Here is a 53,998-nt window from a genome sequence, read left to right as displayed (position 1 = left end):
CCTCCTTAACGAATGGCCTCAAACGGGGAGCCGGTACAATCATCAAGCAGCTGTCGCGATGTGCACTGCTGCACTAAGTGGCGAAGCACAGCCAGAGGCCAGCCGGGAAATCTTCCTAGTAGCTGCCAGCGAGGCGAACATTCCTATTTTTAGCCGGTGACCGTAGAAAGTACTCGACTGTTGGGCATTCTGTCCGCGAGGGATCGACACTGCAACGCGGTTAGGCCAGTAGAGCGGCCGCCTTGAAAGGCACGATATCGACAACCTCCCCATACTCACTCGTGATCTCGAAACGGGACTCGTCGATGATATGGCCGGTCAAAATCTTCTCAGCGAGAATCTCCCGAGCCACACGAAGGGCATCTTGATGAGCATGACAGAGTGTCTCGAAGTCAGCCCCTTCTGGGTCCGACCTGACAATCCCATGATTTCGGACATGAAAAAAGTATCTCGGCATATCGTCCCCTGATGTAACAGCCACCAAACCGTCCGCGGCCTTATCAGTTGCGTACGTCACCGCGCCAATATCCACTTTTGAGCTTGAAGCGTTGGAGAAGGGTCGTGCACCGTACCGAACCTTTCTCTCTGACGAGGGGTTGGGCGCCTCATCCAGCACCAAAGCTGGTACTTGGGGAGGCGCCAATGCCGCGTTACTACTTTCATCTGCACCTCAAGGATTGGGTGATCAAGGATCTCGAAGGGGATGAGCAGCTTGCTTCGATCGTCGCCGCACGGGTCTGCGCGCAGTTGACGATGATGGCGATCCTGTTGAGAGCGCAGTTGACTAGGCGCCGTCTCACATTGGTGAAGTTGCTACGTGGGTAGGTATTTTTTCACCCGCAGCGGTCTAGAACGAATACCGTACTCAAGCTTGATATTCTGCCCGCTTTATAGATGTCCCTCGTTCAAGCGAGAGGGACCCCTAATGTCTGATCAACAAGGAAAGGCACGTCGGCCGAGAGGAAAGAGCGCATTGGGCGACTTCGATCAGGCGAAGGCTGTTGCCGAAGCTGACACGAAAGAACGACTTAAACACCTTGACGCGAAGACGGCGCGGCTGAAGGCAGTGCGCTTGGCACGAGATGATCAACAGGCGGCAAACAAAGTCACGAGATAATCTCCCGCTATAATCTGATGGGGTCGGTGACGGTAAGCCAAGCGTAAGGTCGTGAGGCTAACGTGTGGGATGTGAGGTTAGACGACACTGTCCTTCTCGTGTCGCCGATCTGACGTCATGGCAATGGAGCCCGCAGCAGCGGTGTCTGCGGGCTTCTGCTGCCTATCCGAATCGGATGGGTCGGCGCGACGAAAAGGTCTGCTTCGTATGGCCTTCTTGCGTCCTGGCCACTGGCCGGCGGCGCGATTGATCTCTAGGTCAGCCGTCATGGACACATTCGAAAGCTAGTTCTACGCCATCGTCGGTTCCAATCACACACCAGGCCGAGAGCTTGATGCTGAGCAGTGCCGGGCGTTGACCGCGCTTATCTTCGGCATGCCGACCGTCGAAGTGATCAGAAACGGCGACTTCTTCGAATATGAGGGCTGGAGCCAGGATCAGATGATCTACGTGGCGGTTACAGTCACCAGCGACCACACATTCGGAGCGCAAGCTTTGTGCGCACCTCTCGGCCAATTCGATCGGTAGCGCTTGCCGATCAGACCGCAGAGCCAGATTCCGGATCATGGACCAGGTGGTGGGACGCCGCATTTTGTCACTTGAGTGGAGAAATTCATGCTGGAGAACCATCAACACAATTGCAAGCTGATCAGCGGGGGCGGCATTCCTGGCTGGTGCAATTGTCGCGGTGTCGAAAGATACCCGGGCTCAGTCGAGAAGCTGTTCGACTGGCTTAGATTGGCCTTGAAGCGGATAAGCGAGCAGTAGCAGAGGCGAGGGCGCCTCCAAAGAACCCGTTCCATGCATAACACCCTCGCCTCCAGTCCCGGCAGGGACAGCTTCGAAATGGGCTCTGCCAGAAAATTACAAGACTCAAGATCGACTTGTAGTGGCTCAAGGCTCTTCATGCGCATCTGGTGGGCCGATTCACCTTACTGCGTAATGTTAATTTTTGCTTTCTGAGCAGCGCGCGGTCGCCCGTGCTAGGCACTCATCTGCCGGCATTAGCCGGCGTTTTCAGCACCTAGAAATTTAGGCCTCTGCCGGATTTGCCGGCGGAGGCTGTGCTGCGTTGTGCTGCCGCCCCGCCATCATCTGCCGGGGCCATTCACCTTGTCTTTTGAGATTTATTTCAGGTATCAGAGCAGCGGCCGAACCGTCCTGCCATGTGCTGACCCGCCGGCGTCAGTCCGGCAGTCTCAGCACCAAAAACTTTTGGCCTCCGCTGGCTTGGTAAGGGGGCTGCGCTGCGCATGTCGCCCCTAGAAGACCATTTTTGTTGCCGTGCGGCTACAGAAGACCCGAAACGACGCTGGCGCGAAATGTGAACCTTCCCTCAATCCAGCTCCGTCAAGTAGGAGTTTAGGTATCGGGATGCGCGAGGGGCAGATATGGTAGCACATAGAGAAAATACAGACCTTGAGGCGAGTACAGCTACCACGTTGACGATCAAGCCCGGCGACAGCCTCGGGGGGAACCTCACGTTTGGCGACGCGGACTGGATCAAGGTGATTCTGAAGAAGGGCTATGCTTACGAGTTTGAAATGCGCGGCTCCGTGAGTTGGAGCGCGCTAGAAATTCGCGACCAGTATGGAGCCCTAGCAGATAGAGACAACAACGATCGCGATGACGATTTCTCGACTTCCACACTAAAGTTTGTGGCGCAAAAGACCGGCACCTACTTCATCCGCGCCGGCTCAGCCTATGACGACCGATCTGGCACCTATGAATTGGCGACCAAGGTGATCACGGCGCCCGATTTTGCTTCCTATGACAAGATCGCCAAGCAGCTGGCAACCGACTACCATAAGAATCACGACAAGAACCCGCCTCAGAGTTGGCCCTTGAAGGCCGGTGGAACTCTCACCGTGAACCTGAGCGGACTGAGCAAGGATGGTCGCCAACTCGCGGAATGGGCCTTGGACGCTTGGACTGGCGTTAGTGGGATTAAGTTTAAAGTCGTTGCAGGTACGGCGAAAATCAAGTTCGACGACCGCGGTTCTATTCCTCAGGCTCATTGGAGCTCAGCAGAGGAGGGAAAAATTACGTCTGCAACCGTTGATGTTCCTGTCAGCTGGTTGAAGCAGTATGGGACGCACTATAATAGTTACTCGCTTGCCACCTACATACATGAGATTGGCCATGCCCTTGGTCTCGGGCACGCTGGCAATTATAACTACGAGGCCACTTTACAGAACACCTTGTTTGCTAACGACACGAAGCAGCTGAGCATCATGTCATATTGGAATGTCAACCAGAATGAATGGGTTGCAGCGTCCAATGCTCCTGCGGTCACTCCCATGATTGCAGACGTTCTCGCTATCCAGAAGATCTACGGAAAAACTGCGATCAACATCGGTGATACGAAACACAAATTGAAGCCGGTGTTCATCGAAGGCGATGCTCGGATCACCTTGGTCGATACCGCTGGCATTGATACTGTGGACGCGAGTTGGTCCGCGCGTGTCCAGAAGATCAATCTCAACGCTGAGGCTTTTTCCAGCATCGATGGCGGCCTGAACAATCTCTCTCTTGCGAGGGGAACAGACATCGAGAACGCAATCGGCGGAAAAGCGAATGACTTTCTCTACGGGTCATCGAAGGCAAACATGCTCGAAGGGCGCGACGGAAACGACACGATGGTCGGAGGGGCTGGTAACGACCTCTTGTCCGGCGGCCGCGGGAGCGATCACCTTACTGGCGGCGCGGGGCGCGACACTTTTATCTTCAGCAGCAAACCAGAAGCCGATAGCGTTGATCTGATCATCGACTTCAACGTGAAGCTCGACACCATTCAGCTGTCAGCAAAGGCGTTCAGCGAGGTGGGCGCAGATGGAGCGCTACTACACGAGGCGTTCGTCGTTGGAGACGATGCTGGTGACGCTTCAGATCGCATCATCTACGACCTGCTCACCGGCAAGCTCTATTACGACGACGACGGCAGCGGCTCGCACGCTAAGCAGCTTGTCGCCACGCTCGATAATCACGCCAAACTAACCTCTGACGATTTCATCATCAGTTAGAACGTTCAACGAACCATCCTGAAGGCGCGCACAGCTGAAAGCCGACTGGCCTTTGTCACGACGCCGCCTCATCATCATCTGACGGGGTTGGGACGCTATGTCCGCCAACGCGCCAATAGCGTACATAGGTCAGATAGCCGTCCATTATGGAACTAAAAACGTTATGCTCTAAGTAGTGCGTCTCCCCGTTATCAAAACCATCAAGACGTGATCAACGAGCGCAGTGAGACGCTCGTGCGGGATAGATTTCCCGACTGCATCAGTATTGCGAGCCAGGATCGCAATGATGGTATCGCTTATGAGATCAAGCTCGATCCCCGAGAGAGGCGCATGTCCTTCGTCAGCCGCCCGCCTGGCAAGCTTGTCTAGTTCCACGCGAACAAACAGGGCGAAGCGATGGGAGAGGGTCCGGTAGAGATCGGGATGCGATCTCGCCATCTCGAATGTGGCGGTCACGATCTCCGGGCGGTCGTCGCAGTTTCCCGCCTGCTCCATCAGTGCGATCAAATCGTCCCGCATGGATGTGCCGGGATAATGAGGCGGTTTCATCGGACTGAGCGTCGCGACCGCGTCGGCGACGACGTCCGCTTTCGCGGTCCAGCGCCGGTAAAGGGTCGCTTTCGACACCCGCGCCCGCGCAGCGACATCGGTCATGGTCAGGCCGTGATAGCCCCTTTCGGCTAGGAGCTCGAGCGCCGCTTGGATGATGACGTCGTCACGGCTGCTATCCTGGGTGCGACCCCGTTCTGCGGGCGGCAGACGGCGTTGATGTTCGGTGGTTCTTTGGTTCATGGCACCAATATAGAGCATATGATCCGAAACGCAATAGTACCGCAACCCTTGCGTTTCGTATTGGGCGGTCCTATTCTTAGGAGGACAACGGCGCTCGGCGCTAACCAACAAAGAAAGTCCTTCAATGTCCATATCTCTCATCGGTCCCATCCTCGTCACAGGTGCCACTGGCAAACAGGGGGGCGCAGTCGTCCGGGCCCTGCTACAGGCGCGCTATCCTGTCCGCGCCATGACCCGCGATCCCCAGTCACCAGCAGCACAGGCGCTGGCGGCGCAGGGCGTCGAGGTGGTGAAGGGCGACTTCAACGATGCAGCCAGCCTTGATGCGGCATTGGCAGGCGCGGACGGCGTGTTCTCTATGCAGATGGGATCGCATCCCGGAGATCCGGACACCGAGATCGTCACCGGGAAGGCATTGGTCGAGGCCGCCCATCGCGCGGGCGTTCGTGTCATCGTTCACACTTCGGTTGCTCGCGCAGGGGAGCAAAAGAGTTTCGTCGGCTGGGATGAAGGCCGCTGGGAGCCGCTTTACTGGAACAACAAGGCGGCTGTGATCGACATGGTCAAAGCGCAGGGCTTCCGCCACTGGACGATCCTGAAGCCCGCCATGATCATGGAGGACATCGTGCCGCCGCAGGTGGAGGTCCAGTTCCCCTCGCTCCGTGAGCTCGGTCGGTTTGAGACGTCGATTGCAGCGGACAGCGGCATCGACTGGATCGCGGCAAAGGATATCGGCGCGTTTGCGGCTGCTGCCTTCATTGATCCCGACCGCTTCCACGGTCACGAGATCGACCTTGCCGCAGAAACTTTCACCTTGCCCGAGGTTGCGGCCAAGATCGCGAAGGCCACAGGAAAGCCGGTTACGGCTGTCACCTTGTCGGAAGAGGAGGCGCTCGCGAAACCCCATGGTGCGATGATGCGCCAGCACGAGTCATGGAACAACGTCGAGGGCTATAAGGTCGATCTCGATGCCGTTCGCAGCTGGGGCATTCCGCTGACCACACTCGACCAGTTCATCGAGCAGAACCGCGACAAGTTTGTCATCGGCTAAGCGCCTCCGTGTCCAGTAATTCGACCTGACAATCACGGTTCAAGCCCGGCTGCCTGCTTTCAAAAAGCGGACAGCTGGGCTGTTGACCTAAAAGAAGCGATAGTTTGACGGTGCGAAAATGGACAGTTTGCACCGGTTTCCCCTCTGCGACTTCCATGGGGTTAACTGGTGCAAAAGTCAGGTGCATCTTGAGGTCCGACTTGGGTCCAAAGTTGACACCACCGCCTCATCATCTGATGGGGAGGATCTTCTCGAAGGATGCTTGGCGCAGCTTTGCTTTGACTACTTCGTCAAGCGCACGGCCAACTGCGAGGCGTCGCGGCCGATCGAGGAGAACGCGTCCACGAGAGCGTCTGCGTCTTCCGCGGCAAAGAAGTGGGCATCGGAGGTGGCGCAGGCCTTCAGCAGGTTCTTCCCCTTTGAGGGCGCAAGGAAGGCGACCGTGTAGACGGTGACCTTGTTCTTCCGAGCAGTCTCGCATGTAGCTTTCGTCTCGTCATCAGCCGCCTTGGTGGTGTTGTCGCCATCGGTCATGAACACGATGAATTTCTTCGGCACAAGTTTATTCTTGTCCTTGTGAACCTGATCCTCGTTGCCGTTCGTCAAAGACGAGTAGGCCATTTCCATTGCGTCACTCGAATCTGTTGCTCCCGTCGCGGTCAGCTTGTTGACGTAATCGAGTGTTGTTTGTTCAGTCCAGGTAAGCGCGCTTGGCGTGTTCATTTTGTCGTTGTAGGAGACGGCACCGGTTCGCACATAGGTGTTTGCCGGATCTGCGTCCGTAAGCTGCTTGAGTAGGGCGGCAGTAGCCTGTTTCAGAACTTGAATCTTCGTCAGGTTGAGCTTTTTGGCACTTTCAGCCATCGAGCCAGAGCGATCGAGGACTAGGTACATTGACAAAGCGCTCTCGGTTGCGGTCGTCCCCATCGACTGGCTGCTTGCTGATAGCGTAACATTGCCAAGTCCGAGCATCTTCGACAGTGGCGTCAGTGTTTGACGTGAAGATGCGCTAACAACGATTGTGTACTTCTTGCCGCTCCCGACGCCGGTCGATCCCGTGTCGATGGTGATCTGGGCGTTCTTCGCCACATCATCGGCGTCCTTAGCCTCATCCACCGTCATGCCCGAGCGCTTGGCATTGTACATGGCAATAGCCAGATGGTTGCGGGCGGCGGCCTTCGCCTGGTCGACTGTCATCACTTCATTGGCAAGCCCGGACGATGCGGCGAGGGCCGCGACGTCGACGGCATCCTGAAGTTCGGTCTTGGCCAGCACCAACCGAGTGACATCAATGCCGACACCCGCCGCGCCAAGCAGCAGCGGCATCAGCAGAGCAGTCATCATCGCAAAGTTACCGCCACGGTCGCGGGCAAGTGCACGCGCACCGCATAACAGCGAGTTCCGGCGATCCATCTGTCACTCCATTAGAAAATTCCTGGCTTGATGCTGACAGACAAAGGATAGGTTTCGGTTCACGAACAGTCTTAAAGTTCGCTGAACCTTGCATCGGCTGTGATGCGTCCGCCCCGCCACGTTCTGCTGCTGCGGTCTGACGTAGGTCATGCCATGGCCCACCCATTCGCGGCAGGAGTCGCGACTGACCGAATGCGCGACAGCCATCTTGTCAAGGCGAGTTCAATTGCCCAATGCTGCTCGGCGCGTTTCAACTAAGGCGAAGGCGGCCGCATAGGCAGCATCCTCATCGGCAAATGGGCCAAGCACTCTTGTCTCGCCCTGAAAATCAATCGCTATCGATCGCGTGGAATGGTGGAAAACCACGCGACTACCAAACGGCATCGGCCGTCTCAAACCCTCATCGACATGCAGCGAACTGCCTTCCTGCGTCTGATACGAACCCATCGAAAGCTCGACTCTGCCAGAGCTGAACCCATCCATCCAAGCCCGTCGTTCGTCCGCGTTGTCATGCAGAAACGGGCATTCGAGGGCCTGAGCCTCCCGGATAGAGCCAGCTGCCCTGCCAAGCCCGTGTGCTTTTTCAAGATCTACACGGTCGCCTGCCATCGTTATTCACCATCGCCGTTAGTCGCTTGTCGAATGAACCATACCTTGTGGAACTGGCGTACAGCTTGCCGCCGCGCCCCCGAGCTTTACATGGGGCGGTTGTGCCAAATATGGGTCGATCAAGGGAGGAGCCGTTAGATGAAGGTCAAGTTTTTCACTGACGATGGACGACGCATTGACGAGGACGGCGGTGCCGAATTTTTTGATCAAGCTGCAGCGGAACGCGAAGCACTTTTAGGCCTCATGGATTGGGCGCGCGAGCAGAAGGTGGACGAATTGCCGTTCAAGGGTGCGGTCATCGCCAGCGATGGCGACGGGAGGCCGCTTTTCAGATTGACTTTGAGAGCCTCTATCGATCGGTTCGACGGGCGGCACTCAGAACCTAAAGTTGATGAAGCGCTGTCGTTCGGCCTTGGGTCACCGGAAAATCGATAGTGAGATGCTCGCAGACGGTGGTGCAACTCCTGAGTCCGATCAGCTAGTGGAAGGTCAGACCGGCACCAGGACGACTGTTTAGCACTTTTATAGCCGCTTTTGCGACATCAAGGGCAATCTCCTCGAACAAGATTCCGTCGACGAATGCCACTTCGCCAGATCTCCGATCAATGACCGACCATGCCCCATCCTTGGTCCTGCTCAACTCGAAGCGCTTCTCGTCCATCAAATCGCCCTCGGCCGCAGCGCCCTCAGTCACACCATGACCATCGTCTTATCATCAAGCGCGAAGCTGTCGCCAAGCTTGTCGAACCCAGCATTCTTTCTAGCTAGAAGACCTCAAACCTTGTTCTTGAGGCGATCATGACACAGCAATGCGAGAAGAAGCGTCGGCGAGAGAGAGGGCCTAGCGCGCGGGGTGAATTTGAGCAATCGAAAGCTGTTGCTGAAGAAGTGAGCAGAACGCAGGCCGAGGAGGCGCGGCAAAAAACTGAACGTCTTAAAGCAGCTCGTCTCGCTCAAGCTGGAGATATTCGTTTAACGGAGCTGAATGAACAACAGCCGCCAAGTTCTATTGCTGACTGATCGGTGCCGCCTCGAAAGTTACTGGTAGAGACGACTTCGCATGCAGTATGCTCTACCAGTACCGCTCGGGCAGCCACCACTTCAGCTCATCCCTCGTGTAGGGAATGCTCAACTGATCAAGCTGTGAAGCGTAGTCAAGCGCATATGCCTCAGCTTCTAGAAGGCTTGGGAAGGTTCGTGTCCATGCCGGATGATTCGTCGCCGGAGGATGATAGACCGTAACTGCCTCAGACCCTGGTTGGTGACAGATGAGGAGACGATCATATGCCTCGACCGAGGCCAATTCCGGAAATTCCCTATCTTCGATCATGCTGCTCTCCTCATTCTGAACTGACAGGGTCGCGCTGGAACTATCCGAGAGCGATTGTGTTCAATGCAGTGAGAACTCCTGCCGGATCAAAGGGATCCTGCGCCCTGATAGCCGTCAACCGCCGCCTGTGTTGACGGCTATTTTTTCGTCCTGCCGACTGTGGTCCCCCCGTTCCATTTCGAACAAAAAAGTTGATCGTGATTCCACATTGCCCGGGCGGCTTGATCATCGCTGGTTGCTTCGTCATTCTCTGCTCAGAGTGGGTGTCAGACTTTCAACAGGTGCCCGCTGTTGTGTGCACTTCGGAGATGGCGCGCTTGGACAAGCTAGCTAACGTTGATGAGGATTGGGCGGCTTATGGTGCTCTCGTGATGCAATGCCTCTCCCACAGAGTCAGGCTTTTAGCTGCAAAGCTGCTTTGCGATGGCGAGATATCTGGTCAGGCTTTGGCTGAGGCCACCGGAACTTCACGGGCCCGCATGTCCCAGCACCTCAAGCTCTTTCGGTCTGCAAATCTTTCTGTGCGGAGGAGAGAGGGGTCGACGATCTACATTAGGGTCAACCCCAGATACCGCGAAGCGATTCTCACGCTCATCTCCCTTTGAAAGACTCTGCTAAACCGCACCCCTATGAGATTAACTCCCTTTCAGAAGCTGATCGGGGACAGGCGGTTGGTGCTTAGGGGAGCCGGGTGCCGGAGAATTCTCCGAGATGAACCAACAGGAGGGCTTGGTGCATCCGACACCTTTCCATCCCTAGAGCAGTGTCGCACCCGGGCCTCTGGAGGAGGCCTTCTAATGTGCCACAAGTATCCGCGAGCTGTATACGGGAGCGCCTATCTTCACGTGAACCGTGTTCGCCCTGGCATCAAGAGGTGAGCGAACCCGTAGCGGGAATGGGCATCAGCCTAAAGAATCTGACCAAATACCCAGTCTGTTGCGTCGTAAGCTCCTAGGAGCAAGCTCCCAGCGAGGAGAAAGATGATCAGCAAGAAAATCCAAGTGACGAAGGCTTGTGCATCAAGCTGCAAGCGCCAGTGGCGAGGCGGACGATTCTTCATAGCGAGAACCTTACCGCTAGTCCCTTCACCGGTCACGACCCGTCACTCCAACTTCATCTGATGGGGTTAGGACCGGTCGCAGCCTTAGACCACAGCTTCCATCAATGGGTCTGTGGTCCCTTGGTCTGACCGCGAGCAAGAAAGTTCAACGCATAGGCAGCGGTAGTTGCCACGTCCTGCGTCATCTTATGGAATGTCCGGCCGTCAAGCTGGGCGGTTTCCTTCATCAGCAAAAGGGCGACGTACCAGCTTCCATCTGTATCGGCCCTGGCGAGGTAGCGATTGCGCATTTCCAAACTCGACTGCGATTAGGTTGAATGAGCTGACAATACCCGAAGACACCCGTGCCGGGGCTTTGTCCCACGGCTTTGGATTACTCCCTCATCTTTGCGGGCGATGGGCTGCCAAAACTTTTCGGCTTATGAGAACGGCGAGGATATCGTTCTCGATGTTGGTGATGCAGATGCTCAGAAGATCTGATGCTCTGCCGCGCCTGGGAGAGCTGACAGCGAGGTCGTGAATTGACGCGATCGCATCGAGTTCTGCGTCATGGAGGCTCCCGAAATCCACTCCTTCCTCGTCCTGGAAAAATGTGTCCGGGTAGTGGAAGTGAAGGTAATAGCGGGTCATGGCCACTCTCCAAAGAATGACCCTAGCACGTCCGGAGCTGCGAGCGTTGGAAATTGAAGAGCTGTCGAGCGACGAGCTGTCTACCAACGCTTCAGACGCTACTGCTGGCGGAACTTGGTGAAAGCGGCGAAGCGTGGCAGGAAGGTAGCTTCCGCCGTCTTGCGTGCGAGTTCGTTGCCTGCATCGTCGGAGTTAACGATCGCCTCGATTAGGACCTTCGAGCCGAACTTAAGCGCCTCGCCTGCGATCTCGCACAGCGACAGTTCGGCAACATCCATTGCGGCCTCCAGGGATGCGCATTCCTGACCTTCGTGATCGAAGGCCCGACGACCTTCGCTGATGACGTTGAAGAAATAGGTAGGCATCGCAAGCTCCTGTGCACTTCGAAGCTAACTCAACTGAATCTTTTGGAAGAGGTTTTGTGCGATAGGCGACGCAGTTGACAGTTTCATTCTTAGTCCAGCAGGCGGTTAGAAGGATATAGATCAGCCGATTGGTAGCTCTCAGCCTACCCCGCTGATTGGCGGGGTAGGTGATGACGTGCGGTGAGAAGTGCCGCCTAGCGGCTGGCCGTCTGGAGCAGCCTGCAGAGCCTCACGAGTGCCGCATCGAAGCCGCCGGAGGTCACGTTCCGACAGGTCTTCAGCATCTGCTGGCGGTCAGACCGTGACATGCTGCCGAACTCTTTCAGCGCTGCGACGTCTCTGGCTGATCGGGGAGGGAGGAAGTTGCCTCCCGTGCCGCCCACGCCGGGCGTGGTGGGCTTGGTCGGTCGATCGGGCTTCGTGACGGTTCCCGGGCCGCCGATGCCGACATCTACCCCCAGGCCGGCACCGGTTCCACCGCCAATGCCGAGGCCGACACCGGCGCCGAGGCCGTCGGAACCTCCGACGCTCGCGGAGAGGCCGCCCCTGACGCCGTTCTTGCCGCCGATCGAGGTTCCCAACCCCGCTTTGACGCCGCCCGAGCCGCCAACGCTGGCCCCAACACCGGCGGAAACACCGTCGCTGCCGCCGACACTGGCGCCCACGCCGGTCGTTACGCCACGGCTGCCGCCGATGCCGACGCCAACACCCGCATCAATACCCTTGGTTCCGCCCACACTCGCGCCGACCCCGGCACTGAGGCCGGAGGACGGCTTGCTGGAGACATCTACGCCGGCATTCACGCCTTGGCTTCCGCCGATCGATGCGCCGACACCAAGGCCGGACCCCTGCCCGGATCGGCCGATCCCGACACTGACGCCGTTGCTGCCGCCGATCGACACCCCAACGCCGTGCGAATTGCTTCGATCACGAGCCTCGGCGCTTGCCGGCGCCATCAGCGCCGACGAGAGTAAAGCTGCCATCGAGTACGTTACGAAACGATTATACATCTTATCCTCCTTGATCTCACCAGCATTTTCGCTGGACTGCGGAGTCAATTGAAGCAACCGAGGATAGTTCACGCGCGCAAACGGCGTTTTGTTAAGTTTGCGCGGCGATGTTAAACAGCGCGTTGCGCTATAGATGATCGGGCACGTTTTCGTCCTGAAATGTTACGGAGTACGAACGGTGGTCGAAAATAGAAAACATACTTTTGGCTAAAGAAAAGTCGGCGCCTGCCCTAGGGCCATCTAATGGAGTAGCCACCCCGCGCGTCGTGTCCTGCGGGGTTCGCTAGCTGCATGGCGACCGGCGTCGGCCCAATGACACGGCTCCCGGTCTTCACGTGCGCCCTCGATCTTCGTTATTCCTACTCGAGCTCCGGAATTCGCCAGCCTGAAACAGCACCACCGGCGGCCCGTACTCCCCGATGTTCGGATCCGCTTCTCGGCTCCAGGCGACGACGCCGGCATGCTTGTCGACGAGCGCCCGCGCATCGCGCTTTGCCCTCTCCTCTGAATCCATCTGCCGCGGGTCAAAGGCTTGGACAAGGTTGCCCTCGTCGTCCTTATCGAAGGCTGCCAGCACGATCAGCTTGCCTTTAGACGACATCTTCGGATTCTCTGGGTTCGCTGGATTGCAGCACGTCAGCGTAAGCTCTGGCTTCCTGAAGGGTGTTGAAGTCCCCGCCGATTAAACTGTCATCGTGAAAAACCCGCCAAACTGCCCCATTCTCGGTCCCAACGATGTCGTAGCCATTGACTTTGAGCCGTTTAATGTCGCTGTCCATCTTCAGTTCACTCCTCCCAGAGGTGAGGGGAACGTAACGGGCCGATCAACGAAATCAACGACGGTTTCGGACGCACAGCCGCAAGAGCGTCCGCAAATAAGTTGATGGGGCACCTCGCGCGTTATGTTCTGCGGGATAGGTTCACGCGGTCAAGATCGACCCTCACAAGGCGGCGGCGGATGTCCTTTAAGACTTCCCAGCAGGTGACAAAGTCGATGTCTCGGGAATGGATGCGGACGCTGACGTTGGCAGCACATCAACGTCGTTCAGCACGCCGTCGCTAGGTTTCATAGCCACTGGCTCTGTGCTAAGCCCACGGTATAGGCTCGCCGATCAAAGCACGATGAGTGAACGGACATAGCGTGTACGAGACCTTCGAAAACGACGTCGCTTCAGTCCAATCCATCCCGGCGGTAACGAATATCCTTGATGTCGTTTGTCGAGTGACCGGTATGGGGTTTGCCGCTGTCGCACGTGTGACCGATGAACGTTGGATCGCCTGTCAGGTCTTGGATAACATTCACTTTGGCCTGCCTGCAGGTGGCGAGCTGAAAATCGAAACGACAATCTGCAATGAAATTCGCGACCACCGTCAGATCGTTGCGATCGACAATGTCGCAGAAGATCCCGTTTATTGTAACCATCACACCCCCAGGCATTACGGGCTGCAAAGCTACATTTCAGTTCCAATCGTTTTAGCTGATGGGCGGTTTTTCGGCACGCTATGCGCCATCGACAGTGCGCCTGTGAAGGTCAACACCACACAAATTATCGGCATGTTCAGGCTATTTGCTGAATTGATTGGCTACCACCTCGACACGGCAGAGCACCTCAAGAGGTCGGAGGCAGAATTGAACACAGCGCATGAGCTAGCTGAACTACGGGAGCAATTTATCGCGGTTCTAGGGCACGATCTTCGCAATCCGATCGCAGCAGTGGACGCGGGGATCAACCGGCTAATCCGAAAAGGTTGGACTGATGAAGCGCCGAGAATGCTGGTGATGATGAAGGCCAGCATCAACCGTATGACAGGTCTGGTGGCCAATGTCATGGATCTCGCTCGTTCACGGCTTGGCGGTGGCATTGCCTTGAATATCGATCCTACAGCTAATCTCGTCCACACGCTTGATCACGTTGCCGAGGAGTTTGAGGCATCACAGCTCCATCATTCCATCGAACGGGATTACCGGCTGCCTGCGTCGGGGCTACAGGTCGACCATGCCCGTATTGCGCAAATGGTGTCTAATCTTATTGGGAATGCACTGACTCACGGCTCGAAGGATCACCCTGTTCTGCTTCGCGCGACAATCGATAACGAAGAACTGGTGCTTGACGTCATCAACAAGGGCGAGCCGATCCCCCCTGAGAAGATCGACAAGCTCTTTCATCCGTTCCACCGAGAGGGCACAAACCTTGAAGGTCTAGGCCTCGGCTTGTTTATCGCATCTGAGATTGCCAAGGCCCATAGCGGAACGCTTACGGTGCATTCGGATGAGCAAGCCACCACATTTACGTTTCGGATGCCTATTTTATGACACCGGGTGTTTGTCATTCCCATTCCAGCTGTCCTTGATTTTTTCGCTCAGGGATCGACATGGGTGCCAGATTGTTCCAGCAGATCCGGCCAATCGCAGGGCCGAGGGGAATTATGCAAGGCACCAATCCGGTTTGCAGTCAGCTCTACCGGGACTTCACCTGGGAAGCTTCTCCGCTTGGTGCTCAGGCCAAATGGCCCGTTGAGCTGCGAACGGTGATCAACATCATGCTCGGCTCGTTGCAGCCTATGCTGATCGTATGGGGCCCTTCTCAGATCACACTCTATAACGACGGCTACGCCGCCATGTGCGGAGACCGCCACCCACATGCCTTCGGTCGCCCATTTCGTGATCTTTGGTTTGATATCTGGGAACAGGTCGAGCCTATCATCGAGGCTGCATATGCTGGCCAAGGCACTGCCATGGACGACATCGAATTCCTGATGCATCGCAACGGCTATCCGGAAGAAACACATTTTGCATTCTCCTATACACCGGTACGTGATCCATGGGGCACAGTCCTTGGAATGTTTTGCTCGTGCAACGAGATCACTGCTGAAGTCATGGCGCGACGGGCGGAGCGCACACAGCGCGAGCGGTTCTTGCAGGTGTTCGAGCTAAGTCCCGGTGGGATCGCAATGCTCGACGGCCCTGATCATGTCTTCGACTACGCCAATGCCGAATATTATTCCATGATCGGGCTGGGGCGAGAGATCCTTGGCAAGCCAGTTGCAGAGGCTGTGTCGGAAGTCGTGCGTCAAGGCTTTATCGAGCGCCTCGACAAGGTCTATCAGACCGGAGAACCATTTATCGCCAAGGATTTGCCGATCGAGCTCAACAGAGGCGCTGAGGGGGAGAAACAGAGCCGCTTGATTGATCTCGTCTACCAGCCAATCCGCAGGGAAAGTGGGTCGATAAGCGGGATCCTGGTGCAGGCGCGGGATGTCACTGATCAACGTGCGGATGAGGCGCGGCAGGCAGTGCTGTCGCACGAGCTCGGTCACAGGTTGAAGAACCAGCTTGCCATGGTGCAGGCAATCGCTACGCAAACCTTGCGCAATGCACCCGATCTACCCACGGCTAGGAAGCGTCTCAACGGTCGGATCGCCGTGCTCAGCGCTGCGCACGATACCATTCTGCAAGGCGGAACAGGCTCTTCAACCATCCGGCAGTTGGTCAACGAGATGATTACCTTGCATGACGATCCCAGCCAGCAACGGATCAACGTATCCGGGCCGAACCTGAAGGTCGGTTCGCGACCTGCGTTGTCGATGTCGCTGATCCTGCATGAATTGTCGACCAACGCCCTCAAATATGGCGCTTTGTCAGCGCAGGATGGCCGGATTGACCTCACATGGCGGATCGCTGGCGAACGACATGATCGGCTCGAGCTGATCTGGACGGAATCTGGCGGTCCGATTGTGTCTGAACCAAAAGCGCCAGGGACGGGGATGCGGCTCATCACGGCGGGCCTTAATGGAACCAGCGACTGTTCTGTTGAAATCGACTATCGCCCATTGGGACTGCAATGCCGGATTATCGCAGACCTCGAGACCTTTCAGAAGGAACATTGATGGCGGGGTCCAGTCAACCGGTGCTGGTTGTGGAAGATGATGGCTTGATCCGTATGGATCTGGTCGACCTTCTGACGGAGGGCGGCATCGATCAGATTCTGGAAGCCGCCAATGCAGATCAGGCTCTTCGTGTTTTAGAAACGCAGTCGGCGGTCCGAGCCGTTCTGACCGATATCGATATGCCCGGCTCGATGAATGGCCTGAAGTTGGCTCAATTGACGGCTGAACGTTGGCCAGATTGTCGGATCGTAGTAATCTCGGGACGGTACCATCCAGAACAGGGGGCCCTTCCTGAAGGTGCCCGCTTTCTATCAAAACCCCTTTCCGAAAGGCGGCTCCTGCAGATCCTTCAGGAGCTGGATATCGTCGGCAGTCGCCCGAAGAGCTAGACGCTGCAATGCATGTCCAATGGTTCGGTGTCTCGGCTATACTGCCCGCTGGATAGGAGCTCCTCAATGCCAAGCGGTAATGTTTCAATGTTCACATCCAGTCCAGCGCCGAAGGTGATCACCTTCGATTGCTACGGGACGCTTGTGCAATGGTACGAGGTGCTGCTGAGAGAAATCAGCAGCATTCTTGCTTCTCAGGGCAAGGATGCGTCACGCGCTTCTGCGGTGCTGGATACGTTCTCAGAGCATTCGCGTCGTCTTGAAGCTGAACGTCCTCATCGGCTTTACAAGAGCATTCTGCGCACCGGCTTCTATGCGGCTCTGTCAGAGCATCGTCTCGATGCCAGCGAAGGTGTCGTGGAACGCCTTGCCACTTCTATTCCCACTATGGGCCCTCATCCCGAGGTTCACGGCGCTCTGCAACGGCTAAGCCAGCATTACAAGCTCGCGATCCTCACGAACTCAGATGAAGATGTCATCGTTCATAATGTCGCGCGCCTCGGAGTACCTATCGACTACGTGATCACAGCCGAGCGGGCCCAGGCCTACAAGCCATCCCTTCAGCTATTTGAGTTCGCCTATCAAATGATGGGGGTAACGAAAGACGAGACAGTTCATGTCGCCATGGGCATGTTCCTCGATATGAAGGCCTGCCATGAACTTGGAGTAAGCAGTATTTGGGTTAACCGGCTAGGGCAGCAAGGCAATCCGGACTGGCTGCCTTATACGGAGGTCTCCAACCTGACGGAAGCAGCAGCACTACTCCTGCCTCCCCAAGTCTAGGCGCACCTTAGCCAGCTCTGTCTTCTTGAAAGGTAGGTGCAGGTTCTCTGCAACCCTGCCTGATCGGCGAGGCCTGGGGGTAGCAAGGGCAAGGGTCGTAGGCGGCGGGCGCAAAACCGTCAGCGCGGAGCCTTAGGAACCGCCCGCTCGCCGGCGCGAGAGGCAGCGCCCCTGAGTTTCCTCTGTCTTATCATTGCTAAGACGAGAGGATTGCCCGCTTGCATCGCCCAACAGGTCATGGCCTGCTAGAGATGCTAGCTAAAATTAAGGGAGTAAGCTGGTTGCCTTACGTCTACACCGCCAAAGATCCGCTCTCATCGCTCACTGCACACATCGTGAGTGCCTATGTCGGAAGACACATATTACCGGCGGGGGATCTGCCGAACCTCATCACACGGGTCCACCAAGCTCTTGACGGTTTAGGGGATCAGACAGGAGAACCAGCTGAGCCGGAGAAGCCCGTTCCTGCGGTATCAATCCGCAAGTCGGTGCAGGACGAATATCTCATCTGCCTGGAAGACGGCCAGAAATTCAAAAGTCTCAAGCGCCACCTCATGACCCACTATGGCATGACCGCAGATGATTACCGGTCTAAATGGGGGCTGCCATCCAATTATCCGATGGTCGCCCCCAGCTACGCTGCGAAGCGCTCAGAGCTCGCTAAGGCAAATGGCTTGGGCCAACCCCGTAAGAGTCCCCACGTGGCGCGAGAGGAAGGCGAGGCCATGTCTGAAAAGATCCAGAGCACTCCCAAAAAGGCAAGAAGGCAGAGCGCTGGAACCAAACGCAATCCGCGACCCAAGAGTAAGCAGACGTCTGAGGCCGCCGAATAACAAAGTGGCCGTCAGTGCAAGAATGAGCTGAAGCGCCGCGGCTGGAGCTTTCTGCCGCGGCATTCGTTTGTGTCTTGGGCCTTGTCTAAGCGGCCGACGTGGGCGCCTTCGGATCCCACGGGTTGTCTCGGCGCCACGGGTTGAGGTGCTGGTCGCTGTAGCCCGTGAACACGAGATCGTCAGGCTTCTGGCCGCTCATCGTTGACAGCAGCTCGAGGACTGAGAAAGCGAGCCGCTCGAACGCAAGGCGCTCTTCCTCAAGCACGGTCGTGCGCTGGGAGGCCGGTACATGCTCCCAAATGCGGTGAAAGCGATGGGTGAGCTCGCAGACCTGAATCGCGGCGCCGGCGATCGTCTGGGCTTTATGCTCGGTCAATTCCTGGCGGAGATCGAACATAAGATCCTCAGCCACCATCGCAGCGTCACGGCTTCGACGCCGGGAGGCCGCGTGACCCTGTCCGGAGGCAGCTTCGAAGGCCTCGAATTTCGCTGCAGCTTCGGCGACTTCGATGGCGGTACGCACAACAACGTCGCGCTCTGCGTCCTCTCCGGTGAATGCTTTGCTGGTCGACATGTGGCTCTCCTTGCTTTGAGTTGTAATGGCGGATCCCAATGCCAGTAGGCAGCCGGGATATATTGTATGTCAATCATGCTGTTGTCGGCGGATGTCGTACTACACAACGGACATAGCCAGACCTGCCAGTGATCTGGAATTTGATTCGACCGATTTACTAGGGCGCCTCCGTGTCTGTTCGTCTCGCTTCTGAAAAGCCTAACGTCTTGGCGGCTCAAAGAGATCAAAAAGTTCGGCCAAGTGTGTTGAGCGATTTCGATCTTCATGATAGATTTAGATCAAAATGAGCGGCTGTCAACAGGTTTAAATCAAATTGAGCGAATTAGATCAAATCTTCGGGTATCAGATATCGGCTGCTCGCTCGCTTTTGGGGATGGGGCAGTCGGAACTCGCAGAGGCTGCCGCTATCTCAATCCCCACGCTGCGACGGATGGAAGCGAGTGACGGGCCTGCTTCTGGCCTTCGCAATAACGTCATGGCCGTCCGTCGAGTTCTGGAAGCGGCCGGAGTGGTCTTCATCTCCGAGAATGGCGGCGGTGCCGGCGTCCGGCTTGCGAAGCCCAGGGGCTGACCATGAACACCTGCTGGCGCTTGGTCTTCTCGATCTCCGTCTTGCTGCTTGACGCCGCTATCCCTGACGGCGCGGCTGCAATCGACATGTGCCGCGGCGGCGACCGCGCAGCTCGCAAAGTAACCTGCGTGGTCGATGGCGATACGGTCTGGGTGGACGGCGTGAAAATGCGTCTACTGGATATCGACGCGCCGGAGATGCATGGGCAGTGCCAGGCCGAGACGCAGCGAGCGAACGAGGCTGCCGACCGCCTCATGACGTTGATGGACAGTGGCTTCGCGATCGAGGACAGCGGACAGAAAGACCGCACGTCAGATCGGCGTGCTCTGGTGCGCGTTCGCCTCGGGAACGGCCAGGATGCTGGGGCGATGCTGATGCGAGAAGGCCTTGCTCAGCCATGGCCCAATAAGGGCAACGTGTGGTGCGAATGAGCGGCTGGATTGAAGCCTCGTCGCTTAAAATCATTGTGAGTTAGCCTCGTAACCGTCTCCAGACTGGAGACAACATGAAGATTTCTCGATCAGAGTGGCTTGCCTCATCGGCGCAAAACCGCTCGCCTCAGCACATGCGAAACCTCTGCGCGCTGATAGCGGTTGGGGACGAATACATAGCCAAGGGGCGTCCTCTCGCTGCTATTCTCCTTAGTCAGATGGATGGCTTCGTGCAGTTGGCAATCGCAGAGCATGCTAATTACTGGACATCAGATGGCACTTTTCGGATCTGAAGCCGCAAGTTGCTAAACAGCGAATTCGAAATGAAGACGTGCAGCCGGTGCGGGAAGGTCTCTCAGCTTTCCGGGCACGCAGCATGACCCGACACTCGCCCTGCGATAATCTGACGGGGTTTTGTGATCGCAAGCCGAGCGCAAAGTCTTACGGCTAAACTGTTCACGTGAGCTCAGTCCACCTTGTCCTTTTCTGTGGAGCTATCCTGCCGACATGGCAATGACGTCACGTGGAAACTTCGCTCCATAACTTCATTGAGCGAGACGCAGCCATCATTCGGTTGCCAGTCCGACTAATCTAGTTCCAGAAAGCTCTTTACAGGCGCCTCGTATAGCACTTTAACTGGCTAACGTTTTCGGGGGGCGCACCAATGGCATTCTATTCAACTGGGTCTGTGACGGTCGAACAGCTTCGGAGCGGCACGGGGACAATATCTAAGTATGAGACGGTCGTTTTTCCTGATCAACAGGCTGGCGCGTTCTTCTTCAAAATCGATAAACCTCTCGAGGGCCAACAAATCGCGGCCCTATCGGATGTCTCTGTTGTGGATTTTGGGGATGGAGCAGGCTTAATACAGAACGTCGCTCAGCTTGCTGACATCAAGGTGTACCAGGTTGTCCAATATACGCCTGAGGGGGGTCAACCTCAATTAGAGCTGGTGAGCATTGAGCGTAATGTCCAAACGCTGCAAGATGAGTTATTAGCCAAAAAGTTCCCTTCTGCTGTCAACAATTCAATATATGTGGTCGGTGAAGTTGGAGAGGGCTATGGATCTGAAGATAACAACGACGTATACACCTATTTCGACGAATTCTACATTTCAGTTAGCGGTGATCGAGGAGTATTTGACCAGGTTTATGGTCAGTTTGGCCTAGATGCTCCCAATGATGGTCGTGTGCTGCTAACTGTTTCGAACATAACTGGGGCCCGTGATCTCAATTGGGGCAACTGGCTCGACACCGTTCGATACGATGACACCCCGCCGACACAAACTGAGCTCCAAGTCGACGCCGCAGTAGATGATAGTCTCGATGAACACTTGATGGACGTCTCAAAAAAGAAGGTCGAAGTCAGCCTGTTAAAGGACGAGCTTGCTCTGGCTAAGGAGCGCCTCGACAATCTGGAGGACATCGACAACCTGGAGACAGGCTTGGTGGTTCTCAAAGGCCTAAAGGCAGCCGGCGATCTGGCATCTCTAGGTTTGGCTTTCACCGGAGTCGGCGCGGCGCGAGCAGGCCTTGTTGCAGCGAAGGATGTCATTTCGGAGCTTGCGTCGTCCGACAAACTTGCATCCGACCTCGCCAAAACCTTCCAAGACCCTTCACTTTCTAATATCAATTCCACGTACATAAGCTTCACAACAGTTCTTACGAAGTCTGTAGGGCTGAAGGGCGTTTTCTCGCAAGCTTTCAGCGCGGCGAAGGCGACGAAAAGTGCGTATGATTTCTATGACAGCACCGATCGCTGGTGGAATGACAGAGACGGCGTAAAATCTTCGATTGAGGATGCTACCAAGAAGATTGAGTCGCTCGAGGATAAAATTGACAAGATTGAGAATGCTTCGGGAACGTCGAAGCTCACGTTCCAGTCAACGAAAAATGTTCTCACTATCAACGGCGACGGCGGTTCGATCAAATTCTTGATTGGTGATGGTTACAAAGCGCTTGTTACCTTGAACGGAACGTCCCCTGCTCAGTTGGCTGCGTCAGGAAAAGTTACCAACTACATCCTTGGCGATGACAAGCAGACTGTGGCGCTGAAGGCTGGGGCGTTCATCGTCGACGGCGTGGCCTCCGCGGCCGATTTCGTGGACATCGCCGGAACAATCAAAGGAGCCAAGCTCGTTTTCTCGGATGATGATTGGGTGAGCATCAACTCTTCCAGCCTCTCGGCCGACATTCACGGCGTCAATTTGGTGAAGTTTGCGGATGCGCTCATTGCCGGGTCGGCAAACGACAAACTTGTTGCCAATAAGGTCGTGACGTCCATCTACGCTGGAGGTGGAGCGGACAAAGTTACCGGTGGAGCCAACAGCGATAAGTTGTTTGGTCAGGATGGAAACGACACGATCAATGGGGCGTCCGATAAAGACACGCTCGTTGGTGGCTTCGGAAAGGATACACTGAGCGGTGGAAGTGGTGCAGACACGTTTGTGTTCACCAGCTTAAGCGAGAGCAGCAACCGAAAGGCGGCGGCGGATGTTATCAAAGACTTTGCGGCCGGCGACCAAATCGATGTGTCCGGAATAGATGCGGACGCTGACGCCAGCGGCAACCAGGCTTTCTCCTTCCTCGGCAATTCGAAGTTTACTGGAGACGGTGGAGAGCTGATCTTTCAAAAAAGCGGGAAGAATGTCTACGTCGCGGGAGACGTCGATGGGGACATTGTTGCGGATTTCTTCATTCGATTGGATGGGGTCTCGTCCCTTTCAAAGGGAGATTCCATTCTTTGATTAAGCTCGTGCCAGCGGTTGGATGCCTGTGGCGGCGATTAGACATCTGGCACGGCTTCGATAGTAGTTTCCGGAGGTAGTCTTCTAATTGGACAGTCTCGCCGCAAGCCGTCATCAAATCGCATAGTTCTTGCGCGGATGGTGTGCTGAAGCCAGTACCTTGATGTCATCTAACAGGGCACGCCCAGAACACTGAGAGGCCTCCCAGAGTGGGAGCCTTTTTCCATCCAGGACACTACGCGCTCCACCAACGCTCGAACGCTGTCCGGCGCTTGCCGGCACCCGATTCTATATGAACGCTGAATTTGGCAAGGCTGAAACGGAAACGTACGAGTCTATCGGCCGGCGGGTGCAGTCTTTGCGTCCGAGAGCTTCCAAAGCATCGCTCACCCGTTGTCCCGAAGCCCGAAGTCGTTTTGACAGGCGTCGGGCTTTGGATCGGCAATCGCTTCTAAATCGACGAACAGAACAAGCGGCTCAGTCGCATTGAGGGTGCGCTCAAGATCTGTCCTGATCGTCGGCGGGTGAATTCGAACAAAAGCTAGACGAGTTGCTCGATCGGACCGACCCACAGCGCGAAATCGGGGTGGCCAGATTGATGTTTATAAAAAGAAATAGGAGCTCTTGAAAAAGATAGGGTCATCGAACTTTATAGCGAAGTCGGCGACCTTATCTCCGTTCAAGTCCGCAGAGACAATTGTATCATAGGGGGTTCGCTCATAGCGCAGCTCGCCTGCTTTGCCGTGAAAGTCGCCATCCCCGATGAACTTGAAGGCCTGATTGCCTACTGCTTTCAGGTTCGCATCGATTTTTGTCAGGTCGACACGATCCCGCTTCCCCACGAAGTCAAAGATCTCGTCCTGACCAGCGCGAGCGACGGTGCTTTCCTTTGCCGACGTATATGCGAAGACGTCTGCGCCATCGTCTCCAAACAGTTTGTCGCCTCCAAGCCCGCCGATGATTGTGTCATTACCATCCTGCCCGTGAAGTCGGTCGGAGCCACCGCGACCGAAGATACGATCGGCGCCGTCGCCGCCAATAATATCGTTGGCCTTCGACGTACCGCGAATGACTTCCTCAGCATCTGTAACTGCCAAAGTGATGCGCTGCTCCGTAGTGGCACCGTTTTGATCCGTCGCGACAATGGTGAAAGACGTTTTGCGAGCGGATTCGAAGTCCACCGCCGTCGCCAGCTCCAGTTCATTCCCTTCAACGGAGAAAAGCGCTCCCAGATCGTCCTTGATTGAAAAGGTGATGCTGTCCCCGTCAGCATCGAATGCAGAGAGGTGGGCAACTACGCTGCCAGTGCGCGTGGACTCAGCGATCGAAAGAGTGTCGATGGATATGTTTGTTGGAGCCCGGTTCTCCCTTTCGTCATCGACCCACACTGTGATCGATGAAGTGCTTGAGGCTCCAAGATCATCAGTCGCCTTGAACGAAAATCGAAAACTGGCGGCGCTTTCGTAATCGAGAGGTTTGAGAAGGATGAGCTGGTCGCCCTCCAGCCGCACTGTGCCATTCGCATCGTCAACAAGGGAGTAGGTGACTGGGTTGCCCTCAAAATCGATCGCAGAAACTCGTCCGATCACAGTCCCTGCAGTTGCAAACTCGGATATCCGAGAAGCCGACAGGCTGAGGAATGAGGGGCTTGTGTTGGTGAAATCGACCACGCCATCCACGAACTGGAGCACCTCTACATTGTAGAGCTTGTCGCTGCCATCGGGGCTGCCGAGACGGAGGTCTTGGATAGTTACGGTGGCGCCAGCACCGGACGAGTAAACAGCCGAGAAGGCATAATCGCTCTTATGGCTGCTGAAGATTACGGTGTCTTTGCCGCTTCCAGCAAAGACAATTTGATCGCCGAACGTCGCGCTGATGGTATCGTTGCCCGCCGTGCCGTACACTTCAGTAGCCATTATTTTCCCTCTTGACCCACCACTATTGCTTTCGTCCCATAGCGGTACGCCATTCAGGTGATCATGGCCAAGTGCAAATTTGCGGGTTTATGCTCGTAGCGCTAGCGAACCGCGCAGCACTCACAATAGGCTCACACGGGAGCGCTGCGAATCGTGGCGTCAGCAGAGAATAGGGATGTGATGAACGGTCCCGTCTTCGTTCGTTCCGAGGCAATAATAGACAGCGCCGACGCCTGCACCCACGACCACTATCAGAATGCCTGCAGCGATAGCGGCGCCTGCACTTGCCGTCACAGTTGGTGGTTCTAGCCCGCTTGGCAGATTGGCGCGCGACGCGAACGATGCAATAGCTTCATCGCGGGCCAACTCCGGCATCACGTTGTTGAGATGCTCAGTGACATGAACAAGGGGGTTCTTTGATTGCGCTTTATCCTTCTTGATGAGCTCGATGGTTTTGTTGGCGGTGTCAACGAAGGCCTGCGGATTGTCCTCGAACGCAGCCGTTATAGCGGAAATGTGAGCTCTAAAGGTTTCGACATTCAGCATTTCTTTGTCTGACATGTGGACTTCTCCAAGTTGCAAGGGTGCATATGGATGGCCCATGTTGCGCCTTCGCGGGTTGAGATGCGAACTCGCCAACTGCAATAGAGTTAGCCGAAGCATACAACCACCAAATGAAGTCGCTGACAGCGGTAGAACTACCTAAATTTCGAGTTTGATCGTTAAGGCAAGCGCTAGGCTATTGCCTCAGACAGAACGCGTGTGCTCGTCGATCGCTTCCATCAACGCTTTCACACTATCGCTGGCCTCGTGGGTCATCGTGCCGCCGATGTCGAGCTTATCGCCATACTTCTTCGGCTGAAGCTTGGCTGCCATCCACCTTCGGGCATCGATTCGGAGTGTTGAGCTGCGAATGGCGTCACCGTTCTCTTGCCCTCCGATCACCTCCCCGTCCGCATTCCTCTTTTCCATCTGATCGTTGCGGCCGTCGTCGGCAATGTTGAGCATTTCTTCGACGAGCGTGTGCGCTCGGCTCCGACCGCGAGGTGTGTGCTATGTGAACCGCGTCATTCGCTCCCATAGCATGCCGCTTTGGCCCTCCAGTTGCCCGCAACTTAGCCGATTAAGCGTAGCGTTCAACCATCCGCCGTTGCAGGCGGGGCACCCTGCGATTAGTCGAGGAAGGCTTTTGAATAGTCCGCCAGTCGTGTCGAATTGCCGGTGCTGCTTCGGATCCTGCCTCGCTGTGGCACCATCGCGTCCCGAAAAGAACAGAAGCGCGATGCCGACATCCTTGGTAATGGCAGCAATCGGCACGATTCGGCAGGCTTTGGCATAGTGGGGCATGGCACGAACAAGCTGAAAAATGTCGATTTTCACCTCGATATGAGCGAGGTCGCGGAGCGGTACGGCATTTCGATCCGCACGCTTGAGCACTGGTTGAAAGACCCGGCCCTCGGCTTCCCGGTCCCCATGATCATCAACAAGCGCCGCTTCTTTGAAGCCTCCGAGCTCCACCGCTTCGACGAGACACAGTGTGGTCGCGATCCCGACCCAATCGACGAGCTGCATGGGCTCAAAGCAGTCTGGCCGGTCATCACCGATTACGAGGGCTTCATCAAAGCGCTCAAGGGCCGGCGCGAGACGATGGGGATGAGCAATGCCGAGCTCGAGCACCGCGGCGGGATGCAGGAGGGCTACGTCACCAAGCTCGAGAACTGGCCGCGTGAGCACAGCCGGGGCATGGGGCCGGAGACCATGCCGCTGTGGCTCGGTGGCCTCCGCTTGGGCATTGTGCTGGTTAATCTGCCGCGCCGGACACGGAAGACAAAGGGTGAAGCGGCATGAGCGAGATCCCCGTTTCCACTCCTGATGACATCGACGAGGTCGCCCGGCGCATCTGCTATGACGAGCTCAGCCTGCAGACCAAGTTCAGCGAGTTCGTGATGGAGATAATCTGCCATCACGTTGCTGCGGGCATTCGTGCCGAGCGTGAGCGGTGCGCCCAGCTGCCGACAACGTTTGGCTTCATGCCGAACCTGGATTTGATCGTCAATCCGCGCGTGCGATCGCTGCTTTGATCGCTCAACACATCCGCACGGGCACCGGGAGTGCGGCGGCATGAGCAAACGACCGGTAGAGGCATGGCTCAAGTCCGAAGATGCCGAGCAGTGGGCCGATGCCGTGATGGCTTGCCAAAGCGGCGCGCCATGGGAATGCGCGGAGGCAGGGAGCTGCTATCACGAGGGCTCGTGCTTCACCACCGATCGCCAGGCCGCTTGCGCCGCGTGGCGCATGATCCAGCGGCTGAGCAGCGAGAACCGGGAGGTGCAGCGTCACCTTGATCGAGCTGTCGCCTTCCTCAGATATGGCGGCCGGCCAGAGTAAGGAAGTCACCCTCAACCCACCGCGCCATAGGGGTTTTAGGGGTGCCGGCCTTCACATCGAAAATCGACGGTAAGCCTCGAAGCCGCAATCTGCGACATAGCCATAGACTTCGCGGTTCATTCTCGCGTGGTAGAGCTCGACGCTCACCGTCAGATGAGTAGCCGCGCTGAGCTCAGCATCCCAAGCGTCTTTGTGGATCCACCACGTCACCCCTACGTCTTCACCAAAGCCAAGATCGACCGCGACATCGAGATCGCTGTCCGGTCGCGCGTTGCCTCTGATGCGGCTGCCGAACAGGTGAACCGCCACCACAAGAGGATTCTGTGCTGCCCACTCGTGGATCGCGGCGAGCTGCTCGTCTGTCAGGTTCATTTGTATCTCCACACGTTGTCCGCGTCTTCAACAGCAGGCACGGGCGCCGTAGCAGAGACCAGGCTTTAGCGACGTCTGAGCCGTTCGACGAAAGCCTGCTGGACTTCCTCTAGCAGGGGCTGACTGGTGGCGTGGCCTAGCATGCTCAGCCTGTGGTGGATCTCTTCAAATTCTTGTTGACGAATATCCCTCTGGATTGCCTCGTTTGCCAACGTTTCGAGCTCATCGCAAATCAAAAAAACCTGGTGATCGAGCTGCTGTCTTCGTTCATCGCTAAGTGGGAAGGCAAGATCCGCTGCGCGGATATAATGGTATTGGCGTCCATGCGCCGGAACAGCTCTCAGGGCCGCGGATAGCCTATTTTCAGCCATGTCGATGTCTTCCTAGTATGGCGCTGCTGCAAACGATTAGCGCCCGATCTGCTTTCGAAAAACGAGGGATTGATGTCCACGAGACTGCCGCCAGTAGATATCTATAGAGCTCCTTTCATCGAGCCAATGGGTCATCTTGCGATGCAAGCTGCCTACGCTGAACAGGCTATTATTGAGCTATGTGCACTAGCGATGGAAATGGCGCCAGCGTCGCAGCAAGAGCGCCATCTAGCTGAGGCCAGGCGAATGAAGGTCACCGCGGAGCTGCGGAATTGGAGCGAGAAGTTCGCGCTAGCTTGCCTGAGTCACCTGCCGGACGAGGAGATGCGCGAGGCAAGTGAGGGACTTGCTCGGCAGTACACGCAGCTCTCGAAGCAGCGGCATAGAGCGATTCACGATGCCATCCACGTTGGAATCGATGATGACAATCGTGTTCTCGCGCTTCGTCTACAGTACGAAAAGCTTACGCCGGGCAGTAGCGTTGCACGATTGCACGAGACCAGTGCTGAAGACGTGGCAACCGTCGCTTTTGCACTCTATGATCTTCAGCAGGATATCGGCGTCAAGGTCTACCAGCTGGCCAGTTTGCTCGGCTCCGTTTAGGTACCAAATTTGGAGAGCGTGAGGAGAACCGGATGTCTACAACAGGGGTGTTTGTGACTGAAGCCGAGCTCGCAGAGCGCATGGGCATCAAGACACAGGAGCTCAGGGATGCGCTGTCGGCTCTATCAAAGTCCGGGTTTCCGCAACCGGATCCGCTGTTCGGCGGCCGACGCTACTGGCCGGCCTGCGAGGCGTTCCTCGATCGCCGATACGGACTCACCTCATACTCAACAACGGGCACTCCCGGCCTAGACGGTCAGGAGAATTGGTCCTGATGGCTGGCAAGCGCACCACATCTGCGGCAGCTCTGACTATCGGCCTATTTCTCATACTTCTGCCCGCCCAAGCCTTCAGCCTAGCACCAACGGATGGAGGCTTGGCTGCGCTGACAGATTCTCAGATCAGCGTGCGCGATCTCGCCGCTCAGCAAGAGATGGTTTTCTGGGCCGAATGCATGTTTTGGACGACCGTGGTGAGTTTGGTTGTCAGCATCTTTGCCCTGCTGGGACTGCTCAATTCGCTTAGACAGACCCGAGCGTCGATCGCCGTTACTCGCGATGCCGCGTTTCTTGAGCAGCGACCATGGCTTGCGGTGTCCGGTGTGGAAATCTTGAATATCGATATCGGTGACTGGAATGAGAATGGCACTCATGGATCCTTCGTCCACAACCCACAAGGAAACCGAGTTTTTATCTTCGGAAATTTCACCGTGCGCAACGAAGGTAAGACCCCGGCATTTGGAATTCAGTATACGACCACGTTCGTAAATAGCGACTCATCTGATCCCAAGCCACAGCTCAGATCACAGCCGAGCTATTCTGGGGTGCTTGGACCAGATATGACGGAACGGGTAGCATTCATGCACGATGCTGGCCTCAAAGCTGGATCAGAAAGCTTGGGTGCGCCTCAACTAACAATTTCCATCGAGTATCGTCATTACAAACGTAACGACAAACTTCGTACTGTCAGCACGGCTATTTTAGCAATGGAGCTAACAGCAGAGGAACGTGAAATGAATGCTGCGGCGGTACTTCTCTCCCGTATGGATGTCATCAACGGCACGAATGTTGACCCTCATCACATGTATATTGTTGAGATGAATTAGGTCAGATTAACCGATAGGCGGGACAAGGGTCTGATTAGGGTCAAGCCTATCTTGTATATGTCTGCTAACCGCTGAATAGATTGTCAGAGCACGCTCGTAGTACTCGGCCATTTTGGCGGGTTTCATTTTCGCCATGAGCGCAAACTCCGTTGGATCCATCGCCTCTAAGTGCCGGATCACCATATCGACGCGATCTCTTGAAAGACCATTCGCCGAGCCGAGGAAAATCGCGGTTTCATCGAACCAAAAATGCCAGGCGTCGCGCTCGATCTCAATGTCCGTTGGCGTCATTCTCATCGCTTCATCCTCACGCCAGCGCCGCCGTCGACGTTTTCGCCAGCATCTTGGAAGAGCACGCCCGCGTCTTCGATTGCTCGTCGCAAAGCCGCGCTCGTCCTGTCCTGCGCAACCAGGGGACCCGGCTGGCCCTCGAGTCGCTTCACCGTCGGTAGGGAAACGCCCGACGCTGCTGCCAGGTCTTTCTGCTCCCACCTCAGCAACGCGCGCGCCGCGCGGATCTGCTCGCTTGTCGTCATGCGCCCCTCAAATAATACCTCAGGTATTGACGATACCTTGAGTATCAGATAATACCCTAAGCATTGTTTAACGCAATGAGGATTCGCAAGATGCCGAACAAACCCGTTCCGGCCGCCGCCGAAGGCATGCCAACTGACGCCCGCGTAATGAATAGCTATCTCGAAGCCGCCGATCTCATTTACGAGGTGAGGCAGCACGCCGGTCTGATCGGCATGGCGCTTGATAGCATCTCGCTGGACAGGGAGCTAAGCGCGATCGCCGGCGGCATCACGACACTTCAGCGGAAGATCGAGCAGCTCGAGCAGACAATGGAGCGCGCGAGAGTTCCCTCCAGAACTACCGCGGAGTATCACGCCCGCGAACTGGCACGAGCTATGGGCTCATGGGCAGACCTGGCGCATTTCCAGATCACAATTAAAGCGATGGATCCGGAGCAGCCGCTTGCCTGGCGTCAAGAAGACTCATGACCGCAAACGTCGCCAATGTTGCCCGCAATGTTGCCCGGCGCAGGCCGTCTGGTTTGTCCTGGAGACTAAGTGATTGAAAAGATTGGTGCCGCTTACGTGACTCGAACACGTGACCCCATCATTACGAATGATGTGCTCTACCGACTGAGCTAAAGCGGCCTTCGGCGCGGCCCCAGTCAAGGGGCGGCCGGATGTGAGGGGCTGATACCTGCAAAGCGGGGGAAATTCAAGCCGTCTTGTTACGCCCCTGGGCAAAAAGCTCAGGCCATTAAGCCTCGGGCAAGGCGGCTAGGGCGAGGCGGGTGCGAGCAGCTTGATATTCGGCTTGCAGGCGATCGACCAGCGCGCTGACGGGGCCGCGGCTGGTGACGGCGCCGATGCCCTGGCCGGCGCCCCAGATGTCGCGCCAGGCTTTCGCGCCGCCGGCCGAGGCGGCGGCCGCAAAGTCGATACCCTCCACAGTTTCCTTGGTGAGGGCGGTGGGGTCGAGCCCTGCAGCAATGATGGAGGGGCGCAGGTAGTTGCCGGGAATGCCGGTGAAATGGGCGGTGTAGAGAATATCGGACGCCCCGGCCTCGACGATCATCTGCTTGTAGTCGGCGCTGGCCCGCGCCTCGTCGGTGGCGATGAAGGGCGAGCCGATATAGGCCATGTCCGCCCCCATCGCCTCAGCCGCCAGGATCGCGCCACCCGTAGCAATCGCGCCCGAAAGCAGCAGCGGTCCGTCAAACCAGCTGCGGATTTCCTGGACGAGCGCGAAAGGCGAGAGCGTGCCGGCATGGCCGCCGGCGCCGGCGGCCACCGCGATCAGTCCATCCGCCCCCTTGTCGATCGCCGAATGCGCGTGGCGCACATTGATCACATCATGCAGCACGAGGCCGCCATAGGAATGGATGGCCTGATTGACCTCCGGAACGGCGCCGAGCGAGGAGATGACGATCGGCACCTTATATTTCACGCAGAGCGACAGATCGTGCTCCAGACGGTGATTGGTCTTGTGGACGATCTGGTTGACGGCGAACGGGGCGCTCGGCCGGTCCGGATGGGCGGCGTCGTGGGCGGCGAGTGTTTCGTTGATCTCGGCCAGCCAGTCGTCGAGCTCGGCTTCCGGCCGCGCGTTGAGGGCCGGGAAACTGCCGATGACGCCCGCCTTGCACTGAGAGACGGTGAGGGCGGGATGCGAGATGATGAAGAGCGGCGCGGCGGCGACCGGGAGACGGAGCCTTTCGGTCAGGATCGGGGGCAGCGCCATAAAGTCCTCCTCTGGATTTTGACGTTCGCGTAAACGGAAGATAGCGGTGTGACATCTTGCTTGGCAAGCGGTCGTCTTACGGACCGGGCCAACCACAGCGGACGAGGCGTGAGATCTGGCCGGCCTAGGCTTTTCGCGTCCGGCCTGACGTGGCACGCATTTGTCCGTGCCAGAGGCTATCCGAGCAAGGGCAGGGCGTCCGCGAGACCATGAGACGTGCCGGCATCTGATCAGGACCGGTCCTGCCCGAGGGCGGCGCCCTTGCGGAACGCGGCGTCAACCGTTACCGAATCCTGAACGGCGCCGGCATGCGGCGCCCGAGCGCGCATGGCGGGTCGCTCGCCGTCCGGCTGCGGATCCTTTCGATCCCGGCCGGCGGCAGGAGAGGCCGCCCGGCCATGCATGCCCAAGGGAGTAAGTGGTGAGCGGACTCGAAACGGCCATCAGGCAGGCGCTGGAGCGATCCGATCGGACCAGTCCGGAGACACGCGCCCGGATCTATCAGTCGGCGCGCAATGCGCTGGAGGCCGGCCTTCGCAAGCAGAACATCGTCGATGCGACCGTGGTGGCCCAGCAGCGCCATCGGCTGGAAACGGTGATCCACGGCATCGAGCAGGAGGAACGCATCGCCTTGTCCACGGCGCCGTCCGTGCCGCCGCCGCCGGTGCCGCCTGCTCCCGCCGATCATCTGAATGAGACCGACCGACCTGGCGAACCCCGCCTGTCCGCCGTGCGTGAGCTTGGCCGTCCCCCTCGTGCGGAACCCGCTTTCCAAGCCCCGCCATCGCCGGCGATCACGCCGGATAGTTTCTTCGACCGCCGGCCGAATGGACAAGGCTCCTCCGCGGAACCCCCGCCACTGACGGCATCGCCGGCCGCGGAGCGGCAGGACGCGCGCGGCGCTGCGGCCCCGAGCCTCGACGATGTCCATGCGGACCCGGCCTATGCCGATCCGCCGGGTGTGCGCGGTGGCTCGTTAGGCGCTGACCGTTCGATCTTCGAAGACCTCAGGCCGGACCGTGCTTTCGGGTCCGCGCCGGCGGGCAAGGCGCGGGTCGCCGAGCCGCCGGTTCTTGCCGCAGAACCACGGCTTGGCGGTGGGCTGTCCGGCCGCCGCGGCCGCGGCGCGGGCCGAGCCGCGGTCGAGCGCGTCGACGATGCCAATGATCTCGGCCTGCCGGGGGCGGAGCCGCTGGTGCCGCGCCGCCGTCGCCGCCGTGGGCGCTGGCTTTCCGGCCTCGCGGCCTTCGCAATCCTGGTCGGCGCCATCGGCAGCGCGACCTGGTGGGTCGTGAGTACCGGCTTGCTGTCCGCGCCCTCCAGCCCTGCGCTGACGCCCAACAGCATTTCGGCCGAGAATTTCGACGGCAGCGCCGGGCTGCGCACGCTCGGCGCCGAAGCGGGCTTTTCCGGCGATTGGACCGACGTCTATCGAGCGGGCGAGGGCGAGGCAACGCCCGGCCCCGCCGCCCGGATCGAGACGCTGGAAGACGACGCGGGCAAGCGGCTGCGCATCACCTCCAGCGCCGACGGGCCGGAAGGGTCGGTCTCGATCGCCGTCCCGCCCGAGATCCTCGCCTCGCTGTCCGGCAAGACCTCGACCATGGCGCTCGGCGTGCGGGCAGAAATGGGCAAGCCGACGCAATTCTCTGTCGAATGCGACTTCGGCTCGCTCGGCGGCTGTGGCCGCCATCGCTTCACCGTCAATGACGAGACCAGCGACATGCTGTTCAAGATCAGCTTCGACCGCAGCTTGGCGCCGAGCACACCGGGCAAGATCCTGATCAACAGCGATGTCAGCGGTCGCGGCGCGGCGCTCGACCTTTCCGTGATCCGCCTGCTGCCCGGCCAATAGGCTCGGTAGATCCTTCGCCGGCTGCCCCGGTGATTGCTTCTTGCAGCACATCACGGCCTGCGGGCGAGTGCGCTGCAATCTGACGATCGCGGGTGGCGGTGCATCGAACCACGCGTTGTATAAATTCGAGGCAAGAGCTTCAAAAATAAGCTTTTTTCTCTGTCAGATTCAGACATTTCTAAGGTCCCGATCCTAGCCTGTGCCGGACTGCCGGCTAAAGGTCCGGCAGGTTGGAGGCCTCATGTCACTTCGCGGAAAACTGCTCCTCAGTATCGCTTTGCTCATTGCCGTCATTGTCGGCATTTCAGGCTTCTCTTTCTCGGCTATGAGCCGGACATCCGAACTCGCCTCCTCGATCGTCACCGATCGGGTGCTCCCGATGGAGACGCTCAAGGTCATCGCCGATCGCTATGCGGTCAATATCGTCGATACGGTCCACAAGGTCCGGTCCGGCGCATTGACGATGGAGCAGGGGATTGGAAATGTCGAAGCGGCGTTGAGCGACATCGACCGGAGCTGGAGCGCCTATGTGGCGACCGAGTTCACCCCGGAAGAGCGGAAGATGGCCGACGATTTTGCGCGGGATCGCCGTGCGGCCGATGCAAAGGTCAAGGATCTCCTCGCCATCCTCGCCTCCAAGGACACGGCGAAACTGGCAAGCTTTGCGGACACGACGCTCTACCCGACGATCGATCCCCTCGGCGGCGATATTGCCGCCCTGATCGACCTGCAGATCCGCGTCGCCAAGGAGAAGCTGGGAGAAAGCGATGCGTTGCGCGGGCTGCTGACAGGGGTTCTCGCCGGTCTGGCGGCCCTGGCCACGCTCATTGCCGGCTTCGCGGTCTGGACGGTGATCCGCGGCGTCATCCGTCCGATCCGTTCGATCACCGGGGCAATGCAGGCGCTAGCTGGCGGCAATATGGATGTGGAGATCTTCGGCGAAGCCCGGCGCGACGAAATCGGGGTCATGGCCGGCACGGTCGCCGTCTTCCGCCAGAATGCCCGCGATCGCCGCCGTCTCGAACAGGAGGCCGATGTCGCCCGTCTGCAGTCGGAGGATGAGCGCAGGATCCGCGAACGCCAGCAGCTGGAGGAAGCGGAAGAGGTGCGCTCTGCCGTCGAGCGGATCGGCGAGGCGCTCGGCGCCTTGTCCGACGGCCGGCTGACCTACCGCATCACTGACCGCTTTGCCGAACGGCTCGACCGGGTCCGGGTCGATTTCAATGCCGCCGTCGAGAAGCTGGAACAGGCCATGTGCCGCGTCGGCGAGAACGCGCAGGCGATTGCCGCCGGCTCGAACCAGATCCTGTCGGCCGCCGACAATCTCTCCCGCCGCACCGAACAGCAGGCGGCCTCTGTGGAAGAGACCGCCGCCGCCCTGGAGCAGATCACCACGACCGTCGGCGATTCCAGCCGCCGCGCCGAAGAGGCGGGGGCGCTCGTCAACCAGGCCCGCACCTCCGCCGAACTTTCCGGCGAAATCGTCCAGCGCGCCGTCGAGGCCATGCACGAGATCGCGGGCTCCTCGCGCGAGATCTCCTCCATCATCGGCGTGATCGACGAGATCGCCTTCCAGACCAATCTCCTGGCGCTGAATGCCGGGGTCGAGGCCGCGCGCACCGGCGAGGCAGGCAAGGGTTTCGCCGTCGTCGCCCAGGAAGTGCGCGAGCTCGCCCAGCGCTCGGCCGGCGCCGCCAAGGAGATCAAGGCCCTGATCGGCAAGTCCGGCAGCCAGGTGAAGAACGGCGTCGATCTCGTGACGGAGACCGGCGCTGCCTTGCATCAGATCGTCGCCCAGGTCCAGGGCATCAGCGCCAATGTTCTCGCCATCGTCGAGGGGGCGCGCGAACAGGCGAACGGGCTCAAGGAGATCAACCACGCGGTCAATACGATCGACCAGAACACCCAGCAGAATGCGAGCATGGTGGAGGAGTCGACGGCTGCCAGCCATGCGCTGGCGCACGAGGCCGATGAACTCTTCAAGCTGGTCGGCGATTTCGAGCTATCGCGTGGCAACACCGCAACTCGATCCTCCGCCACGCCCGTCCGCCGGGCGGCTTGATCTGCTCACGCTCCGGCTTGGGTGCGGCGACTTTGCTGGTGATCAGTCCGTCGATCGGTGTTCCAGCGCGGCGGATTGCCGGCGCTCCGTCAGGAAGGCCCGGATGGCGGGACTGCGGCTGAGCCCGATCGTCCGGCCATAGGCGTCGTCGGCCTCGCCGCGCCTGCCCGCTCGCGCCAGAAGGTCCGCCCGCGCAGCCCAATAGGGCTGGTGGTGGGCGATGGCCTCTTCGGCGATCTCATCCAGAAGGGCGAGGCCGCGCGCCGCCTCCTTGCCCTGCGAGACGGCAAGCGCCCGCCCGATCCGTGCACCGATCGAAGGCGAGGTGAGGACCAAGCCTTCATAGAGCTGGGCGATCGTCGGCCAGTCCGTCCGTCCGGTCACGGCGCGTCCGGCGTGTACGGACTGGATGGCGGCCTCGAGCTGGAACCGGCCGAGTCTGCCAAGCTTCCCCGCCCGGCTGAGACAGGCTTCGGCCTCGGCGATCATGGCGCGATCCCACAGCGCCGGATCCTGCTCGTTGAGCGGAACGTAGCGTCCTGAGACGAAACGGGCGTGGCGACGGGCATGGATATGCAGCTCGAGCGCCGCAAGACCCAGCACCTCCGGCTCGTCGGGCATCAGCGAAACAAGCAGGCGGCTGAGATAGAGGCTCTCGTCCGAAAAGGCCTCGCCCGCCGGCTCCCCGCTGCTCGATGCGTCGAGGCCGAGCGAGAAGGCGACATAGATCGAGGAAAGCACCGCATCGAGCCGCGCTTCGATCTGACGCCGCTCAGGAAGCTCGAAGGCATGGCCCGCTTGCTTGATCCGCGCCTTGGCCCGGCTCAGCCGTTGCCCCATGGTCGAGGGCGCGACGAGAAAGGCGGACGCGATCGAGGCGGCATCGATGCCGAGCACCGTCTGCAGCATCAGCGGCGTGCGGATCTCCGGCTCGATGCTCGGGTGGCAGCAGGCAAACATCAGTTCCAGTCGGTGGTCGGGAATGCGGTCCGCGGTGGCGAGTGCCTCCTGTGTGCGCTCGGTCAGGACGAGCATCGACACCGAGCCGGCTTCCACGACCCGTGCTCGCCGCACCCGATCGATGATCCGGCGCCTTGCGGTCGTCAGCAGCCAGGCCTCCGGCGTCGCCGGGACGCCGCTGACCGGCCAGGTCTCCAGCGCCGCGCTCAGCGCATCGGCGAGCGCATCCTCCGCCGCCGCCATGTCGCGCGTCTGCCGCGCGAGCAGGGCCAGCAGGCGGCCGTAGGATTGGCGGACCGCCTGTTCGACGGCCCGCCCTGTCCCTGTGGCCATCATGCCGATGGCGGCGTCAAAAGGGGACGGACCTCGATCACGCCATCGTCCGCCAGCGGTGCACGGGCCGCCCATTCCAGCGCCTTATCCATGTCCGGAACGTCGATCAGGAAAAAGCCGCCAAGCTGTTCCTTGGTCTCCGCAAAGGGGCCGTCCTGAACCTGGTGCCGGCCGCCGCTGAAGTGCACCGTCGCGGCCTTTTCCGGCAGCTCGAGCCCGGCACCGCCGGTCATGATGCCGGCTTCGGCAAGCGCCTGCGAATAGGCAAACCAGGCGGCCATATAGGGGCCGATCCGCTCGGGATCCTTGCGGTTGGCCATTCCTTCCGGGCTCTCATTGATGATCAACGCGAACTGCATGACAATCTCCTTTGAAATGAGCACACCATATGCTCACTCTGAAGACGATGCAGCCCGCCGTCTTTCGACAGGAGGGTCTAAAAAATTCAGTCCTTGTCTTTGCGGACATCCCCGCTGGTCGCGACGATCTTCCTGTCGATCTCGCCGATCGCGTCCTTGTCCTTGCCGGCATAGTCGAGCCTGGTGAGGATATGGCGGATCACGTTCAGCCGGGCCCGGCGCCGGTCGTTGGCGCGTACGATCGTCCAGGGAGCCTTGTCCGTGTGCGTCTCCTTGAACATGCGGTCACGCTTCTCGGTGTAATCGTCCCAGCGCGTCAGAGCTTCGATATCCATCGGGGAGAGCTTCCAGACCTTCAGCGGATCGTGGCGGCGCTGGTGGAACTGCATCAGCTGCATCTCGCGGCCGATTTCGAGCCAGATCTTGATCAGCGCGATACCCTCATCGACGATCATGGTCTCGAAGTGCGGCGTCTGCGCGAGAAAATGCTCATATTGCTCCGGCGTGCAGAAGCCCATGACCGGCTCGACCCCGGCGCGGTTGTACCAGGAGCGGTCGAAAAGGATGAATTCGCCGGCCGACGGGAAATGCGTAATGTAGCGCTGGTAGTACCACTGTCCTTGCTCGGTCTCGGTCGGCTTCGTCAGTGCGACGATCCGGGCGGTGCGCGGGTTCATATAGGCGCGGATCTCGTGGATGGCACCGCCCTTGCCGGCGGCGTCGCGGCCTTCGAAGAGCACGATCACCCGCTTGCCGGTCGCCTGCTGCCAGGCTTGCACCTTGACGAGCTCGATCTGCAGGCGCTCCAGCTCGGTCTTGAACGTGTCCTTGTCGAGCTTCTTGTCATAGGGATAGCCGCCCGAGGATAGCGCTTTTTTCGTCACCCAATCCGGCAGTTCCGGCGTGTCCACGTCGAAGCTGCGCGTCTTGCCGCCGATCTTCAGCGCCACTGGCAGAATGTCGTCCATGCAATGTCCTCCTCGTTTCGACCCTGCTTTTCCCGCATGGGACAATCGGAAGCAGGGCCATAATTGCGTTGTGGTTTCAAGCGGTCCGTGAAAATCATGTCACGGAAGCGGTCTATGGCATCAACGAGCAGCGGGCGCTGCCATGTCGGAAACGCGCCGGCGGAAGAGGGGTTGCATGGCAGTCTGGCGGCACCTGTGGCGGAGGGCTTATGGCGAGCTGGGGATTCTCCTGGCTTCGCTCGCGGCTGCCGTCGCCGTGGTTCTGGCGGCAGGCCATGCGGCGCTGGTGGTCGTGCTCTGGCTCATTTTCGCGGCAGCCCTTCTGCGTCGCCCGGTCGCCACGCCGGAGGAGGTTCAGACGGTTGACGATGCACCGCCGAAGCCGCCGGATCTCGAGGCACTCGGCGCTGGGTTCGACGCGCTCGACACGCCGATCCTGGTGGTCGGGCCCGACGAGGCGGTGCTTTTCCAGAACCAGGCGGCGGAGAAGGCCTTCGGGGTCATCCCTCCCTTCACCGACCTGTCGGCGCGGGTGCGCTCTCCGGGCATTCTCGATATGGTGCGCGAGACGATCGCCACCGGCCGCGCCAACCAGATCGAGCATTCCGAGCGCCTGCCGTCCGAGATGGTCTATGTCGTGCGCGTCGCACGCGCGACCGTCGACGAAGCCCGGCAGACGACCGTCTATGTGATTTCCTACCGCGACATCTCGCAGGCGCGGCGGATCGACCGCATGCGCTCCGATTTTGTCGCCAATGCCAGCCATGAGCTGCGAACGCCGCTCGCCTCTCTGCGCGGCTTCATCGAGACCCTGCAGGGCCCGGCTCGCAACGATGCCAAGGCGCAGGAGCGCTTTCTCGGCATCATGCTGGAGCAGGCAACGCGGATGAGCCGGCTCGTCGACGACCTGCTCTCGCTGTCGCGGCTGGAGCTGAAGGCGCATATCGCGCCCTCCGACGAGGTCGATCTGGTTCCGCTGCTCGGCCATGTCCGCGATGCGCTGGGGCCGCTGTCCCGCGAACTCGACGTCTGCATCGAGTTTGCCCAGCCGTCGAGCCCGGCAATCGTCCAGGGCGACCGCGACGAGCTGATCGAGGTCTTCGAGAACCTGGTCGAGAACGCCTGCAAATACGGCCAGGAAGGAAAGAAGGTCGAGATCTCCGTTTCCGGCGGCGGCGCGGAGCCGACCGAAGTGTCCGTTCGCGACTATGGACCCGGCATTCCCGCGGAACATGTCCCGCGCATCACCGAGCGTTTCTATCGCGTCAACGTCGAGGCGAGCCGCTCGAAAAAGGGTACAGGGCTTGGCTTGGCGATCGTCAAGCACATCCTCACCCGCCACCGGGCACGGCTTATTGTCCGCTCTACCCTGGGCGAGGGAACGGTCTTCACCGTGCGCTTTTGACCAAGATTCATGAAATTCTCACTGTATGTCTGAAACCAAAGCATTTTCAGCAGGTTGCAGTGTCATAAATGTTTTGCAAAACTGACATAAAAGCTCCGGGTGTCGGCCGCTAAGGAATGGTTGCCGATAGATTGACGGCAAAAAAATGAGAGCGCTGCCGCTCAGGCGCACCCACCAGCCCACCTTGGGAGAATTCGATGAACACCCTGAAACTTACTGCAGCTGCCCTTGTGGCGACCGTTGCCTTTGCCGGCGCCGCTGCCGCTCGTGACCAGATCCAGGTCGCTGGCTCCTCCACCGTTCTTCCCTATGCCAAGATCGTCGCCGAGACCTTCGGCGAGACCTTCCCCGACTTCAAGACCCCGGTCGTCGAGTCCGGCGGCACCGGTGCCGGCCTGAAGGAATTCTGCAAGGGCGTTGGCCCGGACACGATCGACATCGCCAATGCCTCGCGCAAGATCAAGGACAGCGAGCTGGAGACCTGCAAGGCCGCCGGCGTGACGGAAGTCCAGGAAGTCAAGATCGGCTATGACGGCATCGTCTTCGCGACCGACAGCAGCAATGCCGACCTGAAGCTTGTGCCGAAGGACCTCTACCTCGCGCTCGCCGCCCAGGTCGTCGTCGACGGCAAGCTCGTCGCCAACCCCTACAAGAAGTGGTCCGAAGTCAACAAGGACCTCCCGGACGCCGATATCGCTGCCTACATCCCCGGCGAAAAGCACGGCACGCGCGAAGTCTTCGAAGAAAAGATCCTTCACGCCGGCTGCAAGGACTCCGGCGCCGAGGACGTCATCAAGACAGCCCTGACCGACGCCAAGGAACAGGCGCGCGCCTGCATCGCCGTCCGTAAGGATGGCAAGGCTGTCGACATCGATGGCGACTACACCGAAACGCTCGCTCGCATCGCTGCCAACAAGAGCGGCATCGGCGTCTTCGGTCTCGCCTTCTTCGAGAACAACGCCGACAAGCTGAAGGTCGCCACCGTCAACGGCATCGTTCCTTCGGTCGAAACCATCGCTTCGGGCGAGTATCCGGTTTCCCGTCCGCTGTTCTTCTACGTCAAGAAGGCGCATCTCGGCGTGATCCCGGGCCTCAAGGAATATGTCGAATTCTTCCTCGACGACCAGATGGTCGGCCCGGAAAGCCCCCTGGCAGCCTATGGCCTGGTTTCCGCTCCGGATGCCGAGCGTGAAGCCGCCCGCAAGGCTTTTGCCGACGGCAAGCTGCTCTGATCCATGACCGGATCATCCGGCGCGGCCCAGGGCCGCGCCGGAACCCTTTCGTCTCTGATTGGCCGGCTCTCCATGAAGGATGAGACCGGGGGACCCGACCGATGACAGCCTCACTCCTGTTTCTTCTCGTGCTCCTGATCGGGGCCGGCGCCTTCATCATGGGGCGCTCCCGCTCCATCGCCTCTGCCAATGGCAAGCTTGCCTCTCTCCACTCGCTTCCCGGCTATCACGGCAGCTATGCGGCGCTGCTTTCGCTGCTGCCCGCGCTTCTCGTCTTCGCCATCTGGCTCGCCGTCGCACCCTCGATCATCGACGACCGCACCCGTTTCGGCCTGCCGAACGATGTCCTGAACCAGGGGGCCGCCGCCACCGAGCTCGCGCTCGGCCAGGTGAAGTCGGTCGCCCGCGGCCTGCTGCTGCTTTCGCCGGAAGAGCGCGCCGCGATCGACAATGGCTCGGTCAGCCTGCGCGACGGCCTGGGTGCCAAGGGCATCCCGCTGGCCGGCGACGGCGCGCCCTACATGGTCGAATCGGCCAACGACTATAATGCGATGAACCAGACGAGCCTGCTTGCCATGGCCGGCCTCGTGCTGCTGCTGGCGATCGGTGGCGCCGTCTTCGCGCTGCGCGGCATCGACCAGCGTTTTCGCGCCCGCAACCGGGTCGAACGTGTCATCCTCGGCGCGCTGCTGCTTGCGTCCTCCATCGCCATCCTGACGACGATCGGCATCATCGGCTCGATGCTGACCGAGGCGCTGCGCTTCTTCGCCTCCGTCTCGCCGTCCGAATTCTTCTTCGGTACCGTCTGGGATCCGCGCTTCGCGGCGGCCGGCAATACCGGGCAGGCCGGCCAGTTCGGTCTTCTGCCGCTGCTCTCCGGCACGCTCTATATCGCCTTCGTCGCCATGCTGTTCGCCGTGCCGATCGGCCTGTTCGCCGCGATCTATATGGCCGAATATGCCAGCAATCCGGTGCGCTCCATCGCCAAGCCGCTGCTCGAAATCCTGGCGGGCATCCCGACCATCGTCTACGGCTTCTTCGCGCTCGTCACCGTCGGCCCCTTCCTGCGCGACATCTCCGCCCAGCTGAACGGTCTCGTGACCGGCAATTATACGAATTTCATCCAGGCCCAGAGCGTGCTGACCGCCGGCATCGTCATGGGCATCATGCTGATCCCCTTCGTCTCCTCGCTGTCGGACGACATCATCACCCAGGTGCCGCGCGCCCTGCGTGATGGCTCGCTCGGGCTTGGGGCGACCCGGTCGGAAACGATCAAGCGTGTGGTTCTGCCGGCCGCACTTCCCGGCATCGTCGGCGCCCTGTTGCTCACCGCCTCGCGCGCCGTCGGCGAAACCATGATCGTGGTGCTGGCCGCCGGTGTCGCGGCGCGCATGCAGATCAATCCCTTCGAGCCGATGACGACGGTGACCGTCAAGATCGTCAACCAGCTGACCGGCGACCTGGAATTCACCTCGCCGCAGACGCTGGTCGCCTTCGCGCTCGGCATCACGCTCTTCGCCATCACGCTCTGCCTGAACATCTACGCGCTCTACATCGTCCGCAAATATCGGGAGCAGTACGAATGACTGACTTCACCCACTCGCTCCCCGGCGCGCCGACGGCGCGTCCCGTGCAGGCCCGGCGCGATATCGGCATCAAGCGCCGCTATGCGTCCGAACGGCGCTTCCGCGCTTATGGCATCGCGGCAATCTGCACCGGCATCTTCTTTCTCTGCGTCCTGCTCTGGACGGTGATCTCGAACGGCTACACCGCCTTCCTGCAGACGACGGTCACCCTGCCGATCACCTTCTCCGAGCAGATCATCGACCCGAAGAACGAGCGGGCCACCAATCCGGCCAAGCTGATGTCCGCCAACTACCCGCTGCTGGTGCGCGATGCGCTCATCGCCAAGCTCGGCATCGACCCGAACAACCGCGCCGACGTGAAGCTGGCAACCGACATGATCTCGGCCAGCGCCCGCACCCAGCTGCGCGACATCGTCGTCGCCAATCCGGCGATCATCGGTCAGACCATGCCGGTGGCGCTGCTCGCCGAAGGCAATATCGACTCCGCCAATAAGGGGCAGATCGACCTCAATGTCGAAGAGACGAACCGCAAGGTCAAGGACAAGCAAATCGCCTGGATGAAGACCCTGTCGGACGATGGCGCGCTGACCGCCAACTTCAACACCGGCCTGTTCACCTCCGGCGCCTCCTCGCGGCCGGAAGCGGCGGGCATCGGCGTGGCGGCTCTCGGCTCGCTCTACATGATGCTGATCGTTCTCGCGCTTGCTTTGCCGATCGGCGTCGCTGCCTCGATCTATCTCGAGGAATTCGCGCCCAAGAATCGACTGACGGATCTGATCGAGGTGAACATCAACAACCTCGCCGCCGTTCCTTCGATCGTCTACGGCTTGCTCGGTCTCGCCGTCTTCATCAACTTTGCCGGCTTGCCGCGCTCCGCAGCCCTTGTCGGCGGTCTGGTCCTAACGCTGATGACCCTGCCGACGATCATCATCGCCACCCGCGCGGCGCTGAAGGCCGTGCCGCCCTCGATCCGCGCGGCGGCTCTCGGCCTCGGCGCCTCCAAGATGCAGACCATCTTCCACCATGTTCTGCCGCTTGCCATGCCCGGCATCCTCACCGGCACGATCATCGGGCTCGCCCATGCGCTCGGCGAAACCGCGCCGCTGCTCCTGATCGGCATGGTCGCCTTCGTGGTCGACTTTCCGGGCTCCCCGCTCGAACCCTCCACCGCACTGCCGGTCCAGATCTATATGTGGGCCAATGAAGCCGAACGTGCATTTGTCGAACGAACCTCCGGCGCGATCATCGTCCTTCTGATCTTCCTGGTGGTCATGAACCTTGGCGCAATCCTGTTGCGGCGTCGCTTTGAGCGTCGCTGGTAGTGAGGTAGAAACGATGAACATGATGACCGAAGCAGCACTCGAGAAGGCAGTGGACCAGAAGATGAATGCGGTGCCCCTGAAGATGGTCGGCAAGGATGTGTCGGTCTATTACGGCGAAAAGCGCGCGCTGTTCGACGTGAACCTCGACATCCGCGAAAACACCGTGACCGCACTGATCGGACCGTCCGGTTGCGGCAAGTCCACCTTCCTGCGCACGCTCAACCGCATGAACGACACGATCGATCATTGCCGGGTGACCGGCAAGATCACGCTCGACGACGGCGATATCTACGATCCGACGATCGATGTCGTGGAACTGCGTGCCCGCGTCGGCATGGTGTTCCAGAAGCCGAACCCTTTCCCGAAGTCGATCTACGAGAACGTCACCTACGGGCCGAAGATCCACGGGCTCGCCCGCACCAAGGCCGAGCTCGACGCGATCGTCGAACAAAGCCTGCAGAAGGCCGGTCTCTGGAACGAGGTGAAGGACCGGTTGCATGAATCGGGCACCGGCCTGTCCGGTGGTCAGCAGCAGCGCCTCTGCATCGCCCGCGCCGTGGCCGTCAGCCCGGAAGTGATCCTGATGGACGAGCCCTGCTCGGCGCTCGACCCGATCGCCACTGCCAAGGTCGAGGAGCTGATCCACGAACTGCGCGCCAACTACACGATCGTCATCGTCACCCACTCCATGCAGCAGGCTGCCCGCGTCTCGCAACGCACCGCCATGTTCCACCTCGGCAATCTCGTCGAGGAGAACGATACCGACAAGATGTTCACCAATCCGGATGACCAGCGCACCCAGGATTACATCATGGGCCGCTTCGGCTGAGGCTCTTGCCCGCCGTGCCGCTTCAGACAAGGACAGGACTCATGGCCAGCCATATCGTTTCCGTCTATGACGAAGACCTGAAATATTTGAGCCGCCGCATTTCCGAAATGGGCGGGCTCGCCGAGCAGATGGTCGCCGAATCCGTGCGCGCCCTCGTCAATGCAGATCTGGGCCTCGCCCAGAAGGTCATCTCCGACGATGTCGTGCTCGACGATGCCGAGCGACAGATTGGCGAAAAGGCCATCGTTACCATCGCCAAGCGCCAGCCCATGGCGGCGGACCTGCGCGAGATCATGGGATCGATCCGCATCGCCGCCGATCTCGAGCGGGTCGGCGATCTCGGCAAGAACACCGCCAAGCGCGTCATCGCGGTGTCGAGCAGCAGCCTGCCGCGCCAGCTCGCTCGTGGGCTGGAACATCTCGCCGAACTGGCGCTGATGCAGCTGAAGGAAGTGCTCGATGTCTATGCATCGCGCTCGGCCGAAAAGGCCAAGAGCATCCGCGAGCGCGACAGCGAGATCGACGCGATCTACACCTCGCTCTTCCGCGAGCTCCTGACCTACATGATGGAAGATCCGCGCAACATCACCTCCTGCACGCATCTTCTGTTCTGCGCCAAGAACATCGAGCGGATCGGCGACCATGCGACCAATATCGCCGAGACGATCTATTACATGACCACCGGCGCCCAGCCGCTCGGCGAACGTCCGAAGGACGATTCCGCCAATACGGTCGGCGCTCTCGCCACCTGAAGGACAAGCGGTCATCGGACTCCGCCGGGGACAGACGACCGCTTTCCGCGGAACCCGCAGCCTGACCATGCAACGATCCGCCCACAGTGTGCTGGAGGCGGACGAAAGGGGGCCCTTGGCCCAGAATCGTCCGGCCGGCCCTGTCGCTGGTGCGGAATGGGAGTCTGAAGACATGCAGCCCAAGATCGCCGTCGTCGAAGATGAGGAAGCCCTCAGCGTTCTTCTGCGCTACAATCTCGAGGCAGAAGGCTTCGAAGTCGACACGATTGCCCGGGGAGACGAGGCGGAGATCCGCCTCCAGGAGCGCCTGCCTGATCTCCTGATCCTCGACTGGATGCTGCCGGGCGTCTCCGGCATCGAACTCTGCCGGCGGCTGCGTCAGCGAAACGAAACCGAGCGGCTGCCGATCATCATGCTCACCGCCCGTGGCGAAGAGAGCGAGCGGGTGCGGGGCCTGGCGACCGGCGCCGACGACTATGTCGTCAAGCCGTTCTCGACCCCGGAACTGATCGCCCGGGTGCGCGCCATGCTTCGCCGTGCCCGGCCGGAAGTGCTCTCCTCCCTGCTGAAATGCGGCGACATCGAGCTCGACCGCGAGACCCATCGCGTGCACCGCAAAAGCCGCGAAGTGCGCCTCGGTCCGACCGAGTTTCGCCTGCTCGAATTCTTCATGTCTTCGCCCGGCCGCGTCTTCTCGCGCTCGCAGCTGCTCGATGGCGTCTGGGGGCACGACATCTATGTCGATGAGCGGACCGTCGATGTTCATGTCGGCCGGCTGCGCAAGGCGCTGAACTTCGCCAATATGCAAGATGTGATCCGCACCGTCCGCGGCGCCGGCTACTCACTGGAAGGCTGACGCTCGTCAGCCTGCACGGACGCCGCGCCTCGGCATAGAGACAGAAAAAAAGCCCTTCCGGCTATCTCGCAGGAAGGGCTTTTTTCGTTCGTCACAAAGCGAGATTGCGCTTAGCGCATGCGCCGCCGCTCCGCCGAAGGCTGGTAGGCGAGGCGGGCATGGAACGTGCAATAGGGCGAGGTGTCGGGCGCATCATTGCCGCAGAAGTGAAACTCGTCCTTCATCGGGTCGCCGATCGGCCATTTGCAGGTCCGGTCGGTCAACTGGGTCAGCGCCAGGCGGCGTGACGAGGGCGATGCGACATTGGTGTTGGCCGGCAGCGGTGCTTCCTCGAACAAAGCGACCGCCGTATCCTGTGCTTCGTGGATCACCATGCCGCTGGTGGTGCGGGCCGCCGGGCGGGGTGCGCTCGGACGCGGCTGCTCCTGAGCAAGCGGGGCAGGTGCCGCTGTGGTCGGCCGGGCCGCGACAGCCGGACGCTTCGGTCGGGCCGCCGCCGGAGCGCTGCCGCCCGCTTTCGCGCGGCCGGGCAGGGACAGGCGATGGACCTTGCCGATCACGGCATTGCGGCTGACACCGCCGAGCTGCGCAGCAATCTGGCTTGCGCTCAGGCCCTCGGCCCAGAGCTTTTTGAGTTTTTCGACGCGCTCATCCGTCCAGTTCATGCTCTCGTGTCTCCATTCCAGGCGTTTCGGAGAGCGAATCCCTCACCGCGTTCCGGACGTACCGAAACTGCAACGCCTTGACTCTTTTGGTGACTAGGTCCGCCGCATGCGTCTAGCAATTGTCAGTTAACCTAGAGATGGGGTGACTCCGTGACAAGAGTCGCCGGAATCGGCCCGAATCGATTTTTGAGTTTTCCCCAACTTGATCGGCACGTGTGATCAATTTGCACAGGGCTCGATCATGCGTCCGGTGCATGGCGTCATGCGCGTCAAACCGCCACAAAAGCGGGAGTTTTGTTGACAGAAACGCCCGGAATGCAGATAGTGCCGCTGCCGCCTCCAGGGCGGCGTTTTTCATTGTCCGGGCCTCTTCGGGTCTGGATCAGCTCGGCGGCCGGACCGGCAGAGCGAGAACGGAAGGTGCCGTCGTTCAAGGCTCGCTTCGGCGCGCTAGGGTTGCGGCCAGCGAAGGAGACCCACGTCATGACCGAAGTCACGCCGCTCTACGACACCTATATGCGTGCGCCCTTGCGCTTCGAGCGCGGTGAAGGGGTCTGGCTGACGACTGAAGATGGCAACCGCTATCTCGACTTCGCCGCCGGCGTCGCCGTCAATTCGCTGGGCCATGCCCATCCGCATCTCGTCGCCGCGCTCAAGGAGCAGGCCGAGAAGATTTGGCACCTGTCCAATCTCTATGAGATTCCGGGGCAGGAGAAGCTCGCCACGCGCCTCACCGCCCATACCTTCGCCGACAAGGTGTTTTTCACCAATTCCGGCGCCGAGGCGCTGGAATGCGCGATCAAGACGGCGCGACGGTACCAGTTCTCCAAGGGCCGGCCGGAGCGCTTCCACATCATCACTTTCGAAGGGGCCTTCCATGGCCGAACCCTGGCGACGATTGCTGCCGGCGGCCAGGCGAAATATCTCGAGGGCTTCGGTCCCAAGGCGCCGGGCTTCGTGCAGGTTCCCTTCGGCGATCTGACCGCCGTCAAGGATGCTATCACCGACGAGACCGCCGCGATCCTCATCGAACCGATCCAGGGCGAAGGCGGCATCCGGCTTGCCTCCAAGGAGTTCATGCAGGCGCTGCGGCAGCTTTGCGACGAGTTCGGCCTGCTGCTCATCTGCGACGAGGTTCAGTGCGGCATCGGCCGAACCGGCAAGCTCTTCGCCCATGAATGGTCGGGCATCACGCCGGATATCATGGCGGTGGCCAAGGGTATTGGCGGCGGCTTCCCGCTCGGCGCCTGCCTGGCGACCGCCGAGGCGGCCTCCGGCATGGTGGCCGGTACGCATGGCTCCACTTATGGCGGCAACCCGCTGGCCATGGCTGTCGGAAATGCCGTGCTCGATGTCGTGCTTGCCGATGGGTTCCTGGAACATGTGCGCGACGTTGCCCTGATCTTCCGCCAGGGGCTCGCCTCGCTTGCCGATCGTTACCCGGACGTCATCGAGGAAATCCGTGGCGATGGCCTGATGCTCGGCCTGAAAGCGGTCGTGCCCGCGGCCGACCTTCTGAAGGCGATCCGGGCGGAAAAGATGCTGGCTGTTCCGGCCGGCGAGAACGTCATCCGCCTGCTGCCACCGCTCGTGACCAGCGCCGACGAGGCCCGCGAGGGCCTGGCCCGGCTGGAACGTGCCGCCGAACATCTGACCCGCATCGAGCAGCGCGCCTCCGCCTGAGGCTCATTTCCACCACCCGAGTTCTTCAGCCGGGCGCCGTTTCGCCCGGCCTCTCTGTTTTCAGCGTGGCATTTCCGTTTCAAGAAGGACCAGCATTTCATGGCCGAGACCCGACACTTCCTCGACCTTTCCGCCATGTCCGCAGAGAATCTGCGGTCGATCATCGAGGATGCGCGGGAGCGAAAGGCGGCGACCAAGGCGGGCACGGCGGAAAAGCCGCTGGCTGGCAAGATGTTGGCGATGATTTTCGAAAAGCCGTCCACCCGCACCCGCGTCTCCTTCGATGTCGGCATGCGCCAGCTTGGCGGCGAGACGCTGTTTCTCTCCGGCACCGAAATGCAGCTCGGCCGAGCGGAGACGATCGGCGATACGGCGAAAGTGCTCTCTCGCTATGTCGACGCCATCATGATCCGCACCACGGACCATCGCCGACTTCTGGAGCTCGCCGAACATGCCACCGTGCCTGTTATCAACGGGCTGACGGATGCGACGCATCCCTGCCAGATCATGGCCGATATCATGACCTTCGAGGAGCATAGCGGACCGGTCAAGGGCAAGACGATCGCCTGGACTGGCGACGGCAACAATGTGCTGCATTCCTTCATCGAAGGCTCGGCCCGCTTCGGCTATCGCATGACCATGGCCGTGCCGCTCGGTTCCGAGCCGGAGGACCGCTTCCTCAACTGGGCGCGCAACAATGGCGGCGACGTGATGCTCTGCCACGAGGCGGAACGGGCTGTCGAAGGGGCCCATTGCGTGGTCACCGACACCTGGGTGTCGATGAACCAGGAGCACCGCGCCCGCGGCCACAACGTCTTCCAGCCTTACCAGGTCAACCCGGCCCTGATGGAGCATGCCGATTCCCAGGCGCTCTTCATGCACTGCCTGCCCGCCCATCGCGGCGAGGAGGTGGTGGACGAGGTGATCGACGGGCCGCAATCGGTCGTGTTCGACGAGGCGGAAAACCGGCTCCATGCCCAGAAGTCGATCCTCGCCTGGTGCCTCGGCGCGCTCTGAGAGCCGGGCTTGAAAGCGGCGCGACCGATCCCGATCTAAAGCGTCGACAAGGACCCAAGCGGCGGGCGCGACCTGCCTCTTGGGTCTTTCGATGATCACCCCGCACAAGATGCCGGCGCATCGCACAAGGCAGGGCAGCCGAACCAAGCGGCTGCCCGGTGCTTTATCAATCGCGTGGCCGCCGCTATCCTGCATACCGCGCGAGGACGCGCTGCATGCAGGCAGAGAAGGAGCGTAGAGTATGACCCAGGAGAGCCACAGCCTCGGCCAGTTCAATTTCGCCGGCGACGACCATGTCGTGCCCTTTCAGGTCGAGGGTCTCGACGTGCGCGGTCGTGCCGTGCAGCTCGGCCCCATGCTCGACGCCATTCTGGAGCGCCACAACTATCCGCTGCCCGTCGCCCGGCTGGTGGCCGAGACGGTGGTGTTGACCGTTTTGCTCGGCACCTCGCTGAAATTCGAAGGCAAGCTGATCATTCAGACCAAGAGCAATGGCCCGGTCGATCTGGTCGTGGCCGATTTCTCGACGCCCGATCGCGTGCGCGCCTATGCCCGTTATGACGAGGACGCCTTGGCACGCGCGGTCGAAAGCGGCGATACCCAGCCACAGGATCTGCTCGGCGAAGGCATTCTCGCCTTCACCATCGACCAGGGCGTCCATACCCAGCGTTACCAGGGCATCGTGCCGCTCGATGGCGCCTCGCTCGAGGAGATCGCCGGCGTCTATTTCCGCCAGTCGGAGCAGATCCCGACCAAGGTACGGCTCGGCGTGGCCGAACTGCTCGATCGCGACGAGAATGGCAAGCCGCGCCATCGCTGGCGGGCCGGCGGCATGGTCGCACAGTTCCTGCCCGAGGCCCCGGAGCGCATGCGCCAACCGGACCTGCCGGGCGGGGACGGGGCGGAGGACATGCCGGCAGAGATCGACGATCTCTGGGACGAGGCCCAGGTCATGGTCGAGACGATCGATGCCGATGAACTGACCGATCCGATGGTCGGCACCGAGCGCCTGCTCTATCGCCTCTTCCACGAGCGTGGCGTCCGGGTCTATCCGCCGCAGCCGGTCTATGACCGCTGCACCTGCTCGCGCGAGCGCCTGCGCGACGTGCTGGCCAGCCTCAGCCAGGAAGAGATCGATGCTTCCGTGGAAGGCGGCGCCATCTCCGTCACCTGCGAATTCTGCTCGACCACCTACCGCTTCGAGGCAACGGAGGTCCGGCCGCAGTAGGGGCGCCTATGCCGGTTGTCGCCGAACTTGACGGGCGACAGGCGGCCGAGCGAAATTGACGCAGAGTTTCGAGGTGGGAACGGCCTCCCCACGCACCCGCAAGGGTTAGTAGCCGAAAGGTGAAGAGATCCAGGGCTTGGCATCCTGGCGAAGATAGAAAGCCCCGCTTCGTGCGGGGTTTTTTATTGAACGGATAAAAGATGGCCTTTGCGAAGGCGGTTCTCCAGCTTGAATCTGTCAATTGGGGAGGTTGATTTGACCAGGTAGGTGCCTTGACGGGTCGGCTTGATTAGCGCGGCGACGAGGACAATGGCTCCTGTTGCCCGAACCTCCCTGACAAGCTCGAAACCAGCCTCAACATGCCGGGGGGATTGCCCGACATAATGCGGTGTGGTGACCGTCTGCGCCAGATAGGGGAGGCATGACATGAAACTGTCGGGATGTGATCTGAGTGCGTGCTTCTGTGCAGGGATTGTGAAAGCAACGCTGCCTTCGGCAAGCATCAGCCCGAACTTCTCGAGCTGCGTGATTGGCAATGGTCCATGCAGCAGTGGCGTGAAACGTGTCGGAGTCTTCCTCTTCGACAACTGAAATCTGGCCCTCGCGTTCTCCGGGCAGCGCTTGCATGATCAGTGCGCCGCGGCCCATGCCGAGGTTGCATGGTCTCAGTCTTTCAGCGATAGCTCAAGTGGCGCTTGGTGAACTTCGATCGAATCCCTGAGCGGATGGATCGCACCCTCAATTCAGCGTCCGCGTCAGCCCCGGCGCATCCAGCGAGAAGGCGGGGATGTCGACGGTGAAGGTTTCGCCGTCGGGGGTGACCATGGAGTAGTGGCCGAACATCATGCCGGACGGCGTGTCGAGCGGGCAGCCGGAGGAATATTCGAAGCTTTCGCCGGGGTTGAGCACAGGCTGCTCGCCGATCACGCCGGGACCGTTGACTTCGTCCACCTGACCGTTCTCGTCGGTAATATGCCAGTAGCGGGTCATCAGCCGAACGGTGCGGGAGGAGTGGTTCGCGATCTGGATGCGATAGCCCCAGACATAGCGACCGTCCTCCGGATCAGATTGCTCTTCCAGATAATAAGGCTCGACTGTCACTTCGATATCGCGTGTCAGCGCGCGGTACATGCTTGCGTTGTCTCCAGCGTTCTCAGCTGGAGTGTAAGACAAGATCGTTTCGCGAACGATAACAGATGTGTCATCCTGTCACGCGTCGTGCCATCGCCGAACAGTTTCGGCGATGGCAGGGGCAGTTCGTCAGGCGCTGACGCTGCGCAGCGCCTGGGCCAGATCGTCGACGAGATCTGCACCGTCCTCGATGCCGAGCGACAGGCGCAGCGTGCCAGGCGAGATGCCGAGCTCGGCACGCGCCTCATCCGTCAGGTTCTTGTGCGTCGTGGTCGCCGGATGGGTGATCAGGCTCTTGGAATCGCCGAGGTTGTTGGAGATGCGAATGATCTTCAGCGCGTCCTGCAAGGCAAAGGCCGCCTCATTGCCGCCCTTCAGCTCGAAACAGACGAGCGTCGAGCCGCCCTTCATCTGCCGCGCGATGATGTCGGCCTGCGGGTGGTCCTTGCGCCCGGGATAGATCACGCGGGCGACCTGCGCCTGCTCGGCCAGGAAATCGGCCGCCGCCGCCGCATTGGCGCTCTGCTGAGCAACGCGCAACGGCAGGGTCTCGATGCCCTTGAGCAGGGTCCAGGCATTGAAGGGCGAGAGGGACGGGCCGGTGTGGCGGAAATAGTCGTGCAGATGCTCGTCGATCCAGTCCTTGGACGACAGGACGACGCCGCCGAGGCAGCGGCCCTGGCCGTCGATATGCTTGGTCGCCGAATAGACGACGACATGGGCGCCCAGTTCCAGCGGCTTCTGCAGGAGCGGAGTGGCGAAGACATTGTCGATCACCAGCTTGCCGCCGACGCTGTCAGCCAGCTTGGCGACCGCGGCGATGTCGACAACTTCCAGCGTCGGGTTGGTCGGGCTTTCCAGGAAGAAGACCTTGGTGTTCGGCCGGACCGCCTTCTCCCAGTTCTCGATGAAGCGGCCGTCGACCAGCGTGCATTCGATCCCGTATTTCGGCGCCAGCGTTTCCACCACCCAGCGGCAGGAACCGAAGAGGGCCCGCGCGGCGACGATATGGTCGCCCGCCTTCAGCTGGCACAGGATCGCCGCCGAGACGGCCGCCATGCCCGAGGCGGTGGCACGCGCATCCTCCGCCCCTTCCAGCATGCACATGCGCTTTTCGAACATGTCATTGGTGGGGCTGCCATAGCGGGCATAGATAAAGCCTTCCGTCTCGCCCTTGAACCGCGCTTCGGCAGCCGCGGAGGTCTCATAGACGAAGCCCTGCGTCAGGAAGATCGCTTCGGAGGTTTCGCCATGGTTGGAGCGGGTGGTTCCGCCATGCACGAGCTGAGTGGCCGGACGCCAGGAATTGCTCATCGAACATCGCCTTCAAACAAAAAAACCGGCCGCAAGAAGAGGCCGGTTTCCACCCGGCCTTTTTAGCTACTTGTTTAACGTGGCTGCAAGCCGGCCGGCCAAATCACCACGGAATTTCGTTTCCATACTGCCGGCGCATGCTTGCGTCAATCTGGCTTGTCTGATTTTGTCCGCCTCGATGACGAGGGGCATGACAAGGGTGGCCAGGGCATGACGCGCGACAACGGCATTTTGGCGGACGGCGCGATCGAGGCCCTGTTTGCAAGCGGGGCGCTGATCAGCGAAGCGCCGCTCGATCCCGACCAGATCCAGCCGGCGAGCCTCGATCTGCGCCTGGGCGCCAAGGCCTTCCGCGTGCGCGCCAGCTTCATGCCAGGCCCCGCCCATCTGGTGGCCGACAAGCTCGACCGTCTGAAATTGCATGTGGTGGACCTGACCGAGGGCGCGGTGCTGGAGACCGGCTGCGTCTATATCGTTCCGCTCATGGAGCGTCTCACCTTGCCGGCCGTCATGTCCGCCTCGGCCAATCCGAAGAGCTCGACCGGCCGGCTCGATATCTTCACCCGCGTCATCACCGACCGGGCGCAGGAGTTCGACAAGATCCCGGCCGGCTATTCCGGGCCGCTCTATCTCGAAATCTCGCCACGCACCTTCCCGGTCATCGTCCGGCGCGGCTCGCGCCTCTCGCAGATCCGGTTCCGCATTGGCCAGGCGCTGCTGAGCGAAGGCGAGCTTCTCGATCTCCATGCCCGCGAGACACTGGTCGCGAGCGAGGCGCCGAATGTCTCGGGCGGCGGCATTGCGCTGTCGATCGA

The 53,998-nt window shown here is 59.8% G+C and carries 58 protein-coding genes, 1 tRNA gene, 1 pseudogene and 1 riboswitch (2 of these 61 cut by a window edge); of the genes and pseudogenes, 33 read left to right on the top strand and 27 right to left on the bottom strand.

Annotated features, from left to right (window positions below):
- On the top strand, window positions 1-160 hold the 3' portion of the coding sequence (locus ACLE20_RS04905; RefSeq protein WP_410939094.1) for a DUF982 domain-containing protein. 95 nt of this gene lie to the left of the window's left edge; only the last 160 of its 255 coding nucleotides appear in the window; its start codon lies off the left edge, out of view; the stop codon is at window positions 158-160.
- 60 nt (window positions 161-220) lie between these two features.
- Here the strand turns inward: ACLE20_RS04905 and ACLE20_RS04900 are convergent, their stop codons facing one another.
- On the bottom strand, window positions 221-457 hold the full coding sequence (locus ACLE20_RS04900; protein ID WP_410939147.1) for a DUF6894 family protein: 237 nt from the start codon (window positions 455-457) through the stop codon (window positions 221-223).
- Between the two features lie 185 nt (window positions 458-642).
- Between ACLE20_RS04900 and ACLE20_RS04895 the strand changes: the two genes are divergently transcribed.
- Both ACLE20_RS04895 and ACLE20_RS04890 read left to right on the top strand, forming a co-directional pair.
- Complete coding sequence (locus tag ACLE20_RS04895; RefSeq protein ID WP_410939093.1) at window positions 643-825, top strand: hypothetical protein; 183 nt, start codon at window positions 643-645, stop codon at window positions 823-825.
- A gap of 1,734 nt (window positions 826-2,559) precedes the next feature.
- Entirely contained in the window at window positions 2,560-4,140 is a 1,581-nt protein-coding gene (locus tag ACLE20_RS04890; protein ID WP_410939092.1) for a M10 family metallopeptidase, read from the top strand.
- Window positions 4,141-4,308: 168 nt separating this feature from the next.
- Here the strand turns inward: ACLE20_RS04890 and ACLE20_RS04885 are convergent, their stop codons facing one another.
- On the bottom strand, window positions 4,309-5,073 hold the full coding sequence (locus tag ACLE20_RS04885; protein WP_410939091.1) for a TetR/AcrR family transcriptional regulator: 765 nt from the start codon (window positions 5,071-5,073) through the stop codon (window positions 4,309-4,311).
- Here ACLE20_RS04885 and ACLE20_RS04880 point away from each other — a divergent pair.
- Window positions 5,057-5,983: an NmrA family NAD(P)-binding protein gene (locus tag ACLE20_RS04880; RefSeq protein ID WP_410939090.1), complete on the top strand. Its 927-nt coding sequence runs from the start codon at window positions 5,057-5,059 to the stop codon at window positions 5,981-5,983. The two genes, ACLE20_RS04885 and ACLE20_RS04880, sit on opposite strands and share 17 nt — an antisense overlap.
- Window positions 5,984-6,265: 282 nt before the next feature.
- On the opposite strand, the gene ACLE20_RS04875 is transcribed toward ACLE20_RS04880, so the two are convergent.
- Window positions 6,266-7,396: a vWA domain-containing protein gene (locus ACLE20_RS04875; RefSeq protein ID WP_410939089.1), complete on the bottom strand. Its 1,131-nt coding sequence runs from the start codon at window positions 7,394-7,396 to the stop codon at window positions 6,266-6,268.
- Between the two features lie 222 nt (window positions 7,397-7,618).
- Complete coding sequence (locus tag ACLE20_RS04870) at window positions 7,619-8,005, bottom strand: hypothetical protein (protein ID WP_410939088.1); 387 nt, start codon at window positions 8,003-8,005, stop codon at window positions 7,619-7,621.
- Window positions 8,006-8,143: 138 nt separating this feature from the next.
- Here ACLE20_RS04870 and ACLE20_RS04865 point away from each other — a divergent pair, with 138 nt between their 5' ends.
- Entirely contained in the window at window positions 8,144-8,440 is a 297-nt protein-coding gene (locus ACLE20_RS04865; RefSeq protein WP_410939087.1) for a DUF6894 family protein, read from the top strand.
- A gap of 43 nt (window positions 8,441-8,483) precedes the next feature.
- Here the strand turns inward: ACLE20_RS04865 and ACLE20_RS04860 are convergent, their stop codons facing one another.
- Window positions 8,484-8,666 carry a hypothetical protein gene (locus ACLE20_RS04860; protein WP_410939086.1) on the bottom strand — a complete coding sequence of 61 codons (183 nt, stop codon included), beginning with the start codon at window positions 8,664-8,666 and terminating at the stop codon, window positions 8,484-8,486.
- Window positions 8,667-8,803: 137 nt separating this feature from the next.
- On the opposite strand from ACLE20_RS04860, the gene ACLE20_RS04855 reads away from it, so the two are divergent.
- Window positions 8,804-9,025, top strand: a complete 222-nt coding sequence (locus ACLE20_RS04855) for a hypothetical protein (protein ID WP_410939085.1) — start codon at window positions 8,804-8,806, stop codon at window positions 9,023-9,025.
- 1,471 nt (window positions 9,026-10,496) lie between these two features.
- On the opposite strand, the gene ACLE20_RS04850 is transcribed toward ACLE20_RS04855, so the two are convergent.
- The 6 genes from ACLE20_RS04850 to ACLE20_RS04825 all read right to left on the bottom strand — a co-directional run bounded on the left by ACLE20_RS04850 (window position 10,497) and on the right by ACLE20_RS04825 (window position 13,179).
- On the bottom strand, window positions 10,497-10,685 hold the full coding sequence (locus ACLE20_RS04850) for a hypothetical protein (protein ID WP_410939084.1): 189 nt from the start codon (window positions 10,683-10,685) through the stop codon (window positions 10,497-10,499).
- Between the two features lie 91 nt (window positions 10,686-10,776).
- Window positions 10,777-11,025, bottom strand: a complete 249-nt coding sequence (locus ACLE20_RS04845; protein ID WP_410939083.1) for a DUF6894 family protein — start codon at window positions 11,023-11,025, stop codon at window positions 10,777-10,779.
- A gap of 98 nt (window positions 11,026-11,123) precedes the next feature.
- Window positions 11,124-11,390, bottom strand: a complete 267-nt coding sequence (locus ACLE20_RS04840) for a DUF6894 family protein (protein WP_410939082.1) — start codon at window positions 11,388-11,390, stop codon at window positions 11,124-11,126.
- Between the two features lie 194 nt (window positions 11,391-11,584).
- Window positions 11,585-12,400 carry a hypothetical protein gene (locus tag ACLE20_RS04835; RefSeq protein WP_410939081.1) on the bottom strand — a complete coding sequence of 272 codons (816 nt, stop codon included), beginning with the start codon at window positions 12,398-12,400 and terminating at the stop codon, window positions 11,585-11,587.
- A 331-nt stretch (window positions 12,401-12,731) separates the two neighbouring features.
- A complete protein-coding gene (locus ACLE20_RS04830; protein WP_410939080.1) occupies window positions 12,732-13,001 on the bottom strand; it encodes a hypothetical protein in 270 nt (89 codons plus the stop codon).
- Window positions 12,991-13,179 (bottom strand): hypothetical protein, encoded by a 189-nt coding sequence (locus ACLE20_RS04825; RefSeq protein ID WP_410939079.1) that lies wholly within the window; start codon window positions 13,177-13,179, stop codon window positions 12,991-12,993. Before ACLE20_RS04825 ends, ACLE20_RS04830 begins: the two co-directional genes overlap by 11 nt.
- A 362-nt stretch (window positions 13,180-13,541) precedes the next feature.
- Between ACLE20_RS04825 and ACLE20_RS04820 the strand changes: the two genes are divergently transcribed.
- The 5 genes from ACLE20_RS04820 to ACLE20_RS04800 all read left to right on the top strand — a co-directional run bounded on the left by ACLE20_RS04820 (window position 13,542) and on the right by ACLE20_RS04800 (window position 18,293).
- A complete protein-coding gene (locus tag ACLE20_RS04820) occupies window positions 13,542-14,714 on the top strand; it encodes an ATP-binding protein (RefSeq protein WP_410939078.1) in 1,173 nt (390 codons plus the stop codon).
- Between the two features lie 59 nt (window positions 14,715-14,773).
- On the top strand, window positions 14,774-16,288 hold the full coding sequence (locus tag ACLE20_RS04815; RefSeq protein ID WP_410939077.1) for a sensor histidine kinase: 1,515 nt from the start codon (window positions 14,774-14,776) through the stop codon (window positions 16,286-16,288).
- Window positions 16,288-16,677: a response regulator transcription factor gene (locus tag ACLE20_RS04810; protein WP_410939076.1), complete on the top strand. Its 390-nt coding sequence runs from the start codon at window positions 16,288-16,290 to the stop codon at window positions 16,675-16,677. The genes ACLE20_RS04815 and ACLE20_RS04810 overlap by 1 nt, the downstream gene beginning before the upstream one ends.
- Window positions 16,678-16,743: 66 nt before the next feature.
- Window positions 16,744-17,460 carry a haloacid dehalogenase type II gene (locus tag ACLE20_RS04805; protein WP_410939075.1) on the top strand — a complete coding sequence of 239 codons (717 nt, stop codon included), beginning with the start codon at window positions 16,744-16,746 and terminating at the stop codon, window positions 17,458-17,460.
- Window positions 17,461-17,741: 281 nt separating this feature from the next.
- Window positions 17,742-18,293, top strand: coding sequence for a MucR family transcriptional regulator (locus ACLE20_RS04800; RefSeq protein ID WP_410939074.1), 552 nt, complete (start codon window positions 17,742-17,744; stop codon window positions 18,291-18,293).
- Between the two features lie 85 nt (window positions 18,294-18,378).
- Here ACLE20_RS04800 and ACLE20_RS04795 read toward each other — a convergent pair whose 3' ends face one another.
- Window positions 18,379-18,867 (bottom strand): hypothetical protein, encoded by a 489-nt coding sequence (locus tag ACLE20_RS04795; protein ID WP_410939073.1) that lies wholly within the window; start codon window positions 18,865-18,867, stop codon window positions 18,379-18,381.
- Between the two features lie 313 nt (window positions 18,868-19,180).
- Here ACLE20_RS04795 and ACLE20_RS04790 point away from each other — a divergent pair, with 313 nt between their 5' ends.
- The 3 genes from ACLE20_RS04790 (at window position 19,181) to ACLE20_RS04780 (ending at window position 22,615) form a co-directional block, all read left to right on the top strand.
- Window positions 19,181-19,438 carry a helix-turn-helix domain-containing protein gene (locus ACLE20_RS04790; protein WP_410939072.1) on the top strand — a complete coding sequence of 86 codons (258 nt, stop codon included), beginning with the start codon at window positions 19,181-19,183 and terminating at the stop codon, window positions 19,436-19,438.
- Between the two features lie 2 nt (window positions 19,439-19,440).
- Window positions 19,441-19,869, top strand: a complete 429-nt coding sequence (locus tag ACLE20_RS04785; RefSeq protein WP_410939071.1) for a thermonuclease family protein — start codon at window positions 19,441-19,443, stop codon at window positions 19,867-19,869.
- Between the two features lie 664 nt (window positions 19,870-20,533).
- Window positions 20,534-22,615, top strand: coding sequence for a calcium-binding protein (locus tag ACLE20_RS04780; RefSeq protein ID WP_410939070.1), 2,082 nt, complete (start codon window positions 20,534-20,536; stop codon window positions 22,613-22,615).
- A 602-nt stretch (window positions 22,616-23,217) separates the two neighbouring features.
- Here the strand turns inward: ACLE20_RS04780 and ACLE20_RS04775 are convergent.
- From ACLE20_RS04775 to ACLE20_RS04765, 3 genes and pseudogenes are all read right to left on the bottom strand, one after another.
- Window positions 23,218-24,531 (bottom strand): cadherin domain-containing protein, encoded by a 1,314-nt coding sequence (locus ACLE20_RS04775; RefSeq protein WP_410939069.1) that lies wholly within the window; start codon window positions 24,529-24,531, stop codon window positions 23,218-23,220.
- A gap of 159 nt (window positions 24,532-24,690) precedes the next feature.
- The gene (locus tag ACLE20_RS04770) at window positions 24,691-25,092 is read right to left on the bottom strand and encodes a hypothetical protein (protein WP_410939068.1); all 402 of its coding nucleotides are present in this window, start codon (window positions 25,090-25,092) and stop codon (window positions 24,691-24,693) included.
- 186 nt (window positions 25,093-25,278) lie between these two features.
- Window positions 25,279-25,554, bottom strand: a pseudogene (locus ACLE20_RS04765) (terminase small subunit protein); the annotation flags it as partial.
- Between the two features lie 198 nt (window positions 25,555-25,752).
- On the opposite strand from ACLE20_RS04765, the gene ACLE20_RS04760 reads away from it, so the two are divergent.
- Genes ACLE20_RS04760 through ACLE20_RS04750 form a run of 3 tightly spaced genes read left to right on the top strand, consistent with a single transcriptional unit; the run spans window position 25,753 to window position 26,919 of the window.
- Entirely contained in the window at window positions 25,753-26,379 is a 627-nt protein-coding gene (locus tag ACLE20_RS04760; RefSeq protein ID WP_410939067.1) for a DNA-binding protein, read from the top strand.
- A complete protein-coding gene (locus tag ACLE20_RS04755) occupies window positions 26,376-26,612 on the top strand; it encodes a hypothetical protein (RefSeq protein ID WP_410939066.1) in 237 nt (78 codons plus the stop codon). Before ACLE20_RS04760 ends, ACLE20_RS04755 begins: the two co-directional genes overlap by 4 nt.
- 40 nt (window positions 26,613-26,652) lie before the next feature.
- Window positions 26,653-26,919, top strand: coding sequence for a hypothetical protein (locus ACLE20_RS04750; RefSeq protein ID WP_410939065.1), 267 nt, complete (start codon window positions 26,653-26,655; stop codon window positions 26,917-26,919).
- Window positions 26,920-26,970: 51 nt separating this feature from the next.
- Here ACLE20_RS04750 and ACLE20_RS04745 read toward each other — a convergent pair whose 3' ends face one another.
- A complete protein-coding gene (locus ACLE20_RS04745) occupies window positions 26,971-27,291 on the bottom strand; it encodes a nucleotidyltransferase domain-containing protein (protein WP_410939064.1) in 321 nt (106 codons plus the stop codon).
- 65 nt (window positions 27,292-27,356) lie between these two features.
- On the bottom strand, window positions 27,357-27,662 hold the full coding sequence (locus ACLE20_RS04740; protein ID WP_410939063.1) for a hypothetical protein: 306 nt from the start codon (window positions 27,660-27,662) through the stop codon (window positions 27,357-27,359).
- A gap of 72 nt (window positions 27,663-27,734) precedes the next feature.
- Here ACLE20_RS04740 and ACLE20_RS04735 point away from each other — a divergent pair, with 72 nt between their 5' ends.
- Both ACLE20_RS04735 and ACLE20_RS04730 read left to right on the top strand, forming a co-directional pair.
- Window positions 27,735-28,265, top strand: a complete 531-nt coding sequence (locus ACLE20_RS04735; protein ID WP_410939062.1) for a hypothetical protein — start codon at window positions 27,735-27,737, stop codon at window positions 28,263-28,265.
- Window positions 28,266-28,539: 274 nt separating this feature from the next.
- Window positions 28,540-29,370: a hypothetical protein gene (locus ACLE20_RS04730; RefSeq protein ID WP_410939061.1), complete on the top strand. Its 831-nt coding sequence runs from the start codon at window positions 28,540-28,542 to the stop codon at window positions 29,368-29,370.
- Window positions 29,371-29,376: 6 nt separating this feature from the next.
- Here the strand turns inward: ACLE20_RS04730 and ACLE20_RS04725 are convergent, their stop codons facing one another.
- Entirely contained in the window at window positions 29,377-29,667 is a 291-nt protein-coding gene (locus ACLE20_RS04725) for a hypothetical protein (protein ID WP_410939060.1), read from the bottom strand.
- Between the two features lie 329 nt (window positions 29,668-29,996).
- Here ACLE20_RS04725 and ACLE20_RS04720 point away from each other — a divergent pair, with 329 nt between their 5' ends.
- Entirely contained in the window at window positions 29,997-30,374 is a 378-nt protein-coding gene (locus ACLE20_RS04720) for a hypothetical protein (RefSeq protein WP_410939059.1), read from the top strand.
- Between the two features lie 83 nt (window positions 30,375-30,457).
- On the opposite strand, the gene ACLE20_RS04715 is transcribed toward ACLE20_RS04720, so the two are convergent.
- A tRNA-Thr gene (locus ACLE20_RS04715) sits at window positions 30,458-30,533 on the bottom strand.
- A 109-nt stretch (window positions 30,534-30,642) separates the two neighbouring features.
- Window positions 30,643-31,626, bottom strand: a complete 984-nt coding sequence (locus ACLE20_RS04710; RefSeq protein ID WP_410939058.1) for an NAD(P)H-dependent flavin oxidoreductase — start codon at window positions 31,624-31,626, stop codon at window positions 30,643-30,645.
- A gap of 421 nt (window positions 31,627-32,047) precedes the next feature.
- Between ACLE20_RS04710 and ACLE20_RS04705 the strand changes: the two genes are divergently transcribed.
- Window positions 32,048-33,481, top strand: a complete 1,434-nt coding sequence (locus tag ACLE20_RS04705) for a biotin transporter BioY (RefSeq protein ID WP_410939057.1) — start codon at window positions 32,048-32,050, stop codon at window positions 33,479-33,481.
- 241 nt (window positions 33,482-33,722) lie between these two features.
- Window positions 33,723-35,543, top strand: coding sequence for a methyl-accepting chemotaxis protein (locus tag ACLE20_RS04700; RefSeq protein WP_410939056.1), 1,821 nt, complete (start codon window positions 33,723-33,725; stop codon window positions 35,541-35,543).
- Between the two features lie 42 nt (window positions 35,544-35,585).
- Here the strand turns inward: ACLE20_RS04700 and ACLE20_RS04695 are convergent, their stop codons facing one another.
- The 3 genes from ACLE20_RS04695 to ppk2 form a co-directional block, all read right to left on the bottom strand.
- Window positions 35,586-36,839 (bottom strand): RNA polymerase sigma factor, encoded by a 1,254-nt coding sequence (locus ACLE20_RS04695; protein WP_410939055.1) that lies wholly within the window; start codon window positions 36,837-36,839, stop codon window positions 35,586-35,588.
- Window positions 36,836-37,195, bottom strand: coding sequence for a YciI family protein (locus ACLE20_RS04690; protein WP_410939054.1), 360 nt, complete (start codon window positions 37,193-37,195; stop codon window positions 36,836-36,838). The genes ACLE20_RS04695 and ACLE20_RS04690 overlap by 4 nt, the downstream gene beginning before the upstream one ends.
- Before the next feature lie 86 nt (window positions 37,196-37,281).
- Window positions 37,282-38,163, bottom strand: coding sequence for a polyphosphate kinase 2 (gene ppk2, locus ACLE20_RS04685; protein WP_410939053.1), 882 nt, complete (start codon window positions 38,161-38,163; stop codon window positions 37,282-37,284).
- A gap of 175 nt (window positions 38,164-38,338) precedes the next feature.
- Here ppk2 and phoR point away from each other — a divergent pair, with 175 nt between their 5' ends.
- The 7 genes from phoR to phoB all read left to right on the top strand — a co-directional run bounded on the left by phoR (window position 38,339) and on the right by phoB (window position 46,145).
- Window positions 38,339-39,568, top strand: coding sequence for a phosphate regulon sensor histidine kinase PhoR (gene phoR, locus ACLE20_RS04680; protein WP_410939052.1), 1,230 nt, complete (start codon window positions 38,339-38,341; stop codon window positions 39,566-39,568).
- A 197-nt stretch (window positions 39,569-39,765) separates the two neighbouring features.
- Window positions 39,766-40,800, top strand: a complete 1,035-nt coding sequence (locus ACLE20_RS04675; protein ID WP_410939051.1) for a substrate-binding domain-containing protein — start codon at window positions 39,766-39,768, stop codon at window positions 40,798-40,800.
- Window positions 40,801-40,901: 101 nt separating this feature from the next.
- Window positions 40,902-42,386, top strand: coding sequence for a phosphate ABC transporter permease subunit PstC (gene pstC, locus ACLE20_RS04670; protein ID WP_410939050.1), 1,485 nt, complete (start codon window positions 40,902-40,904; stop codon window positions 42,384-42,386).
- The gene (pstA, locus tag ACLE20_RS04665; RefSeq protein ID WP_410939049.1) at window positions 42,383-43,708 is read left to right on the top strand and encodes a phosphate ABC transporter permease PstA; all 1,326 of its coding nucleotides are present in this window, start codon (window positions 42,383-42,385) and stop codon (window positions 43,706-43,708) included. Before pstC ends, pstA begins: the two co-directional genes overlap by 4 nt.
- A gap of 13 nt (window positions 43,709-43,721) precedes the next feature.
- A complete protein-coding gene (gene pstB / locus ACLE20_RS04660; RefSeq protein ID WP_410939048.1) occupies window positions 43,722-44,537 on the top strand; it encodes a phosphate ABC transporter ATP-binding protein PstB in 816 nt (271 codons plus the stop codon).
- 41 nt (window positions 44,538-44,578) lie between these two features.
- On the top strand, window positions 44,579-45,289 hold the full coding sequence (gene phoU, locus ACLE20_RS04655; RefSeq protein WP_410939047.1) for a phosphate signaling complex protein PhoU: 711 nt from the start codon (window positions 44,579-44,581) through the stop codon (window positions 45,287-45,289).
- A gap of 172 nt (window positions 45,290-45,461) precedes the next feature.
- Window positions 45,462-46,145, top strand: coding sequence for a phosphate regulon transcriptional regulator PhoB (gene phoB / locus ACLE20_RS04650; RefSeq protein ID WP_323106277.1), 684 nt, complete (start codon window positions 45,462-45,464; stop codon window positions 46,143-46,145).
- 110 nt (window positions 46,146-46,255) lie between these two features.
- Here phoB and ACLE20_RS04645 read toward each other — a convergent pair whose 3' ends face one another.
- Window positions 46,256-46,810, bottom strand: coding sequence for a GcrA family cell cycle regulator (locus ACLE20_RS04645; protein ID WP_410939046.1), 555 nt, complete (start codon window positions 46,808-46,810; stop codon window positions 46,256-46,258).
- A 483-nt stretch (window positions 46,811-47,293) separates the two neighbouring features.
- Here ACLE20_RS04645 and ACLE20_RS04640 point away from each other — a divergent pair, with 483 nt between their 5' ends.
- The 3 genes from ACLE20_RS04640 to ACLE20_RS04630 all read left to right on the top strand — a co-directional run bounded on the left by ACLE20_RS04640 (window position 47,294) and on the right by ACLE20_RS04630 (window position 50,738).
- Window positions 47,294-48,493 carry an aspartate aminotransferase family protein gene (locus tag ACLE20_RS04640; protein WP_410939045.1) on the top strand — a complete coding sequence of 400 codons (1,200 nt, stop codon included), beginning with the start codon at window positions 47,294-47,296 and terminating at the stop codon, window positions 48,491-48,493.
- A 99-nt stretch (window positions 48,494-48,592) separates the two neighbouring features.
- Window positions 48,593-49,510 (top strand): ornithine carbamoyltransferase, encoded by a 918-nt coding sequence (gene argF / locus ACLE20_RS04635; RefSeq protein ID WP_410939044.1) that lies wholly within the window; start codon window positions 48,593-48,595, stop codon window positions 49,508-49,510.
- Window positions 49,511-49,751: 241 nt separating this feature from the next.
- The gene (locus tag ACLE20_RS04630; RefSeq protein WP_410939043.1) at window positions 49,752-50,738 is read left to right on the top strand and encodes an Hsp33 family molecular chaperone; all 987 of its coding nucleotides are present in this window, start codon (window positions 49,752-49,754) and stop codon (window positions 50,736-50,738) included.
- 182 nt (window positions 50,739-50,920) lie between these two features.
- On the opposite strand, the gene ACLE20_RS04625 is transcribed toward ACLE20_RS04630, so the two are convergent.
- The 3 genes from ACLE20_RS04625 to ACLE20_RS04615 all read right to left on the bottom strand — a co-directional run bounded on the left by ACLE20_RS04625 (window position 50,921) and on the right by ACLE20_RS04615 (window position 53,183).
- Window positions 50,921-51,325, bottom strand: coding sequence for a hypothetical protein (locus tag ACLE20_RS04625; RefSeq protein WP_410939042.1), 405 nt, complete (start codon window positions 51,323-51,325; stop codon window positions 50,921-50,923).
- Between the two features lie 151 nt (window positions 51,326-51,476).
- On the bottom strand, window positions 51,477-51,869 hold the full coding sequence (apaG, locus tag ACLE20_RS04620; RefSeq protein WP_410939041.1) for a Co2+/Mg2+ efflux protein ApaG: 393 nt from the start codon (window positions 51,867-51,869) through the stop codon (window positions 51,477-51,479).
- Window positions 51,870-51,998: 129 nt separating this feature from the next.
- Entirely contained in the window at window positions 51,999-53,183 is a 1,185-nt protein-coding gene (locus ACLE20_RS04615; RefSeq protein ID WP_410939040.1) for an O-succinylhomoserine sulfhydrylase, read from the bottom strand.
- A gap of 41 nt (window positions 53,184-53,224) precedes the next feature.
- Window positions 53,225-53,303, bottom strand: a riboswitch (SAM riboswitch).
- Window positions 53,304-53,393: 90 nt separating this feature from the next.
- Between ACLE20_RS04615 and ACLE20_RS04610 the strand changes: the two genes are divergently transcribed.
- Window positions 53,394-53,998, top strand: partial view of a 2'-deoxycytidine 5'-triphosphate deaminase gene (locus ACLE20_RS04610; RefSeq protein ID WP_410939039.1) — the 5' portion only. The gene runs 493 nt beyond the window's last position; 605 of the gene's 1,098 nt are visible here — the first part of the coding sequence; its start codon is at window positions 53,394-53,396; its stop codon lies off the right edge, out of view.

Source organism: Rhizobium sp. YIM 134829, assembly GCF_046546455.1.
This window is presented reverse-complemented; position numbering and strand designations above follow the sequence as displayed.

Excerpts from the sequence above, each read along its gene's own strand:
- ACLE20_RS04900 (WP_410939147.1), bottom strand. The coding sequence starts at position 457 with ATGCCGAGATACTTTTTTCATGTCCGAAATCATGGGATTGTCAGGTCG.
- ACLE20_RS04895 (WP_410939093.1), top strand. The coding sequence starts at position 643 with ATGCCGCGTTACTACTTTCATCTGCACCTCAAGGATTGGGTGATCAAG.
- ACLE20_RS04880 (WP_410939090.1), top strand. The coding sequence starts at position 5,057 with ATGTCCATATCTCTCATCGGTCCCATCCTCGTCACAGGTGCCACTGGC.
- ACLE20_RS04885 (WP_410939091.1), bottom strand. The coding sequence starts at position 5,073 with ATGAGAGATATGGACATTGAAGGACTTTCTTTGTTGGTTAGCGCCGAG.
- ACLE20_RS04875 (WP_410939089.1), bottom strand. The coding sequence starts at position 7,396 with ATGGATCGCCGGAACTCGCTGTTATGCGGTGCGCGTGCACTTGCCCGC.
- ACLE20_RS04870 (WP_410939088.1), bottom strand. The coding sequence starts at position 8,005 with ATGGCAGGCGACCGTGTAGATCTTGAAAAAGCACACGGGCTTGGCAGG.
- ACLE20_RS04865 (WP_410939087.1), top strand. The coding sequence starts at position 8,144 with ATGAAGGTCAAGTTTTTCACTGACGATGGACGACGCATTGACGAGGAC.
- ACLE20_RS04860 (WP_410939086.1), bottom strand. The coding sequence starts at position 8,666 with ATGGACGAGAAGCGCTTCGAGTTGAGCAGGACCAAGGATGGGGCATGG.
- ACLE20_RS04855 (WP_410939085.1), top strand. The coding sequence starts at position 8,804 with ATGACACAGCAATGCGAGAAGAAGCGTCGGCGAGAGAGAGGGCCTAGC.
- ACLE20_RS04850 (WP_410939084.1), bottom strand. The coding sequence starts at position 10,685 with ATGCGCAATCGCTACCTCGCCAGGGCCGATACAGATGGAAGCTGGTAC.
- ACLE20_RS04845 (WP_410939083.1), bottom strand. The coding sequence starts at position 11,025 with ATGACCCGCTATTACCTTCACTTCCACTACCCGGACACATTTTTCCAG.
- ACLE20_RS04840 (WP_410939082.1), bottom strand. The coding sequence starts at position 11,390 with ATGCCTACCTATTTCTTCAACGTCATCAGCGAAGGTCGTCGGGCCTTC.
- ACLE20_RS04835 (WP_410939081.1), bottom strand. The coding sequence starts at position 12,400 with ATGTATAATCGTTTCGTAACGTACTCGATGGCAGCTTTACTCTCGTCG.
- ACLE20_RS04830 (WP_410939080.1), bottom strand. The coding sequence starts at position 13,001 with ATGTCGTCTAAAGGCAAGCTGATCGTGCTGGCAGCCTTCGATAAGGAC.
- ACLE20_RS04825 (WP_410939079.1), bottom strand. The coding sequence starts at position 13,179 with ATGGACAGCGACATTAAACGGCTCAAAGTCAATGGCTACGACATCGTT.
- ACLE20_RS04815 (WP_410939077.1), top strand. The coding sequence starts at position 14,774 with ATGGGTGCCAGATTGTTCCAGCAGATCCGGCCAATCGCAGGGCCGAGG.
- ACLE20_RS04810 (WP_410939076.1), top strand. The coding sequence starts at position 16,288 with ATGGCGGGGTCCAGTCAACCGGTGCTGGTTGTGGAAGATGATGGCTTG.
- ACLE20_RS04805 (WP_410939075.1), top strand. The coding sequence starts at position 16,744 with ATGCCAAGCGGTAATGTTTCAATGTTCACATCCAGTCCAGCGCCGAAG.
- ACLE20_RS04795 (WP_410939073.1), bottom strand. The coding sequence starts at position 18,867 with ATGTCGACCAGCAAAGCATTCACCGGAGAGGACGCAGAGCGCGACGTT.
- ACLE20_RS04785 (WP_410939071.1), top strand. The coding sequence starts at position 19,441 with ATGAACACCTGCTGGCGCTTGGTCTTCTCGATCTCCGTCTTGCTGCTT.
- ACLE20_RS04780 (WP_410939070.1), top strand. The coding sequence starts at position 20,534 with ATGGCATTCTATTCAACTGGGTCTGTGACGGTCGAACAGCTTCGGAGC.
- ACLE20_RS04775 (WP_410939069.1), bottom strand. The coding sequence starts at position 24,531 with ATGGCTACTGAAGTGTACGGCACGGCGGGCAACGATACCATCAGCGCG.
- ACLE20_RS04770 (WP_410939068.1), bottom strand. The coding sequence starts at position 25,092 with ATGTCAGACAAAGAAATGCTGAATGTCGAAACCTTTAGAGCTCACATT.
- ACLE20_RS04755 (WP_410939066.1), top strand. The coding sequence starts at position 26,376 with ATGAGCGAGATCCCCGTTTCCACTCCTGATGACATCGACGAGGTCGCC.
- ACLE20_RS04750 (WP_410939065.1), top strand. The coding sequence starts at position 26,653 with ATGAGCAAACGACCGGTAGAGGCATGGCTCAAGTCCGAAGATGCCGAG.
- ACLE20_RS04745 (WP_410939064.1), bottom strand. The coding sequence starts at position 27,291 with ATGAACCTGACAGACGAGCAGCTCGCCGCGATCCACGAGTGGGCAGCA.
- ACLE20_RS04740 (WP_410939063.1), bottom strand. The coding sequence starts at position 27,662 with ATGGCTGAAAATAGGCTATCCGCGGCCCTGAGAGCTGTTCCGGCGCAT.
- ACLE20_RS04735 (WP_410939062.1), top strand. The coding sequence starts at position 27,735 with ATGTCCACGAGACTGCCGCCAGTAGATATCTATAGAGCTCCTTTCATC.
- ACLE20_RS04730 (WP_410939061.1), top strand. The coding sequence starts at position 28,540 with ATGGCTGGCAAGCGCACCACATCTGCGGCAGCTCTGACTATCGGCCTA.
- ACLE20_RS04725 (WP_410939060.1), bottom strand. The coding sequence starts at position 29,667 with ATGAGAATGACGCCAACGGACATTGAGATCGAGCGCGACGCCTGGCAT.
- ACLE20_RS04720 (WP_410939059.1), top strand. The coding sequence starts at position 29,997 with ATGCCGAACAAACCCGTTCCGGCCGCCGCCGAAGGCATGCCAACTGAC.
- ACLE20_RS04710 (WP_410939058.1), bottom strand. The coding sequence starts at position 31,626 with ATGGCGCTGCCCCCGATCCTGACCGAAAGGCTCCGTCTCCCGGTCGCC.
- ACLE20_RS04700 (WP_410939056.1), top strand. The coding sequence starts at position 33,723 with ATGTCACTTCGCGGAAAACTGCTCCTCAGTATCGCTTTGCTCATTGCC.
- ACLE20_RS04695 (WP_410939055.1), bottom strand. The coding sequence starts at position 36,839 with ATGATGGCCACAGGGACAGGGCGGGCCGTCGAACAGGCGGTCCGCCAA.
- ACLE20_RS04690 (WP_410939054.1), bottom strand. The coding sequence starts at position 37,195 with ATGCAGTTCGCGTTGATCATCAATGAGAGCCCGGAAGGAATGGCCAAC.
- ppk2 (WP_410939053.1), bottom strand. The coding sequence starts at position 38,163 with ATGGACGACATTCTGCCAGTGGCGCTGAAGATCGGCGGCAAGACGCGC.
- phoR (WP_410939052.1), top strand. The coding sequence starts at position 38,339 with ATGGCAGTCTGGCGGCACCTGTGGCGGAGGGCTTATGGCGAGCTGGGG.
- ACLE20_RS04675 (WP_410939051.1), top strand. The coding sequence starts at position 39,766 with ATGAACACCCTGAAACTTACTGCAGCTGCCCTTGTGGCGACCGTTGCC.
- pstC (WP_410939050.1), top strand. The coding sequence starts at position 40,902 with ATGACAGCCTCACTCCTGTTTCTTCTCGTGCTCCTGATCGGGGCCGGC.
- pstA (WP_410939049.1), top strand. The coding sequence starts at position 42,383 with ATGACTGACTTCACCCACTCGCTCCCCGGCGCGCCGACGGCGCGTCCC.
- pstB (WP_410939048.1), top strand. The coding sequence starts at position 43,722 with ATGAACATGATGACCGAAGCAGCACTCGAGAAGGCAGTGGACCAGAAG.
- phoU (WP_410939047.1), top strand. The coding sequence starts at position 44,579 with ATGGCCAGCCATATCGTTTCCGTCTATGACGAAGACCTGAAATATTTG.
- phoB (WP_323106277.1), top strand. The coding sequence starts at position 45,462 with ATGCAGCCCAAGATCGCCGTCGTCGAAGATGAGGAAGCCCTCAGCGTT.
- ACLE20_RS04645 (WP_410939046.1), bottom strand. The coding sequence starts at position 46,810 with ATGAACTGGACGGATGAGCGCGTCGAAAAACTCAAAAAGCTCTGGGCC.
- ACLE20_RS04640 (WP_410939045.1), top strand. The coding sequence starts at position 47,294 with ATGACCGAAGTCACGCCGCTCTACGACACCTATATGCGTGCGCCCTTG.
- argF (WP_410939044.1), top strand. The coding sequence starts at position 48,593 with ATGGCCGAGACCCGACACTTCCTCGACCTTTCCGCCATGTCCGCAGAG.
- ACLE20_RS04630 (WP_410939043.1), top strand. The coding sequence starts at position 49,752 with ATGACCCAGGAGAGCCACAGCCTCGGCCAGTTCAATTTCGCCGGCGAC.
- apaG (WP_410939041.1), bottom strand. The coding sequence starts at position 51,869 with ATGTACCGCGCGCTGACACGCGATATCGAAGTGACAGTCGAGCCTTAT.
- ACLE20_RS04615 (WP_410939040.1), bottom strand. The coding sequence starts at position 53,183 with ATGAGCAATTCCTGGCGTCCGGCCACTCAGCTCGTGCATGGCGGAACC.